General features: G+C 30.1%; 59 protein-coding genes and 1 tRNA gene (1 of these 60 running past the window's edge). 36 read left to right on the top strand and 24 right to left on the bottom strand.

Annotation, left to right across the window (positions count from 1 at the left end; translation table 11 throughout):
• The first annotated feature begins 627 nt into the window (after positions 1-627).
• From ACFO3U_RS07730 to ACFO3U_RS07750, 5 genes are all read left to right on the top strand, one after another.
• The gene (locus ACFO3U_RS07730; protein ID WP_379740161.1) at positions 628-1494 is read left to right on the top strand and encodes a DUF808 domain-containing protein; all 867 of its coding nucleotides are present in this window, start codon (positions 628-630) and stop codon (positions 1492-1494) included.
• A gap of 248 nt (positions 1495-1742) precedes the next feature.
• The gene (locus tag ACFO3U_RS07735) at positions 1743-2585 is read left to right on the top strand and encodes a hypothetical protein (RefSeq protein WP_379740164.1); all 843 of its coding nucleotides are present in this window, start codon (positions 1743-1745) and stop codon (positions 2583-2585) included.
• A 26-nt stretch (positions 2586-2611) separates the two neighbouring features.
• Positions 2612-3097, top strand: coding sequence for a DNA-deoxyinosine glycosylase (locus tag ACFO3U_RS07740; protein ID WP_379740167.1), 486 nt, complete (start codon positions 2612-2614; stop codon positions 3095-3097).
• A gap of 607 nt (positions 3098-3704) precedes the next feature.
• Positions 3705-3887, top strand: a complete 183-nt coding sequence (locus tag ACFO3U_RS07745; protein WP_379740169.1) for a hypothetical protein — start codon at positions 3705-3707, stop codon at positions 3885-3887.
• Positions 3888-4396: 509 nt separating this feature from the next.
• Positions 4397-4609 (top strand): YqaE/Pmp3 family membrane protein, encoded by a 213-nt coding sequence (locus ACFO3U_RS07750; protein WP_379740172.1) that lies wholly within the window; start codon positions 4397-4399, stop codon positions 4607-4609.
• 194 nt (positions 4610-4803) lie between these two features.
• Here ACFO3U_RS07750 and ACFO3U_RS07755 read toward each other — a convergent pair whose 3' ends face one another.
• Positions 4804-5379: a phosphatase PAP2 family protein gene (locus ACFO3U_RS07755; protein ID WP_379740174.1), complete on the bottom strand. Its 576-nt coding sequence runs from the start codon at positions 5377-5379 to the stop codon at positions 4804-4806.
• Positions 5380-6356: 977 nt separating this feature from the next.
• Positions 6357-6599 (bottom strand): hypothetical protein, encoded by a 243-nt coding sequence (locus ACFO3U_RS07760; protein ID WP_379740176.1) that lies wholly within the window; start codon positions 6597-6599, stop codon positions 6357-6359.
• A 148-nt stretch (positions 6600-6747) separates the two neighbouring features.
• Here ACFO3U_RS07760 and ACFO3U_RS07765 point away from each other — a divergent pair, with 148 nt between their 5' ends.
• Positions 6748-7173 (top strand): SseB family protein, encoded by a 426-nt coding sequence (locus ACFO3U_RS07765; protein WP_379740178.1) that lies wholly within the window; start codon positions 6748-6750, stop codon positions 7171-7173.
• 140 nt (positions 7174-7313) lie between these two features.
• On the opposite strand, the gene ACFO3U_RS07770 is transcribed toward ACFO3U_RS07765, so the two are convergent.
• Positions 7314-7856, bottom strand: a complete 543-nt coding sequence (locus ACFO3U_RS07770) for a hypothetical protein (RefSeq protein ID WP_379740180.1) — start codon at positions 7854-7856, stop codon at positions 7314-7316.
• Position 7857: 1 nt separating this feature from the next.
• On the bottom strand, positions 7858-8772 hold the full coding sequence (locus ACFO3U_RS07775) for a hypothetical protein (protein WP_379740182.1): 915 nt from the start codon (positions 8770-8772) through the stop codon (positions 7858-7860).
• A 164-nt stretch (positions 8773-8936) separates the two neighbouring features.
• Between ACFO3U_RS07775 and ACFO3U_RS07780 the strand changes: the two genes are divergently transcribed.
• Complete coding sequence (locus ACFO3U_RS07780; RefSeq protein WP_379740185.1) at positions 8937-9839, top strand: SIMPL domain-containing protein; 903 nt, start codon at positions 8937-8939, stop codon at positions 9837-9839.
• A gap of 494 nt (positions 9840-10333) precedes the next feature.
• Here the strand turns inward: ACFO3U_RS07780 and ACFO3U_RS07785 are convergent, their stop codons facing one another.
• The 3 genes from ACFO3U_RS07785 to ACFO3U_RS07795 form a co-directional block, all read right to left on the bottom strand.
• Entirely contained in the window at positions 10334-10708 is a 375-nt protein-coding gene (locus ACFO3U_RS07785; protein ID WP_379740187.1) for a YchJ family protein, read from the bottom strand.
• 78 nt (positions 10709-10786) lie between these two features.
• On the bottom strand, positions 10787-12178 hold the full coding sequence (locus tag ACFO3U_RS07790; protein WP_379740190.1) for an RCC1 domain-containing protein: 1392 nt from the start codon (positions 12176-12178) through the stop codon (positions 10787-10789).
• A gap of 48 nt (positions 12179-12226) precedes the next feature.
• On the bottom strand, positions 12227-12775 hold the full coding sequence (locus ACFO3U_RS07795; RefSeq protein WP_379740193.1) for a hypothetical protein: 549 nt from the start codon (positions 12773-12775) through the stop codon (positions 12227-12229).
• A gap of 87 nt (positions 12776-12862) precedes the next feature.
• Here ACFO3U_RS07795 and ACFO3U_RS07800 point away from each other — a divergent pair, with 87 nt between their 5' ends.
• From ACFO3U_RS07800 to ACFO3U_RS07820, 5 genes are all read left to right on the top strand, one after another.
• A complete protein-coding gene (locus tag ACFO3U_RS07800) occupies positions 12863-13495 on the top strand; it encodes a Crp/Fnr family transcriptional regulator (RefSeq protein WP_379740196.1) in 633 nt (210 codons plus the stop codon).
• Positions 13492-14286: a sulfite exporter TauE/SafE family protein gene (locus ACFO3U_RS07805; protein WP_379740199.1), complete on the top strand. Its 795-nt coding sequence runs from the start codon at positions 13492-13494 to the stop codon at positions 14284-14286. The genes ACFO3U_RS07800 and ACFO3U_RS07805 overlap by 4 nt, the downstream gene beginning before the upstream one ends.
• 63 nt (positions 14287-14349) lie before the next feature.
• Complete coding sequence (locus tag ACFO3U_RS07810) at positions 14350-15762, top strand: MBL fold metallo-hydrolase (RefSeq protein WP_379740202.1); 1413 nt, start codon at positions 14350-14352, stop codon at positions 15760-15762.
• Between the two features lie 86 nt (positions 15763-15848).
• Positions 15849-16973, top strand: a complete 1125-nt coding sequence (locus tag ACFO3U_RS07815) for a redoxin domain-containing protein (protein WP_379740205.1) — start codon at positions 15849-15851, stop codon at positions 16971-16973.
• Between the two features lie 177 nt (positions 16974-17150).
• Positions 17151-17234, top strand: a tRNA-Tyr gene (locus tag ACFO3U_RS07820).
• Between the two features lie 54 nt (positions 17235-17288).
• On the opposite strand, the gene ACFO3U_RS07825 is transcribed toward ACFO3U_RS07820, so the two are convergent.
• Both ACFO3U_RS07825 and ACFO3U_RS07830 read right to left on the bottom strand, forming a co-directional pair.
• Positions 17289-17981, bottom strand: a complete 693-nt coding sequence (locus tag ACFO3U_RS07825) for an SIMPL domain-containing protein (protein WP_379740208.1) — start codon at positions 17979-17981, stop codon at positions 17289-17291.
• A 49-nt stretch (positions 17982-18030) separates the two neighbouring features.
• Positions 18031-18669 (bottom strand): rhomboid family intramembrane serine protease, encoded by a 639-nt coding sequence (locus ACFO3U_RS07830; protein WP_379740211.1) that lies wholly within the window; start codon positions 18667-18669, stop codon positions 18031-18033.
• Between the two features lie 82 nt (positions 18670-18751).
• Here ACFO3U_RS07830 and ACFO3U_RS07835 point away from each other — a divergent pair, with 82 nt between their 5' ends.
• The gene (locus tag ACFO3U_RS07835; RefSeq protein ID WP_379740214.1) at positions 18752-19627 is read left to right on the top strand and encodes a lysophospholipid acyltransferase family protein; all 876 of its coding nucleotides are present in this window, start codon (positions 18752-18754) and stop codon (positions 19625-19627) included.
• Here the strand turns inward: ACFO3U_RS07835 and ACFO3U_RS07840 are convergent.
• The 3 genes from ACFO3U_RS07840 to ACFO3U_RS07850 all read right to left on the bottom strand — a co-directional run bounded on the left by ACFO3U_RS07840 (position 19624) and on the right by ACFO3U_RS07850 (position 24399).
• Positions 19624-21111 (bottom strand): aminotransferase class V-fold PLP-dependent enzyme, encoded by a 1488-nt coding sequence (locus ACFO3U_RS07840; RefSeq protein WP_379740217.1) that lies wholly within the window; start codon positions 21109-21111, stop codon positions 19624-19626. The two genes, ACFO3U_RS07835 and ACFO3U_RS07840, sit on opposite strands and share 4 nt — an antisense overlap.
• 107 nt (positions 21112-21218) lie before the next feature.
• Entirely contained in the window at positions 21219-22259 is a 1041-nt protein-coding gene (locus tag ACFO3U_RS07845; protein WP_379740220.1) for a PLP-dependent cysteine synthase family protein, read from the bottom strand.
• A gap of 79 nt (positions 22260-22338) precedes the next feature.
• Entirely contained in the window at positions 22339-24399 is a 2061-nt protein-coding gene (locus ACFO3U_RS07850; protein ID WP_379740223.1) for a S9 family peptidase, read from the bottom strand.
• 143 nt (positions 24400-24542) lie between these two features.
• Between ACFO3U_RS07850 and ACFO3U_RS07855 the strand changes: the two genes are divergently transcribed.
• Positions 24543-24866, top strand: a complete 324-nt coding sequence (locus ACFO3U_RS07855; protein WP_379740226.1) for a YbaB/EbfC family nucleoid-associated protein — start codon at positions 24543-24545, stop codon at positions 24864-24866.
• A 65-nt stretch (positions 24867-24931) separates the two neighbouring features.
• Here the strand turns inward: ACFO3U_RS07855 and ACFO3U_RS07860 are convergent, their stop codons facing one another.
• The gene (locus ACFO3U_RS07860; protein WP_379740229.1) at positions 24932-25957 is read right to left on the bottom strand and encodes a threonine aldolase family protein; all 1026 of its coding nucleotides are present in this window, start codon (positions 25955-25957) and stop codon (positions 24932-24934) included.
• A 47-nt stretch (positions 25958-26004) separates the two neighbouring features.
• Between ACFO3U_RS07860 and prfB the strand changes: the two genes are divergently transcribed.
• From prfB to ACFO3U_RS07885, 5 genes are all read left to right on the top strand, one after another.
• A protein-coding gene (gene prfB, locus ACFO3U_RS07865; RefSeq protein WP_379740232.1) for a peptide chain release factor 2 occupies positions 26005-27103 on the top strand; the annotation gives its coding sequence in 2 pieces (ribosomal slippage) (positions 26005-26067 and positions 26069-27103; 1098 coding nt in all).
• Positions 27104-27220: 117 nt separating this feature from the next.
• Positions 27221-28864, top strand: a complete 1644-nt coding sequence (locus ACFO3U_RS07870) for an acyl-CoA carboxylase subunit beta (protein WP_379740235.1) — start codon at positions 27221-27223, stop codon at positions 28862-28864.
• A gap of 77 nt (positions 28865-28941) precedes the next feature.
• Positions 28942-30585, top strand: coding sequence for an RluA family pseudouridine synthase (locus ACFO3U_RS07875; protein ID WP_379740238.1), 1644 nt, complete (start codon positions 28942-28944; stop codon positions 30583-30585).
• Positions 30586-30615: 30 nt separating this feature from the next.
• Positions 30616-32232, top strand: coding sequence for a M1 family metallopeptidase (locus ACFO3U_RS07880; RefSeq protein ID WP_379740241.1), 1617 nt, complete (start codon positions 30616-30618; stop codon positions 32230-32232).
• 39 nt (positions 32233-32271) lie between these two features.
• Positions 32272-32787 carry a TrmH family RNA methyltransferase gene (locus ACFO3U_RS07885; protein WP_379740243.1) on the top strand — a complete coding sequence of 172 codons (516 nt, stop codon included), beginning with the start codon at positions 32272-32274 and terminating at the stop codon, positions 32785-32787.
• Here the strand turns inward: ACFO3U_RS07885 and ACFO3U_RS07890 are convergent.
• Complete coding sequence (locus tag ACFO3U_RS07890; protein WP_379740246.1) at positions 32784-33827, bottom strand: AMP-binding protein; 1044 nt, start codon at positions 33825-33827, stop codon at positions 32784-32786. The genes ACFO3U_RS07885 and ACFO3U_RS07890 overlap by 4 nt on opposite strands.
• 12 nt (positions 33828-33839) lie before the next feature.
• On the bottom strand, positions 33840-34778 hold the full coding sequence (locus tag ACFO3U_RS07895) for a CPBP family intramembrane glutamic endopeptidase (protein WP_379740249.1): 939 nt from the start codon (positions 34776-34778) through the stop codon (positions 33840-33842).
• Positions 34779-34846: 68 nt separating this feature from the next.
• Between ACFO3U_RS07895 and arsC the strand changes: the two genes are divergently transcribed.
• Together arsC and ACFO3U_RS07905 are read left to right on the top strand one after the other, a co-directional pair.
• Positions 34847-35188, top strand: a complete 342-nt coding sequence (gene arsC / locus ACFO3U_RS07900) for an arsenate reductase (glutaredoxin) (protein WP_379740452.1) — start codon at positions 34847-34849, stop codon at positions 35186-35188.
• A gap of 85 nt (positions 35189-35273) precedes the next feature.
• Positions 35274-37736: a TonB-dependent receptor gene (locus tag ACFO3U_RS07905; RefSeq protein WP_379740251.1), complete on the top strand. Its 2463-nt coding sequence runs from the start codon at positions 35274-35276 to the stop codon at positions 37734-37736.
• Between the two features lie 70 nt (positions 37737-37806).
• On the opposite strand, the gene ACFO3U_RS07910 is transcribed toward ACFO3U_RS07905, so the two are convergent.
• The gene (locus ACFO3U_RS07910) at positions 37807-37980 is read right to left on the bottom strand and encodes a hypothetical protein (RefSeq protein ID WP_379740254.1); all 174 of its coding nucleotides are present in this window, start codon (positions 37978-37980) and stop codon (positions 37807-37809) included.
• Positions 37981-38201: 221 nt separating this feature from the next.
• On the opposite strand from ACFO3U_RS07910, the gene fumC reads away from it, so the two are divergent.
• The 6 genes from fumC (at position 38202) to ACFO3U_RS07940 (ending at position 43151) form a co-directional block, all read left to right on the top strand.
• Positions 38202-39599, top strand: a complete 1398-nt coding sequence (fumC, locus tag ACFO3U_RS07915; protein WP_379740257.1) for a class II fumarate hydratase — start codon at positions 38202-38204, stop codon at positions 39597-39599.
• Between the two features lie 73 nt (positions 39600-39672).
• The gene (pepT, locus tag ACFO3U_RS07920) at positions 39673-40911 is read left to right on the top strand and encodes a peptidase T (RefSeq protein ID WP_379740260.1); all 1239 of its coding nucleotides are present in this window, start codon (positions 39673-39675) and stop codon (positions 40909-40911) included.
• Positions 40912-40960: 49 nt separating this feature from the next.
• Positions 40961-41182, top strand: a complete 222-nt coding sequence (locus ACFO3U_RS07925; RefSeq protein ID WP_379740263.1) for a VF530 family protein — start codon at positions 40961-40963, stop codon at positions 41180-41182.
• Entirely contained in the window at positions 41179-41532 is a 354-nt protein-coding gene (locus tag ACFO3U_RS07930) for an iron chaperone (protein WP_379740266.1), read from the top strand. The genes ACFO3U_RS07925 and ACFO3U_RS07930 overlap by 4 nt, the downstream gene beginning before the upstream one ends.
• A gap of 100 nt (positions 41533-41632) precedes the next feature.
• Positions 41633-42505, top strand: a complete 873-nt coding sequence (locus tag ACFO3U_RS07935) for a T9SS type A sorting domain-containing protein (protein WP_379740270.1) — start codon at positions 41633-41635, stop codon at positions 42503-42505.
• A gap of 67 nt (positions 42506-42572) precedes the next feature.
• A complete protein-coding gene (locus ACFO3U_RS07940; protein ID WP_379740273.1) occupies positions 42573-43151 on the top strand; it encodes a YdeI/OmpD-associated family protein in 579 nt (192 codons plus the stop codon).
• A 2-nt stretch (positions 43152-43153) separates the two neighbouring features.
• Here the strand turns inward: ACFO3U_RS07940 and yajC are convergent, their stop codons facing one another.
• The 4 genes from yajC to ACFO3U_RS07960 form a co-directional block, all read right to left on the bottom strand.
• On the bottom strand, positions 43154-43426 hold the full coding sequence (gene yajC, locus ACFO3U_RS07945) for a preprotein translocase subunit YajC (protein WP_379740276.1): 273 nt from the start codon (positions 43424-43426) through the stop codon (positions 43154-43156).
• Between the two features lie 9 nt (positions 43427-43435).
• The gene (locus ACFO3U_RS07950) at positions 43436-43903 is read right to left on the bottom strand and encodes a DUF1573 domain-containing protein (RefSeq protein ID WP_379740279.1); all 468 of its coding nucleotides are present in this window, start codon (positions 43901-43903) and stop codon (positions 43436-43438) included.
• A gap of 19 nt (positions 43904-43922) precedes the next feature.
• A complete protein-coding gene (nusB, locus tag ACFO3U_RS07955) occupies positions 43923-44864 on the bottom strand; it encodes a transcription antitermination factor NusB (RefSeq protein ID WP_379740282.1) in 942 nt (313 codons plus the stop codon).
• Between the two features lie 76 nt (positions 44865-44940).
• Positions 44941-46044 (bottom strand): Glu/Leu/Phe/Val dehydrogenase dimerization domain-containing protein, encoded by a 1104-nt coding sequence (locus ACFO3U_RS07960; protein WP_379740285.1) that lies wholly within the window; start codon positions 46042-46044, stop codon positions 44941-44943.
• 190 nt (positions 46045-46234) lie between these two features.
• Here ACFO3U_RS07960 and ACFO3U_RS07965 point away from each other — a divergent pair, with 190 nt between their 5' ends.
• Both ACFO3U_RS07965 and ACFO3U_RS07970 read left to right on the top strand, forming a co-directional pair.
• Positions 46235-47986 carry an ABC transporter ATP-binding protein gene (locus ACFO3U_RS07965; protein WP_379740288.1) on the top strand — a complete coding sequence of 584 codons (1752 nt, stop codon included), beginning with the start codon at positions 46235-46237 and terminating at the stop codon, positions 47984-47986.
• Between the two features lie 71 nt (positions 47987-48057).
• Positions 48058-48435: a PUR family DNA/RNA-binding protein gene (locus ACFO3U_RS07970; RefSeq protein WP_379740291.1), complete on the top strand. Its 378-nt coding sequence runs from the start codon at positions 48058-48060 to the stop codon at positions 48433-48435.
• 55 nt (positions 48436-48490) lie between these two features.
• Here ACFO3U_RS07970 and ACFO3U_RS07975 read toward each other — a convergent pair whose 3' ends face one another.
• Positions 48491-50107 (bottom strand): S41 family peptidase, encoded by a 1617-nt coding sequence (locus tag ACFO3U_RS07975; protein ID WP_379740294.1) that lies wholly within the window; start codon positions 50105-50107, stop codon positions 48491-48493.
• 84 nt (positions 50108-50191) lie between these two features.
• Between ACFO3U_RS07975 and ACFO3U_RS07980 the strand changes: the two genes are divergently transcribed.
• Genes ACFO3U_RS07980 through ACFO3U_RS08010 form a run of 7 tightly spaced genes read left to right on the top strand, consistent with a single transcriptional unit; the run spans position 50192 to position 55907 of the window.
• Entirely contained in the window at positions 50192-51766 is a 1575-nt protein-coding gene (locus ACFO3U_RS07980; protein ID WP_379740297.1) for a protein adenylyltransferase SelO, read from the top strand.
• Positions 51767-51818: 52 nt separating this feature from the next.
• Positions 51819-52100, top strand: coding sequence for a DUF427 domain-containing protein (locus tag ACFO3U_RS07985; RefSeq protein ID WP_379740300.1), 282 nt, complete (start codon positions 51819-51821; stop codon positions 52098-52100).
• 4 nt (positions 52101-52104) lie between these two features.
• On the top strand, positions 52105-53262 hold the full coding sequence (gene egtB, locus ACFO3U_RS07990; RefSeq protein WP_379740303.1) for an ergothioneine biosynthesis protein EgtB: 1158 nt from the start codon (positions 52105-52107) through the stop codon (positions 53260-53262).
• A 6-nt stretch (positions 53263-53268) separates the two neighbouring features.
• Positions 53269-54195: an L-histidine N(alpha)-methyltransferase gene (locus tag ACFO3U_RS07995; protein ID WP_379740306.1), complete on the top strand. Its 927-nt coding sequence runs from the start codon at positions 53269-53271 to the stop codon at positions 54193-54195.
• A 4-nt stretch (positions 54196-54199) separates the two neighbouring features.
• Positions 54200-54883 (top strand): aspartate/glutamate racemase family protein, encoded by a 684-nt coding sequence (locus tag ACFO3U_RS08000; protein WP_379740309.1) that lies wholly within the window; start codon positions 54200-54202, stop codon positions 54881-54883.
• Between the two features lie 4 nt (positions 54884-54887).
• Positions 54888-55331 carry a peptide-methionine (R)-S-oxide reductase MsrB gene (gene msrB, locus ACFO3U_RS08005; RefSeq protein WP_379740312.1) on the top strand — a complete coding sequence of 148 codons (444 nt, stop codon included), beginning with the start codon at positions 54888-54890 and terminating at the stop codon, positions 55329-55331.
• 6 nt (positions 55332-55337) lie between these two features.
• Positions 55338-55907, top strand: coding sequence for a uracil-DNA glycosylase family protein (locus ACFO3U_RS08010; RefSeq protein WP_379740315.1), 570 nt, complete (start codon positions 55338-55340; stop codon positions 55905-55907).
• A gap of 1 nt (position 55908) precedes the next feature.
• Here the strand turns inward: ACFO3U_RS08010 and ACFO3U_RS08015 are convergent, their stop codons facing one another.
• The 3 genes from ACFO3U_RS08015 to glmM form a co-directional block, all read right to left on the bottom strand.
• Entirely contained in the window at positions 55909-56475 is a 567-nt protein-coding gene (locus ACFO3U_RS08015; RefSeq protein ID WP_379740318.1) for a hypothetical protein, read from the bottom strand.
• A 60-nt stretch (positions 56476-56535) separates the two neighbouring features.
• Positions 56536-56802, bottom strand: coding sequence for a hypothetical protein (locus ACFO3U_RS08020; RefSeq protein ID WP_379740321.1), 267 nt, complete (start codon positions 56800-56802; stop codon positions 56536-56538).
• A gap of 334 nt (positions 56803-57136) precedes the next feature.
• A protein-coding gene (glmM, locus tag ACFO3U_RS08025) for a phosphoglucosamine mutase (protein ID WP_379740324.1) crosses the window boundary here: on the bottom strand, positions 57137-57671 show its 3' end. Its footprint extends 854 nt past the window's final position; only the last 535 of its 1389 coding nucleotides appear in the window; its start codon lies beyond the right edge, outside the window; the stop codon is at positions 57137-57139.

Below are 57671 nucleotides of genomic sequence, written 5' to 3' on the forward strand. Positions count from 1 at the left end.
AGTTGAGATGCTGAATCGAGTTCAGCATGACAAGATTGTGGGTACTCTTCTACGTCGGGATGACAAGATTGAGAGTAGACAAGATTGTGGAAGTGGTTTGCGTGGGATCCTTACAGGATGACAAGATTGTGGAAAAGAAAATCTGTGCTAATCTGTGTAATCTGTGGCAAAAGAGATTCTTACTTAATTACAAGTATGTGTTGAGATGCTGAAACGAGTTCAGCATGACAAGATTGTGGGTACTCTCCTACGTCGGGATGACAAGATTGAGAGTAGACAAGATTGTGGAAGTGGTTTGTGTGGGATCCTTACAGGATGACAAGATTGTGGAAAAGAAAATCTGTGCTAATCTGTGTAATCTGTGGCAAAAGAGATTCTTACTTAATTACAAGTATGAGTTGAGATGCTGAATCGAGTTCAGCATGACAAGATTGTGGGTAAAGTTGGTTTGTGTGGGATCCTTACAGGATGACAAGATTGTGGGTACTCTCCTACGTCGGGATGACAAGATTGAGAGTAGACAAGATTGTGGAAGTGGTTTGTGTGGGATCCTTACAGGATGACAAGATAGTGGAAAGATATGATTGTGTTTAAAAAAGTAATTAATAGTAAAAATTTATATAAAAAATGGCTTCAGGAATATTTGCGTTATTAGATGATATTGCAGCATTAATGGATGATGTGGTTGTGATGAGTAAAGTGGCAACCAAAAAAACAGCAGGAATCTTAGGGGATGATTTAGCAGTCAATGCTGAAAAGGCATCAGGCTTTGTATCGTCTAGAGAGATACCTGTGTTATGGGCAATTACAAAAGGGTCATTTCTTAATAAACTTATTATTTTACCGCTTGCTTTTTTATTGAGTTATTATGTGCCTTGGGTAATTACGGCAGTGCTTATCTTAGGTGCTGTTTATCTAGCCTATGAAGCAGCAGAAAAAATATATGAATATATAGTTCCTCATCCAAAAGCGGTTAGTGTAACAGAAGGGGTTGAATTATCTCCAGAGGAATTGGTAACACAAGAAAAAGCCAAAGTAAAAGCGGCTATACTTACTGATTTTATATTATCGGTAGAGATTGTTATTATTGCTTTAGGTACGGTTTTGGAAAAAACAATCACGACACAAATACTTGTGGTTACTTTTATTGCCTTTTTGGCCACTATTGGTGTGTATGGTATTGTGGCAGCTATAGTTCGTATGGATGATTTGGGTGTTGTACTGACCAAAAGAAAAAGTAAGGTTGCTAAATCTTTTGGTGAGCTACTGATAAAAACACTTCCGTTGGTAATAAAAGGACTTGCTTTTGTAGGTACTATTGCCCTAATTTTAGTAGCGGGTGGGATTTTTGTGCATAATATTGAAGCTGTACATCATGTCTTAGAAGGTTTACCAGCTATTGTTGGGGAATTTATTGCAGGACTTGTGGGTGGTGTTTTAGTTTTTTTTGTTATGAAAGGAGTTAAATTGGTTTGGAAGGCTGTTAAAAGGTAGTTGGTAGTTGGCAGTTTATAGTTTATAGTTAACGGTTTACAGTTGCTTAGTTTGTGGAAGTGTTTTGCGTGGGATCCTTACAGGATGACAAGATTGTGGATGTGGTTTGTGTGTAGTTTTTAACCACCTAGGAAAATAGATTTTGTTTGTTTATAATTAGTCGCTTTGCTTTGGATAGGATTCATAGTTTTGGTTGCGGAAGTGATTTTGAAAAAATTAAAAAATAGTAATAACATTAATCATTTATTATGGAAGCAGAAATTTTAATTGGTAACGGTTTAGAAGGGGAACAAACCGAAAATTATTTTATTTCAGAGGATGTGACTTTTCCTTTAATAAAACCAACTTGTAATATTGGTAATTTTCAAAGTGGAGATAAAATTATTAAAATTTGGAGTGATCAAGTCATTATTTACAATGAAAATAATAGAAATGATAGCTGGAGTGGAGCTGTTGATCTATTAAAACAACCACAAAATCAAATAATTCCTATTGTAGTTCCGGACATTCGTGGAGGATTGTTATCTGTTAAATGTTCAGCAGTTATAAAAGATAAGTTTGGAAGAACCTATTCAATTACAAGTAACATTGTAACTTTCAAAATTTTAGCAAAACAACCTGTTAAAAAAAATATTAGAAAATTAATAGATAGTGATTACTTACAAATAATTATTTATAAACGTTCAGCATTTGAGCAATTTAATGCTAACGGTGAACCAATAAACAACAAAGGCTTTGGTTTGTATCAAATTCCTAATCCTACTGTTGCAGAGATTTGGAACTGGAAAATGAACGTTGAAAATGCTGTAAGAGATTTTGAAGTTAGAAAAAATTTAGTTGCTAAAATACCTGAAAAATATAGAACAGACGACCCTGTTTTATATAAAAGTTTACCCGATTTTAATGATGATGAATTAGCGTTAGAAACATTACAATCATATGGAATTGGTAATTATCACATTCCAAAAAAGACAGGACTATCAAGAAAATGGAAATGGCAAGCTGGAGCTACTAATGATGGATTTGCAGAAGGATGTTTACAACTATTAAAAGAGATTTCATCTGGAAAAATACCAGTTGGTTGGGACTAGTAATAAAAGGTCTATAAAAAGAAAACATGAAAATATATTCATTTTTGCCTATCTCAAATAAAAATTCAAAAGTGTTAATTTTAGGTACGATGCCAGGTATTGCTTCATTGGAACTTAATCAATATTATGGTCATCCAAGAAATGCTTTTTGGAAATTGTTGTTTTCTATTTTAGATGAACCTTTCTCTTTAGATTATGAAGTTAGAAAACAGATTGCTATAAAAAATAACATTGCAATTTGGGATGTACTTCAAGCTTGTGTTAGAGAAGGAAGTTTAGATAGTAACATTAAACATGAGATACCCAATGATTTTGAATTGTTTTTTAAAGAGCATCCCAATATTGAATTAATTGTGTTTAACGGACAAAAAGCAGCACAGTTTTTCAAGAAGTATGTAAACTTGGCTGATGGGTATAAGCAAGTGACGGTTCCTTCTACTAGTCCAGCTAATGCAGGTATTTCATGGGAACAGAAGTTGAAGGAATGGAAAGTTGTGAGTTGTAAGCTGTAAGTTGGCAGTTGGCAGTTGCTTAGTTTGTGGAAAGGAAGTTATATATCCATTTAAAAAACAATTGTTATCACCTATCGTCAGTTTGAGTGGTTCCGATGCCAATCGGAATTGTATCGAGAACCGTTGCTATGGAAATGATTTGATTGTGGAAGTGGTTTGCGTGGGATCCTTACAGGATGACAAGATTGTGGGAAAAGTTCTGAGTTTACAGTTGCTTAGTTTGTGGAAAAGAAGTTATATATCCATTTAAAAACCAAACGTTATCACCTATCGTCAGTTCGAGTGGTTCCGATGCTAATCGGAATTGTATCGAGAACCGTTGCTATGGAAACTGTTTCTAAATCACGACTTCTCGATACTATTTTTAAGAATAAAACAGAAGTTTTCATTCTTAAAAATCACTCGAAGTGACGGAAAGGAAGATGATTCGTTGTTATAAGAAAGATTGCAATTCTTAACGTCAGTTCGAGTGGTTCCGATGCCAATCGGAATTGTATCGAGAACCGTTGTTATGGAAATGATTATTTTCCAGAAGATTTGGTATTAGATGCTTTTAATAGTGTAAAAGAATACTAAATTTACAATCCAAACTTTTAAAAATAAATTGATGCGTATTTTACAATATATCGGTGTTCGAATCATATTAGGTTTTGTTTTGTCTAATATGGTGTTCAGTTTAGTAGACCCAGATATGGAAAACACTTTTTTAGTAATTCTTTTGAGACTTGTTGTAGCTGGTGTTTTCTACTACATGCTTACTGTGTATGTGAATAGTAGGAAGAAGTTGTAAGTTATAAGTTTACGGTTTACAGTTACTAAGTCTTCAACCTATTCCCTATTCCCTTTTCTCTATTGCCTTCTCACTCCTAACTCCTAACTCCTAACTCCTAACTACGCAAGCACTACTTCTGATTTTGTATACTTATCTCTGAATTCTTCTAAGGTTAGCGTTAATTTTACAACTGCATTTTGCTGGTTATGTCCTTTTGAATTTTCCATGGTTATTTGTTTTTATTGATTGATAATTCTTTGTTGCAAAAATGCAACTATGACTGGTATTTGGTGTTATAGAATTATTTTTAAAGGTTATATAATTTTAAGTTATAAGTTTTAAGTTTACGGTTTACAGTTGCTTAGTTTGTGGAAAGGTTTTCAAGTACTAATGCATATTTTTTCAGTGCAATGTTGTTACCCTTTAGGTGTCTAATTAGTTTAATGATACCTTTATTTTTGATTGAAATTCGTAACGAATACTTAAAAAATACTACTAATTAGTTATCAATCAAAAATCAAATCATCATGCGTTACGTTTTAGCTTTCTTTTTCCCTTGGCTGAGTTTACTACTACAAGGAAAAATTATATCTGGTTTTATCTGTTTATTGTTGCAAATCACTATTATTGGTTGGATTCCTGCATTTCTTTGGGCTTACACAGCTTTAAATAGAATGTATGCAGATAGAAGAACCAATAAGGTTGTGAAAGAATTGAAGAGGAATAGGGTTTATGGGTAGTTGTATGTTGTAAGTTTACAGTTATAAGTTTACAGTTGTTTAGTTTGTGGAGCTACTTGTGGGTTCCCTCCTACGTCGGGATGACAAGATTGTGGAAGTGGATTGTGGAGTTACTAATAATCAACTTATCTCTTATCACTAATCACTCCTCACTAATACTCTTCACTAATCACTCTTCACTCCTCACTTTCTACTTAAAACTCCAACTTCAACCCAATAGTCGTTCCTAAATCATCTCTTTGGATGCTTACCTGTATGTCTTTGGTGTATTTTGTAGTAAATATGTAGGAACTTCCAATTCCAATGGCAGCACCGGCTAAGACATCAATGAAGTAATGATTCTTAGATTCAATTCTAGAAAAGCCTGTATAACTTGCTAACACATAAGCTGGTATTCCAAATTTCCATCCATAACGTTTTTGTAAAAATGCTGCACTCTGAAAGGTAATTGAAGTATGCCCTGATGGGAATGATTTGAAATTGGTTCCGTTAGGTCTTTCTTTTTTAACAAGGTATTTTAATCCTTCAGTGGTTACTCCATTGACTAAAAAACCTAGTGCAAATTGTTTGGATCCTTTGGGGTCTTTTTTTATGATCGTTGTAGCAATAGCTGACATGGGTAACGCATAGAGTAAAAGATCTCCTCCTTTTTCAATAGCTGTGCTTTGTTGTGCTTCACAATTAAATGAGGTAAATATAAAAAGTATAAGTGCTATATAAGATTTATGCATAGGTGTGTATTTCGTTCTATAAACGTTTAAGTTAAACATTCATTGTAATTTATTTCTTAAGAGTTCCTTAAATTTAAACAAGACTCCTTTTAACAAAAGTTAAAATGGTGGAAAACATATCAAATAAAAGTTTCATTTGATACTTTCTAAAGGGCTATGCAAGTTAAGTATATGGGTGATTTTTAGCGTTATAAAATTATTAGTAATGGTTTCAAGATTATGATTTGTGGGGTAAGTTTTGAGTTTACAGTTTGCAGTTTGCAGTTAAAAGTTCTTTAGTTTGTGGAGTTAATTGTGGGTTTTCTCACGTTAGGATGACAAATTGTGGATAAAAGTCATACGTTTACGGTTTCATAATCCCAGCTGAGCGCTCACCTTTTCTCTTTCAAAATATAATAATTCAAAGACAAATAGAAGACTACATTTACTAGACTGTGGATGTAGGTGTACCATTTTATGTTATTAAAAAAACTACCTGCAATTAGAGAGTTACTTTTAAATAAAAACAGAATGCTCAAGCCTAGAAAGAAAATAATAGGTGAAAAAATAAGGATGTATTTATTGGATTGAAAGAAGTAAAAATTCTCGTGTTTCAATTGGAAGAAACTTTCAAAAATAAAAAATACGCTATACAGGAATGCTCCTGCTAAAAAGGTGTAATAATTGAATTGCAACGGACCTTCCATGAACAAAAAGTTGAACATAGCAAACAAACAAAAAACAACCATAGTTGCAATAATAAGTCTTTTAGTCTTAATAATCATTTGTAAAATTCGAAACCAGAAAATAGTGATTAGTACCACTCTAAAAGTTGAAAATATGCTGTAAGAAAAACCCTTGATTTGTAAATAAGTATTGATTATCTCTACAACAGCACTGATGCCTACTATATAGAACAAGTATTTATTGATTCTCTTTTTTGTTTTTAGTCGGAATATGGCATGCAGAAAAGTAAGTAAAACAATGAACTTAATAATGATAGTAGGAGAACTAATTAATTCTTTCATAAGATATACTTAAAAAGGACTTTGATGAGGTTTGTTGACTGATTTATCTCTTTCTTCTGAACTTTTAATATTTAATTCATAAGTATTGTCAGGAAGAATCATGATGTTACCATTTAACCAACTGTAACGCTTGTTGTAAGGTTCTTGAACAAGTTTTTCTTGTTTAAGTTGAGTATTAGTAATGGAATTAGTTTTATTTTGACAACCTATTACTGTTGATAAGAAGCCTAATAATAGTACTGCATTTTTCATAGTAATTTGGATTAAGGTTATACTAACAAATGTCAGCATAAAACCACCAAATAGGTAAGGAAAAACACCCTATTTCTCTCAGCCTTTTCCCTATTAGTTACTTCTAAAAAATATAATTTGTATATCTTTGCGGTCTTAAATCAAAGAAATGTCAAAGCAAGAAAACACTACCTTTCAACCTAACAATACAAATTTATTAGCCAAAATAAAAAGCTTTCAAAACAATCAAAGTCAAGAGACTTTCATGGCTGTTTTAGAAGAGCTACAAGGAGATAATGCATTTTTATTAGTACCAACTTCTAGTCCTGTTACAGGAGAAAACCCAGAAAAAGGTTGGACTACTTTAGAAAAAGGAGCACAATTGTCGTTCACATCTGTTTTTGAAGTAGAAGGTAAATTAGTAATGGGAGTTTTCACTTCACAAGCTACTTTGATGAATTGGGCATCTGAAACTAAACCTTTTGTAACACTTCCTGCAAAAGAAGTTTTAGAAATTGCGGTGGAAAATAAAGTAAGCCAGATTATTATTGATAGTAATCAGGAGAGTATGTTTGTGTTGGGGAGAACGGTTTAGGGTAAGAAAATAGAGAAAAGAGAAAAGAGAATATACTAAAACCTCAATCTTCAGTTCGGATTTATCGAAATGTATTGAGAGCCGTTGTTATGAAAACGATTATCTATCACCCATCACCTAATTCCCATTACCCAAAAAAATCACTCCATTCCTCCTAAAAACAGTGTCCAAACTTCTTTTGTGGTGGAACCAAACTGTTTTTCAATGGGTTTAAAAATAACTTTACTGAATACTTCTATGCTACAACGTTGATTGCCTTCATTGATTTCTAAATTGTATTTAGTCGTCCAGAAATCAGCAGCTACTATAGAGTTCTCGACTTTTGTGAGGTTGAAAGTATAATTCTTTTTCTTTATTTTATCCAATAACTTATTTAATGGAATTGGTTTATTCTCTGAGGAGGTGAAGTCGATTACTTTGGGTTGTGCTTCAACAAACAAATTATAAATAGCTACTTTAACTTGTTGTTGTAAAGTGTCCGAAGTAGATGCATTGGCATACAATTCTAAATAATCATAATAATCTTCTATTTTAAAAACAGCACTTTCCTGATATGCTTTAATGGCTTGAAAACTAAAGTTGGTTTTAATGCTTACTTTAGATGAGGTATTAGTATTGCTACTCTGACCAAAGGTAGTCAGTGCAAAAGCTAGTAGTAGATATGTAAATACCTTTGTTTTCATTTTATTGTTGTATGATTCGTATAAAATTGATTTGTTTATCTGTGTTATTCTTTATTTCTATTACTTTCATCTTTTTTAATGAAGCTGTTGGAATAACTAACTTTTCAGAAAACTCCTCTTTGTTGAAATATTCAGCTCCTAAATTGTTTTTTAGCATCACAATGACTTCTAAATCATCGGCTAGAATCTTTTGCAATTGCTCCTTTCGGGTTTGCCAATCTTTGATGTCTGATTTCATAAAAGCCTTTAACATCATAGCATAATCATCAGGTTCTAAGACAATATTAGGGTGTGGATGAGTATTTTTAACCATTACTGTCTTATCTTCATAAAACGGGCTTTTAATAACCACTTTCGCACTATCCTTTGTCTTTATCTGCAATTCTGAATTGACAATTTCAATAGGAATTTCAGCACTGTCATTCACTATAACGGCTTTGATATCCTCTGTACTGATTTTATCATTGGTATAGGAATCCTTTACTTCTAAAGAATGTACGTTGTCTTTTTCAAAAATAAAGTCGTAAAAAATATAAGCTACTATTGATGTTATAACCATTAATGACAACAACCAAATTACTAGGTTTCTATTGCTTTTCTTATCATCTTGTTGAGTTACTTCAACTACTTTCTTATTCTTAAACAAATATTCCTCCCAACCTGAATACCCAACCAACTGTGAAAGGATATTCAACATGTCTTTTCGAGGTAACTTTTCGTTAGTTTCTGGTTTCAAATGGGTATAAATCCACTTTTCACTAACGGTTTGTTTTACTTGTGTTTCAATTAACTCAATCAAGTTCTGAATGTCTTGCGAACTGAATGTTTTCCAATCTCCTACAAAATAAGGATGATGCTCTTTATACACTAAAAGCACATCGTTTTTAAGATTTTGAAAAAGAGTTAAAGGATTCATTTATAAATTGAAGTCAAATGTAAAAATACAGCTTTAAATAGGTACTGTAAATCTACTGTAAAAGTAAGGAAAAATCTTTACAGTCAAGTGAAAGTTATTTTACCAAATCATTTTTTAAGTAGGAATGTACTATTGCAGTATTAAATAATTTAAAACTTAAAAATATGAAAACAATTGCAACAAAACACAAAGCTCTTTTCTTTTTACTCCTAACCTATTCGTTAGTCAATGCTCAGATTAGCGGTAATCAAGTGTATGGAAATTCAAGTTCTAATTATAATAATGCAGCACATAGTAATAAGACTATAGTAGTTAACAACAACGTGCTCTCTGTTAGTATTTCTATTTTAATGAATTCCAAAGCCGATGGATTTGTGATGACTTTAGGCTTAAACGAAGAAGCGGAAACCGTAACACTTTGCAATACTAAAATTAACTCACGCATAGATGGTTTTTTAGCCAAAATAAAAGCATTAGGTATCAAAAAAGAAGAAAGTTATGTAGACTTCATTTCCCAAACAAAAGTGTATGATTTTACTGTGGATGGTTCTACTGCTCAACAATTTGAAAAAGGCTTTGAAATAAAGAAAAACATCATCATTACCACTGCAAACATAAACCATTTAGAAAAAATAATCACGATGGCTTCCGAATACGAAATACATGACATCATTAAAGTAGAATATTTCAATGAAGATACGGATCAAATTCACACCAACTTATTCGAACAAGCATTAGAAATGGCAGATGTTAAAAAGGACAGATACTTAAAATCATTTCGTAAGAAGATTGTAGGAACTCCAGATGCGAATGAATCCTTTGAAGTGTATTTTCCAAAAAACCAATACAAAACATATCAAGCGTATGAAAGTTCAGAAATACAAACGCATTACAACAACAGAAATACCAATTATCTAAAAAAGTTAGCTAGAAAAAACAAGAGTTTCTATTATGATGGCGTTTCAAGTGCTGGTTTTGACAAAGTAATCAATGCCAATCAAACTGAAGTTGGAATTCAATATACATTGACGTTGACAGTTTCTTATAAGATTGATACCTCGATTTAGTTTTTAAACACGACTTCTCGATACTTCCTGATTAGCATCGGAATTGTATCGAGAACCGTTGTTATGGAAATGATTTTGATTGGGGAAAGTTGTAAGTTGTAAGTTGTAAGTTATAAGTTTACGGTTTTCAGTTTACGGTTGCTTGGTTTGTGGAAAGATAGTTATATGTTTATTTAAAAACCAAACGTTATCACCTACCTTCAGTTTGAATGGTTCCGATGATAAATGGAATTGTATCGAGAACCGTTGTTATGGAAATGATTTTGATTGTGGAAGTGGTTTGCGTGGGATCCTTACAGGATGACAAGATTGGGGAAAGTTGTAAGTTGTAAGTTGTAAGTTTAGGGTTTTCAGTTTTCAGTTTACGGTTGCTTGGTTTGTGGAAAGGTAGTTGTATGTTTATTTAAAAACAAAACGTTATTACCTACCGTCTGTTCGAGTGGTTCCGATGCTAATCGGAATTGTATCGAGAACCGTTGTCATTAAAACTTTTACTAAAAAAACTCACCATCAACATAATACCATAAATTGTCTTCTTTCTTAAAAGTAGATTTCTCATGGTGCACATGGGCTTGTTGGTTTTCGTTAAGATAGTAAGCTTTGAATTCGACAATGTTGTCATAAGCTTCAATAACTTCTAATTTTAACCAAGTATTCGATTTAGACCATTCTAAAATAGCTTCTTTAGAATAATTTTTTCGTTCTATAATATGAGTAGTAGCTACTAAATAATCAGCATTTTGCAATACATAAGCTGTGTATCGAGATCGCATTAACTGCTCTGGAGTGGTTGGAAAAGAAGTTTTTTTAAAGAAAGGTTCACAACAATCTGCAAACGGTTTATTAGAATTGCAATAACAGTGTTTCATTTATTGTATTTAAACTAAATCAAAAAAATATACTATTTAATTTTTAATTGATATTTAAATTTATTTTTTAGATGTAGACTATTGTTTAAATACAATTTTATTATAAATATCATTATTAGTATAAATTTTAACTAAGTAAGAAGAACTTGGTAAATCTAATAAATCAATATAACATTCATAATTATTAACACTCTTTGACATAATAACTCGACCATTTAAATCAAATAATTCTATTCTATCAATCACATTTTGCGAATTAGTTATATTTAATTTCCCTACAGTTGGATTTGGAAATAAAAAAAACTCATGATTTATATTGATAATTTCATTTGATAAACTAGGGCAAGTTATAATCGTAGGTAAATATTTATTAATAATACTATTATCACCTATTTGACCTTCAGTATTTTTACCCCATAACAAAAGAGTTCCATCTGTTTTTATAGCCACAACATGGTTATTTTTAAAATTAAAATAATTGCAGTTTGTCAGGTTAGGAATAATAGTTGGAATATTTTTGTTAATAGTATTACCAATACCTAATTGTCCATAATCATTAAGACCCCAAGACCAAAATGTACCATCAACTTTTTTTGCAATTGTATTGCCGTAACCACCAGATTCAATCTTACTCCAATTAGTAGCATTTCCTAATTGTGTCGGTATTAAGATATCGTTAAAATTTCCAACACCTAGTTGTCCAACATTATTCATGCCCCAAGACCATAAGGTACCATTTTGTTTAATTGCAAAACTCGAATGCCCACAAACACTAATATCCATCCAATCATTATCATTACTCATTTGTAAGGGTACATTACTTGAAGTTGTTGTACTATTACCTAATTGACCAAAAAAATTATATCCCCATGACCAAATTGTACCATTATTTTTGATAGATAATACATGATCAGTACCAATGTAAATTTTACCCCAATCAGTAGCAGTACCTATTTGAGTAAAAACCGAAACAAAATTTACTCCTAGGCCTAAACCTAACTGCCCGTTATAATTATTACCACATGACCATAAAGTTCCATCACTTTTTTTAGCAAAACTTTGTGAAAATCCTGTATAAATTTCAGTCCAGTTTGTGTCACTTCCCACTTGAGAAGGAATAGATATATTTGTTGTATTACCATGTCCTAATTGTCCCTGAAGGTTTCTACCCCAAGACCATAACGTTCCGTCGTTTTTCAAAGCTATAGTAAAATCTTGTCCAACACTTATTAAATCCCAGTCATTTTCTGAACTTATTTGTATAGGGATATTACTGTTCACAAATGTTCCATTTCCAAGTTGACCATAAGTATTACTTCCCCATCCCCAAAGTGTACCATCTGTTTTAATTCCAATGGTGTGTTCTCCCCCTGAGACAACAGAGTCCCAACACTGAGCACTTAAAAAACTTGAAATAAATAAAAAAAATAAAAGTAAAATCTTCAAGTTGAGTAATTTAATATTTTTCATAAAATTATATTTATTTTTTTTATTTAAAACAAATATACCTAAAAAGAATTAATACTGCCTTTTAATTTCTACAAACGATTTATTTGTAATCAATAAATCCCTTATTATTTTAATTTGTAATTCTTCCAAATTATCATATTTAATGTAATTACACCATTTATTTTCTTGTAATACTTCTTTGCAAATTTTAATTCGTTTTGCTGTTTCTGATGCATTTCTACACATTAATTTTCCGTCATAATCGGGATTGTCTTTGTGTAAAAAGGCAACTGTTTTTGTTTCAAAATCCACTTGAATATAAAACAAATTCTCTTGTTCGTTATTGGGATAAAAATCGGTCCATTTGGCATAACCCACTTTAGAACGAATGTTTTTTGAAGTTGTACTTGTCATTGCACTTGAATCTAACTTCCATCGGCAATTAGCAGCTCTACCCCAATGGTTGGAAACTCGATACAAACCTTCTTCCGTAAAATAATAACTGCTTCCAGATTTACTTGAAAAATTAGGTTGTAAATTTTTTATAGCATCATTTGCTACTTCTTTATAGACGCAAAAGGTATGTTTATGGAAATTATTCTTATGGTATTGTTTCATTTTCAACGCAAGAATTTTATTTGTAACAAAAGTAACTTTTCAAATTTAAAGATATGATGTATCTTTACAAAAAATAGGACTATTTCAATGAAAAATGAATTATTTGATTCTTACAATTACATTTTTGAAGAAGAGCTTTTAGAAGAAATCTCAAGAATTGGTATTCATAGGCAATTTAAAGCCAATGATTATCTTATTGAGATTGGAGATTACATAAAGTCAATGCCATTGCTTTTAAATGGAGCAATTAAAATTCTTAGAGAAGATGAAAAAGGAGATGAATTTCTGCTTTATTTTTTAGAAAAAGGAGATACTTGTGCTATGACTTTAACGTGTTGTATAGGGAAATCAAAAAGTAAAATTAGAGCCGTTGCAGAAACAGATGGAACTCTAATTATGATTCCTATTGAAAAAATGGAAGAATGGTTAACCAAATATAAGACTTGGAGAAATTTTGTTTTTGACAGCTATTCTGTGCGATTAAACGAAATGCTTGAAGCAATTGACACGCTTGCTTTTATGAATTTAGACGAGCGTTTATATAAGTATTTAACCGATAAAGCGAAAGTACTTGGCAAAACTGAGATTCAAACAACACACCAAGAAATTGCTTATGAAATGCATACTTCGAGAGTTGTTATTTCAAGACTATTGAAGGCTTTAGAGTTGAAAGGAAAAATAAAACTGAACAGAAACAATATAGAAATTTTAGAATTTTGAACGAAATATTCGGATATTTTGGAGCATTATTAATAGGGTTAATACTTGGTTTAACGGGGGGTGGTGGCTCTATACTAACGGTACCCATTTTAGTTTATGTACTTCTTATAAACCCTGTTATTGCAACAGCATATTCACTTTTTATTGTGGGAACAACCTCTGCCTTTGGTGCTACACAAAATTATTTAAAAGGTCGCGTTGATATTAAAATAGGAATCATGTTTGCTATTCCTTCTTTTATTGCTGTTTTTTTAACCCGAAGGTATTTATTAACTATGCTTCCTGACGATATATTAAAAATCAATGGTGTAGTGTTGACAAAAGATACTTTTTTAATGTTATTTTTTGCTTTAGTAATGCTATTTGCGGCTTATTCAATGCTAAAGAAACCAAAACTGAACTTAAAAGAAATTACGCAAAAGAAGTTCATTAGTAAATTGATTATGCAAAATATTCTTATTGGAGTTGTTATTGGGCTAATTGGTGCTGGAGGTGGGTTTTTAATTATACCTTCATTGGTTTTGTTTGCCAAGTTACCCATGAAAAAAGCAGTAGGAACTTCGTTGTTCATTATTACCATGAATTCACTTATTGGTTTCTTAGGTGATATTCATAACCCTGAATTAGATTGGAACTTCTTAATGGCTTTTACGTCAATTTCAGTAGTAGGAATCTTTTTAGGGATATATCTTAACAAATTCATAAATGAAAAGCAATTGAAAAAAGGTTTTGGTTACTTTGTACTTGCTATGTCGTGTTTCATATTATTAAAAGAATTTTATTTTGTGTAACAAATCGCACACTAAAAGCTTTTTAAAATTATTATTATTATTATTACAAAAACATATTATACAATGAAAATAGAACAAATTTATACTGGTTGCATCGCTCAAGCAGCCTATTACATAGAAAATAATGGTGAGGTTGCAATTTTTGATCCATTAAGAGAAGTTCAACCTTACATAGATAAGGCTAATAAAGATAATGCAAAAATAAAGTACATCTTTGAAACTCACTTTCATGCTGACTTTGTATCTGGACATATCGACTTAGCTTATAAAACAGGTGCACAAATTGTATTTGGTCCAACAGCTAAATGTGGTTATGATTGCTATGTTGCTAATGATAATGAAGAATTTAAAGTTGGAAATTACACCGTAAAAGTTATTCACACACCAGGACATACTATGGAAAGTACATGCTTTTTAATTTCGGATGAAAATGGAAAAGAGCATGGTATTATTACTGGAGATACTTTATTTATTGGTGATGTTGGTCGTCCTGATTTAGCTCAAGAAGTGGTTAAAGATTTAACACAAGATAAATTAGCTGGATATTTATTTGATTCTTTGCGTAACAAAATAATGCCATTGTCTGACGATTTAATTGTATATCCTAGTCATGGTGCAGGAAGTGCTTGTGGAAAAAACATGAGTAAAGAAACTACTGACACCTTGGGCAACCAAAAGAAAACAAACTATGCTTTGCGTGCAGATATGACAAAAGAAGAGTTTAAAGTAGAATTATTAGATGGTTTAACTCCTCCTCCAGCTTATTTTCCTCAAAATGTTATGATGAACATTAATGGCTATGAAAGCTTAGATACTATTATGACAAAATCTCATAAACCATTAACTCCAAAAGAATTTGAAGCTATTGCCAATCAAACTGATGCTTTAGTACTTGATGTACGTCATGAAAATGATTTTGTAAAAGAACATATTCCAAGTTCAATATTCATAGGTCTTCATGGTGGGTTTGCTCCTTGGGTTGGAGCTTTAATTAGAGATGTAAAACAACCAATTTTATTAATCACTCCAGAAGGAAAAGAAGAAGAAGCTATTACAAGATTATCACGTGTAGGATTTGATAATACTTTAGGGTATCTAAAAGGAGGTATAGAAACTTGGAAAGCTGCAGGTTTTGAAACAGATAGCATTAATTCGGTAACACCTGAAGAATTCGAAAAAAACTACAAAGAAAATATAATAGTAGATTCAAGAAAACCTTCTGAATATAAAGCAGAGCACGTTGAAAATGCATTGAACATTCCATTGGATTTTGTTAATGAGCAATTGGCTGAAGTGCCTAAAGAGGAATCTTTTTATATTCATTGTGCAGGTGGTTATCGTTCAGTAATTATGTCTTCAATATTAAAATCAAGAGGTTATCACAACATGATTAACGTTGAAAAAGGAATGTCAGGTATCAGAAATACGAATATTCCGTTGACAGACTTTGTTTGCCCTACTACTGTTAAGAAATAAATAAATAAGGTCTTATTTTATGATAAGATTATTAATTATATATATAATTTTAAATACATTTGCCAAAAATTAATTAAAAATAAAAAATGAAAAAAATTGCAATCTTATTATTTGCTGCTTTTGCAGTAATTGCTTGTAAAAAAGAAGGATACGAAATTACAGGTTTAGCAAAAGGTGTTGAAAATGGAAAAAAAGTTTACTTAGAAACACAAAGCGAAGCTGGTCCAGTAACACTTGATACAGCAGTTGTAGAAAGTGAAAAATTTAAGTTTGATGGAAAATTAAAAGAAGGAGTTGAATTAGCTTTTGTAAGAATTGAAACCTTAAACGGTTCAGTACCTATGATTCTTGAAGATGGTGATATCTCTGTAGAATTCAATAAAGATACCATCCAAAAATCAAAAATTAGTGGTACTAAAAACAATGATAAATTTCAGTCATACAATAACGAATCTCAAGTTATTTATAAAAAAATGATGAAATTTCAAGAGGAGAATCAACAAAAAATGATGACTGCTCAACAAACTCAAGATACTACAACAGTTAATGCATTAATGAAAGAATTCAATAAATTTCAGGATGACATGAATAATCAGTCTAAGAAATTTATCGAAAAAAATCCAGATGCTTTTATTTCAGCTTTATTATTAGAAAATTTTTTAATGAGAAGTTATTTAACTCCAGCAGAAGTTAAAGGATATTATGAAAAATTAGATAAAAGTATTCTTGATACAAAAAGTGGAAAAAACATCAAAAAAATGTTAGATGCTATGACTTCTGTTGAAATTGGAAGTGTTGCACCAGACTTCTCTGCTCCTTCTCCAGATGGAAAAATGATTTCGTTGAAAGAATCAATGGGTAAAGTTACTTTAATCGATTTTTGGGCATCTTGGTGTGGACCATGTCGTAAAGAAAACCCAAATGTTGTAGCTATGTATAATGAGTTACATGATAAAGGTTTAAATATTATTGGTGTTTCTTTAGATAAAGAAGGAGATGCTGAAAAATGGAAAGAAGCAATTGCAAAAGATGGTTTAACTTGGAATCAAATTTCTAATTTGAAATTCTGGAAAGAACCTATTGCTGTACAATATAATGTAAAATCAATTCCAGCAACATTCTTATTAGATGCTTCAGGAAAAATTGTAGCAAAAGATTTAAGAGGAGAAGAATTAAAAGCTAAAGTTAAAGAGCTTTTAGGAGTTGAGTAATTCTCTTTAGTACTTATAAAAAACATTAAAAATCCCATTACAAATAAGTAATGGGATTTTTTATATATTTCATTTTCAAACGCTTATAAAATAAGTTTAAACTTGTTGTAAAAAATGTTTGTTTACATCAAAAACTATCCTATATTTGCACCCGTTAAAGCAATAAAGCTTGGGAATGGGGAGATACTCAAGCGGCCAACGAGGACGGACTGTAAATCCGTTGGGAAACCTTCGCAGGTTCGAATCCTGCTCTCCCCACCAAAAAAAAACCACTCAAGTTGAGTGGTTTTTTTTATTTAAACTAATTTCAAATTTTTATTCTAAAACAAATGTTACAGAAACATTAGAAATTATCTCTATTTCTCCAACCGCTAAAGTTTCTCTTGAAAACGAATCGCTTTCCATTGCCATAGCTTTCATTGCTCCTCTGTAAATTGGCTGAGGATAATTAGTTTGAGAATTATCATTAATCAACAATACTTTACCTAATTTTTGTCCATTTAAAACTGAAACATAATCTTCAGCTTTTGATTTGGCATCCAATAAAGCATTTTTACGAGCTTGCTTTTCTAATTCTTTAATTTTTGAAGACATAAACTCAACACCTTGAATTCCATTAATACCTGTTTCAACCAAATCCATCATTAAATCATCGTATTTTGATAAATCTTTTAAATGTATTGAAATAGTCTGATTAGCCACATAACTTTTCTTTTTGGTGTTGTAATCGTAGTTTTGGTATAAGTTTACTCTTTGCGATTGAAAGTCTTTTGCATCAATTCCTTTGCTTTTAATAAGTTTTAAAACTTTATCAGTCACAATGTCATTTGCTTTTTTAGCATCAGCTGCTTCTTTAGATGTATTTTCAATAGAAACTGTGATTTTAGCTTCATCAGGAATCACTTTTATCTTTCCTTCACCTGAAACTGAAATTTGTGGAACTTGTTTTACTTCTTGAGCAAAAATTGTGCTTGTTGCCATAACTAATAGTACTAAAATTTTTTTCATAATAATTTGTTTTTTATAGTAAATTTCAAATTGTGTGCCAAACTAACCTTTATAATTTATTTGTTTTATGCAAATAGAATAAAATTATAATTGGAATAGCTAACAAAACGACCATTTGAGTATTATCATAAATCATATGAGGTTTTTTAGCTAAAGTAATTAAATAACCTCCAATTGCCCCTCCAAAATGTGCAGTATGACCAATATTGTCTCTTCTGGCTTTCATACCATAAATTGAATATAATAGATAACCAATTCCGAAAATATAACCAGGAATAGGAATTGCAAAAAACAATAATAATTCCATATCAGGAAACAAAAGAATACTACTGTAAATTATTCCTGTAACAGCACCAGATGCTCCAACAGCTCTATAATGATATTCGTCTTTATGAAAATAATAAGTCAGTAAACTTCCGCTTATTAAACTTCCAAAATAGATGTAAAGAAACCATAAATCACCAAATTCACTCAGTATAATGGGAGCAAAAAAGTATAAAGTCAACATATTAAAACCCAAATGAGCCATATCAACATGAAGAAAACCTGATGTAAGCATTCTTAACTGTTCACCAGCTCTAATACTTCCAATGTGAAACTCGTATTTTCTAAAAAATGATTGGTCATTAAACCCTTTGTAACTTATAATTGCATTTATAGCAATGATTGAAATGAGTAATATGTTCATTAATTTCGTTTTTTGTAAATGTAAAAAAATTGGAGTAATGCTATACTATAATTTATAAGTATATTTGTAAAAATTTTGAAGAATGCAGTTTTTAATTTTTATCATTTTCTACCCTATTTTGTGGATGATCTCCATCTTACCCTTTAGGTTATTATACTTATTATCAGACTTTGTTTATTTTATTGTTTATAGAATCATTAAGTATAGAAAACGAATTGTGAGAGAGAATTTAGCAATGGCTTTACCTCATTTAACCAAAGCTGAAAGAGATGTAATTGAGAAAAAATTCTACAAACATATGTGTGATTTGTTTTTAGAAATGATAAAAACATTAACCATATCTAAAAAAGAAATTGAGAAAAGGTACAAATTCACCAATATTGAAGTGTATCACGATTTAGAAAAAAAAGGCAAAAGTATAGCTTTACTTTGTGCTCATTATGCTAGTTATGAATGGTTAGTTTCAATGAACCGTTACATTACATTTAAAGGATATGGAATTTATAAAAAAATTGCCAATAAATATTTTGATAAATTAGTCCATGACATTCGTTCCAAATTCAAAGCTTCCTTAATTTCTACAAAAGAAACTGCAGAAACAATAGCTGAAAACTATGAAAAAGGAGTTTTAAGTTTATATGGTTTTGCAAGTGATCAATCTCCAAAGGTTGACAAAGCATTACTTTGGCATTCTTTTATGGGAATTGTTACACCAGTTCATACTGGAGCAGAGTTTTTAGCAAAACGATACGACATGAACTTAATTTTTTTAAGAGCAAAAAAAGTTAAAAGAGGTTACTACGAAGCAACTTTTGAATTGATGGCAGAAAACCCAAACGAAACCAAGCGTTTTGAAATAACAAAAGATTACATTGAACGTGTTGAAAAACAAATTTATGAAGCTCCAGAATTTTACTTATGGACACATAAACGTTGGAAACACAGACGAGATAGTTAGAATTTAAATAATTCGTCAACTAAATCATGATCAGAAACTCCATTTCCATTAAAATCAAATTCATTGGTTTTTGGATTGTATTTGTAATCTTTAGACCATTCTTTATGGTTTTCAGCTAATTCTTTGATACTTTCACAAACCATTTGAATTTCTTCAGTTGTAGTTGTCGGATGAATTGACATTCTAATCCATCCTGGTTTTTGAATTAAATCTCCAGAAGTTATTTGGCAAACCAAATTATGAGATGTTTCTTGGTCAACATGAAGCAAATAATGACCATAAGTACCCGCACAACTACATCCACCACGTGATTGAATTCCGAATCTATCATTTAATAATTTTACTCCTAAATTAAAGTGTAAATCATCAATGTAAAACGAAATTACTCCTAAACGTTCTTTTTGATTTTTAGCTAAAATGTTTATGTTTTCAATATTTCCTAGCGTTTCAAATATATAATCTACAATTTCGTGTTCCCTTTCTAAAATATTTTGAACACCCATTTGCTCTTTCAATTGAATGGCTAAAGCTGTTTTAATCACTTGAAGAAAACCTGGAGTTCCACCATCTTCTCTATCTTCAATATTGTCAATGTATTTGTGTTCTCCCCAAGGGTTTGTCCAAGAAACAGTTCCTCCTCCAGGACAATCAGGTACATTATTTTTGTATAAGTTTTTATTAAAAAGCATAACTCCAGAAGTTCCTGGTCCACCTAAAAATTTGTGTGGAGAAAAGAAAATAGCATCTAAATAAGCTTCTTTATCTTCTGGATGCATATTTATTTCCACATAAGGTCCAGAACACGCAAAATCTACAAAACACACTCCATTATTTTGGTGCATAATTTTTGCTACTTCGTAATAAGGAGTAATAATTCCTGTTACGTTTGAACATGATGTGATGGAAGCAATTTTAAAACTTCTGTCTTTATATTGATCTACTAGTTTCTTAAATTCTTTTAAACAAAACAATCCATCATCATCAGCTGGTATAATCACAACATCTGCGATCGTTTCTAACCAAGACGTTTGGTTAGAATGGTGTTCCATGTGAGATATAAAAACAACTGGTTTTATAGCTTCTGGAATTATAGTATATTCTTTTAAGTTTTCTGGAATTCTTAATCCTAAAATACGTTGTAACTTATTCACAACACCTGTCATTCCTGTTCCAAAATTAATTAGAACATCATCTTCATTGGCATTAACGTGCTTTTTAATGATGTTTTTTGCTTTGTGATAAGCAATAGTCATTGTTTTTCCTGTAACGGAAGTCTCAGTATGTGTATTGGCTACGAATGGTCCAAAATCGTTACAAATTTTTTCTTCAATTGGTCGATATAATCGTCCACTTGCTGTCCAATCTGTATAAATAATTGGTTTTTTTCCAAAAGGAGTTTCAAATTGTTGGTCTATTCCAATAATATTATTTCTAAATTTTTGGAAATATTCTTCTAATTGAGTTTTATTTTGAATTGCATTCATAGTAGATTGTTTGTGCAAAAATAAGCTATATTTGAGAAAAAGTTAGTTAATAAAATAAAAAAAACCTTCTAATAGAAGGTTTTTTTGTTATATTTTCAACTTTAAATTTATTTTATAAATTCAATTTTTTGAGTTTCTTCAATGTTTACACTATCAAAAAAACCTTGTTCGTTCATCCAATCATCACTAAATATCTTACTCATATATCTTGAACCGTGATCAGGAAAAACAACTACTACATTACTATTTTCATTAAATTCGTTTTCTTGAGCAAATTGCTTAACTGCTTGAAAAGCTGCTCCAGATGTATATCCTACGAAAAGTCCTTCTGTTTTAGCTAATTCTCTTGCTGTATGAGCACTTTCTTCATCAGTAACTTTCATAAACTGATCAATTACATCAAAATCTGTTGCTGTTGGAATCAAGTTCTTTCCTAAACCTTCTATTCTATATGGATAAATTTCATCGTTGTCAAATTCTTTTGTTTCGTGGTATTTTTTTAACACTGAACCAAAAGCATCAACTCCTAAAATTCTAATATTTGGATTTTGTTCTTTTAAAAATTTTGCAGCTCCAGAGATTGTTCCTCCAGTACCGCTACAAGCAACTAAATGTGTAATTTGTCCTTTGGTTTGTTCCCAAATTTCTGGACCAGTAGTTTTATAATGTGCATCAATATTCAATTGGTTAAAATATTGATTGATATAAACAGAACCTTTAGTTTCTTCGTGTAAACGTTTTGCGACATTATAGTAAGAACGCTCATCATCTGCTGAAACGTGAGCAGGACAAACATAAACCTTAGCTCCCATAGTACGAAGCATGTCTATTTTATCCTTAGAAGATTTTGAACTAACTGCTAAAATACAATTGTATCCTTTAATGATACTTACCATTGCTATACTAAAACCAGTATTTCCAGAAGTAGTTTCAATGATGGTATCACCTGGTGTTAAAATTCCTTGCCTTTCAGCCTCTTCAATAATATATAGTGCTATTCTATCTTTTGTGGAGTGACCTGGATTAAAGGCTTCTACTTTAGCGTAAAAATTTCCTTTTAAATTTTCAGTAACTTTATTAAGCTTAATTAAAGGGGTATTCCCTATAAGTTCTAAAACGTTATTATAAGCGTTTATTTGTTCTTTCATAAATATTATGTTAGTCAAGGTAAACTTTTATAGATTTTTTGATAACCTTAAAACCTTGCAAATTTATAAAAATTTTTTATTATTTATCAATTCCTTCCAAATCTAATAGAAAACTAAACTCTTTTGCGGTTTCTTTTAACGCTTCAAAACGTCCTGAAGCACCACCATGACCCGCATCCATGTTTGTGTTTAGAAGTAGAATATTTTTATCAGTTTTTTTTGTTCGTAACTTTGCAACCCATTTAGCTGGTTCCCAATATTGTACTTGAGAATCATGTAAACCTGTAGTTACTAACATATTAGGATAATCTTGTGCTTTTACATTATCATAAGGTGAATAGGACTTCATGTAATCATAATATATTTTATCATTTGGATTTCCCCATTCATCATATTCTCCAGTAGTTAATGGAATTGTATCATCTAACATAGTAGTTACAACATCCACAAAAGGTACTTGGGCAATAACACCATTATATAATTCAGGTGCGATATTTATTACAACACCCATCAACAAACCACCAGCAGAACCACCTTCTGCATATAAATGTTTTGGTGAAGTATATTTTTCTTTGATTAAATATTTTGAACAATCCACAAAATCGGTGAAAGTGTTCATTTTAGTTAGTAGTTTTCCGTTTTCATACCATTCTCTTCCTAAATCTTCACCACCTCTAATATGAGCTATAGCATAAATGAAACCTCTATCTAAAAGACTTAATCTAGTAGTAGAAAAATAGGCATCCATTGAGTAGCCATAAGAACCATAAGCATATTGTAAAACGGGATTAGTTCCGTCTTTTTTCATGCCTTTTCTATACACTAATGAAATAGGAATTTTTGTTCCGTCTTTTGCGGTAGCCCAAACTCTTTCTTCGGTATAATTGTTTTTATCAAACTTTCCACCTAAAACTTCTTGCTCTTTTAAAACTTTCTTCTCTTTTGTTTTCATATTGAAATCAATTACAGAAGAAGGTGTTGTTAACGATTGATAGCCATATCGCAAAATATCGGTGTCAAAATCAGGATTTGTAGTTGTATAAGCAGTATAAGTTTCGCTCTCAAAAGGCAAATAGTAAGCTCCTACTCCATTCCAAGGTCTAATTTGAATCTTGTGCAAACCATTTGTTCTTTCTTCAACCACTAAATAATCTTTGAAAATATCGATTCCTTCTAATAAAGTCTCTTTTCTATGAGGAATTACTTCTGTCCAATTTTCTTGTAAAGTATTATTTTCATTAGTCTTCATCAACTTGAAATTTGTAGCTTTATCTTTATTAGTTACAATATAAAAACTATCTCCAAAGTGAGAAATACTGTATTCTAAACCTCTAACACGTTTTTGAAAATACCTAAATTTTCCTGTTGGATTATCTGATTCTAAAATTTGATATTCATTTGTTAAAGTACTTGATGAACCAATAACTAAATATTTTTTTGATTTTTCTTTGTAAACAAAAGTATTGAACGTATCATCTTTTTCTTCATAGATTAAAACATCATCTGTTGAAGGAGTATTTATTGTATGCCTGTAAATCTTATCTGAACGCAACGTTTTAATATCATTCTTGACATAAAAAATTGTTTTATTATCACTTGCCCAAGTAGCTCCACCACTTGTGTTTAATATTTTTTCTGGAAGAATTTCATTGGTTTCTAAGTTCTTAATTTGGATTGTATATTGTCTTCTAGAAACTAAATCAACTCCAAAAGAAACCCATTTATTATCTTCACTTACACTTAAACCACTTAAACTAAAATAAGAATGTCCTTTTGCCATTTCATTGCAGTTGAAAATAATTTCTTCTTTGGCATCTAAACTCCCTTTTTTTCTAGAATAAATTGGATAATCTTGTCCTTTTTCAAAACGAGTCATATAATAATAGCCATTATAAAAATAAGGAACTGATTCATCATCTTCTTTTATTCTTGACTTCATTTCTTCAAACAAATCCTTTTGAAATTCTTTTGTATGAGCAGTTACTTCATCATAATATTGATTTTCTTTAGTTAAATAGTCAATCACTTCTGGATTTTCTCTATCATTCAACCAATAATAAGGATCATTTCTTTTGTCACCATGCTTTTCTAAAATCGTATCCTTTACTTTTGCCATAGGAGGCACAATATTTTGACTCATTTTTGATTCTTTATTTTTTTTACAAGAAGTTGCAAAAATAAGGCATATTAGAACAAAATAGAGGAAGTTTTTCATATTTTTTATATTGATTTCTAATGCAATTTACTAATTTTGTTCTCTAATCAATAAATAAATTATCAACAATGTTTGGAGATATGATGAATATGATGGGTAAACTAAAAGAAACCCAAAAAAAAGTTGAAGAAACTAAAAAAAGACTAGACCATGTTTTGGTCGATGAACAAAGTAATGATGGTCTTTTAAAAGTAACATTAACCGCAAACAGAACAGTTAAAAATGTTTCAGTGAGTGAAGAGTTACTAGTTGATAAAGAAATGCTTGAAGACTATTTGGTTACGGTTTTCAACAAAGCTATTGAAAAAGCAACGAACGTAAATGAAACAGAATTAGCTGCTGTAGCTAAAGAAGGTATGCCAAATATTCCTGGAATGGATATGTTTGGATAAAATTAAAAAATCCCAAAAATCACTTTATTTAGATGACTTTTGGGATTTTTTTATAGTTTGAAATCTTAAAAATGAAACTTACTCAATGTTTCTTTTACATAAGTATGCATCACTTCTTTATAGTCTAAGTGAGTAACAATTCTCAATTTTCCTTGACCCATTGAACTAATGTGAATATTTTTAAGTTTTAATTTCTCTAAAAATGATTTCTCATCAATGGCAGGATTTAGTTTAAAAATAACAATATTTGTTTCAACAGGTTCTACACTTTCAACCCAAGAAAAAGAAGCTAATAAATCTCCTATTTCTATGGCTTTTTTATGATCTTCTTCTAAACGAGTAACGTTATTTTCCAAAGCATATAATCCAGCTGCAGCTAAGTAGCCTGATTGACGCATATTTCCTCCAAATATTTTTCGGATTCTCAAAGCACGTTTCATATCTGCTTTTGTTCCCAGTAGAACAGAACCAACTGGAGCTCCTAAACCTTTTGAAAAACAAACTGAAATGGTATCAAATAATTTCCCAAATTCTCTAGGATGTTGCTTTTTTGCGACAATAGCATTCCACAATCGAGCACCATCTAAATGGTATTTTAAGTTTTTTTCATCACAAACTTGCTTAATTTTTTGTAATTCTTTTATTTCATAACAAGCTCCACCACCTTTATTGGTAGTGTTTTCAATACTTACTAAGGATGTTAAAGGAGCATGATAAAATTCTGGATCATTTATTCCTTGTTTTACTAAATCAGCAGTTATCAAGCCTCTATGTCCATCTAATAAGTTACAAGAAATGCCACTATTGAAAGAAGCTCCACCACCTTCATAATGGTAAATGTGTGAATATTTATCACAAATTACCTGTTCTCCAGGATTAGTGTGCAACTTTAAAGCTGTTTGATTTGCCATTGTTCCAGAAGGAAAAAAAAGAGCCGCTTCCATTCCAAATAAATCAGCTACTGTTTCTTCAAAAAGATTGACAGTAGGGTCTGATTTATAGACATCATCTCCAACTTTTGCATTAAACATTTTTTGTAACATGGCAACACTTGGTTTTGTAACCGTATCGCTAATTAAATTTATTTCCATAGAATCAAAAGGAATCACTATTTTTGTGGTGTAAAATTACATAAATTATGATAAACACAGAACAAATAAAGGATATTATTAATCGCCTCGGTGCGTTAAGGAGGTATCTTTGACGTCGATAGAAAATTAATAGAAATTGCTAACGAAGAAGAGAAAACTTTTGCACCTGACTTTTGGAATAACGCAAAAGAAGCCGAAATTGTTGTACGAGACTTACGTTCTAAGAAAAAGTGGGTAGAAGATTACACCAAAGCTGTTGACATGAATGAAGAACTTCAGATTATGATGGATTTTCATAAAGAAGGAGAAATGTCAGATGAAGAAGTGGAAGAATATTACAATGAATTAATCTCTCATATTGAAGATATTGAATTTAGAAACATGCTTTCTGATGAAGGTGATAGTTTAAGTGCTGTTCTTCAAATTACGGCTGGTGCTGGTGGAACGGAAAGTTGCGATTGGGCATCCATGTTAATGCGAATGTACATGATGTGGGCCGAAAAGCAAAAATTCAAAATTAAAGAATTAAACTATCAAGAAGGTGATGTTGCTGGAATTAAAACGGTGACATTAGAAATTGAAGGTGATTTTGCATTTGGTTATTTGAAAGGTGAAAATGGTGTACATCGTTTGGTTCGTATTTCTCCTTTTGATAGTAATGCTAAACGTCATACATCTTTTGCTTCAGTTTATGTGTATCCTTTGGTAGATGATACTATTGAAATCGAAATTAATCCAGCAGATATTGAAATCACAACAGCTCGTTCAAGTGGTGCTGGTGGTCAAAATGTGAATAAGGTTGAAACAAAAGTTCAGTTATTTCACAAACCTTCAGGTATTCAAATACAATGTTCTGAAACACGTTCGCAACACGATAACAGACAGCGAGCTATGCAAATGTTAAAATCTCAATTGTACGAAATTGAATTAAAAAAACAATTAGAGCAAAGAAGCGACATCGAAGCCAGTAAAATGAAAATTGAATGGGGTTCACAAATCAGAAATTACGTAATGCAACCTTATAAATTGGTTAAAGATGTAAGAACTGGTACAGAAACAAGTGATGTTGATGCAGTAATGAATGGAGATATTGATAAATTCTTAAAAGCCTATTTAATGTTGATGGGTCAGAAAGAGGAAGAATAAAATTTTTATAATCAAATAGAATTCCAAATTTCAAATTGAAATATTTTTGAAGTTTGGAATTTCTTTTTTTGCAAATACTTTTTGTATTTTAGCAATCCTTAAAAACAACAGTAATAAATGGATATAAATTTTAACAAAAACGAAGATCACAATAAACTTTTAGTTTCAGATATGAAACAAAAATTGGCTCAAGTAAAATTAGGTGGTGGACAAAAACGTATTGATAAGTTACATGCAGAAGGCAAAATGACGGCACGTGAACGTATTGATTATTTATTAGATGAAAAATCTAAAAGTATTGAAATTGGAGCTTTTGTAGGTGAAGGAATGTATGAAGAACATGGAGGTTGTCCTTCTGGTGGTGTTGTGGTTAAAATTGGTTATGTTTCCGGAAAACAATGTATTGTTGTAGCCAATGATGCAACTGTAAAAGCTGGTGCTTGGTTCCCTATTACTGGAAAAAAGAATCTTCGTGCACAAGAAATTGCCATGGAAAACAGATTACCAATCATCTATTTAGTGGATTCAGCTGGAGTTTATTTACCCATGCAAGATGAAATTTTTCCTGATAAAGAACATTTCGGGAGAATTTTTAGAAATAATGCCATCATGAGTAGTATGGGAATTACTCAAATCGCTGCCGTAATGGGAAGTTGTGTGGCTGGAGGAGCTTATTTACCTATCATGAGTGATGAAGCTTTAATCGTTGATAAAACAGGAAGTATTTTCTTAGCTGGAAGTTATCTAGTAAAAGCAGCTATTGGTGAATCAATTGATAATGAAACCCTAGGTGGAGCAACAACGCATTGCGAAATTAGTGGTGTTACCGATTTCAAAGCCAAAGATGACAAAGATGCTTTAGACCGAATAAAAAATATTGTTGGAAAAATAGGAGATTATGACAAAGCAGGTTTCAACCGTGAAAAACCTAAAAAACCAGCTTTAGAACCAAAAGATATTTACGGAATATTACCAAAAGCTCGTAACGAACAATACGATATGATGGAAATTATCAGTCGTTTGGTTGATAATTCTGAATTTGATGAATACAAAGCAGGTTACGGACAAACACTAATTACTGGATATGCTCGTATTGACGGTTGGGCTGTTGGAATTGTGGCCAATCAACGAAAAATTGTAAAAACAACTGGAGCAAAAACAAAACCAAGTGAAATGCAATTTGGTGGTGTAATTTATTCAGATTCAGCGGATAAAGCTACACGTTTTATTGCCAATTGTAACCAAAAGAAAATTCCGTTAGTGTTTTTACAAGATGTAACAGGATTTATGGTTGGAAGTAAATCAGAACATGGAGGAATAATTAAGGATGGTGCCAAAATGGTTAATGCAGTTTCGAATTCAGTGGTGCCAAAATTTACTGTCGTGGTTGGAAATAGCTATGGAGCAGGAAATTATGCCATGTGTGGAAAAGCTTATGATCCTAGATTAATTTTTGCATGGCCAAGTGCAGAATTAGCCGTAATGGGTGGAGCTCAAGCCGCAAAAGTTTTAATGCAAATTGAAGCTTCTACTTTAAAAAAACAAGGAAAAATTGTAGATGAAAAAGTCGAACAAGAATTGTTTGATAAAATCAAAGCTAGATATGATGAACAAGTTTCTCCATATTATGCAGCTTCACGTTTATGGACAGATGGAATCATTGATCCTTTAGACACAAGAACTTGGATTTCTATGGGAATTGAAGCCGCTAACCATTCTCCTATTGAGAAAAAATTTAATTTGGGTGTGATACAAGTATAATTCTAACTCAAATAAAACATATAAAAATCCATTGAAATTTCAGTGGATTTTTCTTTTTTAGAAAGTATATTTGTCAAATGATTAGCCATAAATTCCAACCTTTCAAAACAAACATTTCAAGTATTCCATTACCTGAAAAATTCACTTTTCCCTTTTACTATGAACCTCATAAATTGAGTGTTATTGCTTCCACTGAATTACAAAATTATTTAGAAAATCAATCCGATTTTGAACATAATTTTGGATCAAATCCAACTCAAAAAGGTTTAGTTATAGGAAAAATGTTTGGGGTTTTGGTTTGTCAAAATGAATTTGGAGAAATTGGACAACTTTGGGCTTTTTCAGGAAAATTAGCTGATTCCAATCATCATGAAAAATTTGTGCCAACGGTTTATGATATGTTGGATGCAAAAGGTTTTTACAAAAAGGGTGAAGATGTATTAAATCAAATCACTTCAGAAATTGAAAGCTTAAAAAAATCAGAAGAATTTAAAAATGCATTTCAAAATTTAGAAAATACTAAAATTGAAGCTTTCAACGATATTCAAAGGCAAAAAGAAAATATAAAAGTCCAGAAAAAACTACGTGATACCATTCGAAAATCAGAAATTTTCAATGAAGAAGAATTAAAAAATGCTAGCCAACAAGAAGGAATTCTGTTAAAAAAAATGACACAATTCTGGAATTACAAAATAAAAGCTGCTCAAAAAGAATTTGAGTTAATCAATTCTAAAATTGAAACTTTAAAATCAGACAGAAAACAAAAATCTGCCGATTTACAACAAAAACTTTTTGCAGAATATGCTTTTCTAAATCAATATAGAACACTAAAAAGTATCGGAGAAATTTTTGAAGGTAATCCACCAGCTGGTGCAGGAGAATGTGCTGCTCCAAAATTATTACATTATGCTTTTGCTAATAAGTTAAAACCTATTGCAATGGCTGAGTTTTGGTGGGGAAAATCACCAAACTCTGAAATCAGAAAACATAAACAATTTTATCCAGCTTGTAAAAGTAAATGCGAACCTATTTTAATGCAACACATGTTGGATGGTTTAAAAATGGAAGTAAATCCTTTTGAAAATAATCCAGCAAAAGGGAAAAATATTTCAATTGTTTATGACGATGATTATTTAGTATTAATCAACAAACCTGCTGAATTCTTATCAGTTCCTGGCAAACAAATTAAAGATTCTGCTTATCAAAGAGTTAAAGATATGTTTCCAAATGCAACTGGACCATTAATTGTCCATCGTTTAGACATGTCAACTTCCGGAATCATGATTTTAGCTAAAGACGAAGAAGTCTATAAAGAATTACAACGTCAATTCATTAAAAGAACAATTAAGAAAAGATATGTAGCATTATTAGATGGAATTATTGAAGAAAATGAAGGTTTTATAGATTTTCCATTAAGAGTTGATTTAGATGATAGACCAAGGCAATTGGTTTGCTACGAACACGGTAAAACAGCACAAACTCGTTGGCAAAAAATTGAAGTCAAAGACAATAAAACCAAAGTCTTTTTTTATCCAATTACAGGAAGAACTCATCAATTGCGAGTGCATGCTTCACACGAATTAGGTTTAAAAACCCCAATTGTTGGTGATGATTTGTATGGAAAAAAAGCCAATAGATTGCATCTTCATGCTGAACAATTGACTTTTGTACATCCTATTTCAAAAAAAGAAATGACTTTTACTGTAGAAGCTGAATTTTAGTTAAATTTGTATTTCAAGAAAAAAAATCTGATGAAAAAAATATTTACACTTACATTATTATTTAGTTTATTTCAATTAACAGCACAAAACTTCACACGAAGAGATTCGTTACAAGGTGGAATGCGTTTTGAGCGTTCTTGCTATGATGTGCAACATTATGATTTAAACATCAAAATTAATCCAGAAGAAAAAAGTATTGTAGGTTATAATGAAGTAACATTTGATGTTTTACAAGACACCAAGAAAATTCAATTGGATTTATTTGAAAACATGAATATTGATTCTATAATTTTCAACAAGAAAAAATTGACTTATAAAAGAGATAATGATGCTGTTTTTATCAATTTTGTTTCAGCTTTACCTCAAAATTCGTCCCAAAAATTACGTTTTTATTATTCAGGAAAACCTTTAATTGCTAAAAATGCTCCTTGGGATGGTGGTTTTGTGTTCAAAAAAGATAAAAACGGAAAAGATTTTATTGGTGTTGCCGTTCAAGGAACAGGAGCAAGTTTGTGGTATCCTGTGAAAGATTCTCAAACAGATGAACCTGATAAAGGAGCAACCATAAAAGTTGCTGTTCCCAATGGATTAATGAATGTTTCAAACGGACGTTTTAAAGGTTCTGAAGATTTAAAAAATGGTTATACTCGTTGGGATTGGGAAGTTGTAAATCCAATAAACACCTACTCTATTACTGTTAATATTGCTGATTATGTTCATATTCATGATAACTTAAATGGATTAGATTTGGACTATTACGTACTTCGTGAAAATGAAGAAATTGCAAAAGTTCATTTTGAAGCTGATGTGAAACCTATGATGAATTGTTTTCAACAAAAATTTGGACAATATCCTTTTTATGAAGATGGTTACAAATTGGTTGAAACTCCTTATTTAGGAATGGAGCATCAAAGTGCAGTGGCTTATGGAAACAGATATAAAAAAGGTTATATGGGTAGAGATTTATCTGGAACCGGAATTGGATTATCGTTTGATTTTATTACAATTCACGAAACAGGTCACGAATGGTTTGGAAACAGCATTACGAGTAAAGACATTGCTGATATGTGGATTCATGAAGCTTTCACAACCTATTCAGAATCTGTATTTTTAGAATGTACAAAAGGATATGATGAAGCTCAAAAATACATTAACGGACAATCTAAAAATGTACAAAATGACAAACCAGTTATTGGCTTTTATGGTGTAAATAAAGAAGGTTCTGGAGATATGTACTACAAAGGAGCTTTGATGTTAAACACTTTGCGACACATTACAAATAATGATTCAAAATGGTGGGCAATGTTGTTAAAATATTCAAATACGTATAAAAAGAAAATTATTGATACTAAAACGGTTATCGATTTCTTTAGTCAAGAATTAGGACACGATATGACTCCTTTTTTCAATCAATACTTAAAACATACTACAATTCCTGTTTTAGTGCTAAAAAAACATAAAAACCAATTCAAATACAAATGGCAAACCGATGAACCTAATTTTGAAATGCCTATAGAACTTGAAATCAATGGAAAAAGACAACGCGTTTTAGTAACTAATGAATTTCAGATTTCACCAATTCCAGTAGTTTCAATTCCAGATGAAATTAAAGTGAGAACGGATAAATATTACATTAAGGTTTATTAAAAGATTTAACAGTTATACAATTTAACGATTGAACTACTAATGCAATTAACGCACGATTCTACACATTTCAAAAAACAAAAATTTCCAATTATTCTCTTTTGTGAAAATGTAAGTAATGCTCCAAATATAGGTTCATTATTCAGAATTTGCGATGCTTTTGGAATTCAAGAAATTGTTTTCAATGGTGAAGCATCCAACATTCTTTCTCGCAAGATGAAGAAAACGTCGAGAGCAACTGAAAAATATGTTCCTTATAAAGTAATTTCCGATATTGAATCTTATCTTTTAGAAATAAAAAAAGAACATCAATTAATTGCATTAGAAATCACCAACAACAGTACTTCACTTCAAAAACATAAATTTGATTTTAACAAACCGATTGTTTTAGTCATTGGTGATGAAAATTTTGGAGTTTCAGATGCAACTTTAAAACAATGCAATGAAGTCATTCATATTGATATGTTTGGTGAAAATTCGAGTATGAATGTTGTTCAAGCTGCAAACATTGCCCTTTATGAAATGACTAAACAGTTTGAAACAAATTTAAATTCTTAAACCAAACTTTCCTTTCTAATAATTTTTCCAGAACCTGTTTCTTTGAATTTTGGTACAAAAATGATTTCTCTTGGTTTTTCGTATTTGTCCAAAGTTGTTATTTTATCTAAATCAATTGGATAAGTTTCACCTTCAACTACAAGTACTAAATGTTCTCCCAATTCTTTATCTTCTTTACCCATAACAAAAAAACGATTTGAAATAATTTTTGCTAACTTCTTCTCTATTTGCTCAGGAATTAATTTAATTCCTCCACTATTGATGACATTATCAAACCTTCCTAAAAATTTAAATTCGCTTTCTGAAACTAATTCTACAATATCATTAGTGTGAATAATTTCATCGGAAATTGCCGTTGCATGAATCAACAAACAATTATTTTCATCTTGTGATAAAACAACATTTGGCAAGGTAGTGAATACTTTTTTACCCAACTTTCTCGCTGCAATATGGGTAATTGTTTCAGTCATTCCATATGTTTCATAGATATTAGATTTTATAGGTTTTAACTTTTTCTCTAATTCGTTTGAAACAGCTGCTCCACCAATTATTATGGTTTTAAAATTGTGTAGAAATTCTATGGAATTCATAGCTTGTAAAGGTACTAAGGCCGTAAAATCGTATTGTTTATCAATTAATTCTAATGGATGTGAACTTGGTGCTACGAAATCCATTTCTAATCCTAAGATAAATGCACGAATAAACATCATTTTTCCAGCAACAAATTTCACGGGTAAACAGTTTAAAATTGTATTTCCGGGTTCTAATTTAAAAAAATCACCTGTTGCCAATGCCGAATTAATCATGGCTTGCTTTTTGACTTGTATACTTTTTGGTTTTCCTGTTGAACCAGAAGTTTGCATTACAATAAACTCGTTATTATCAAACCAATCTAAAATAAAATTTCCAACAGGTTTTTCAAAATCATCTCCTTCTTTGATAAAACTATAAGCTACTCTACATAAATGATCAGCAGTCAAATGAAAACCATTCAACTTAAATTTATTGTGTACATTTTTGTAATTAGGACTATGTAACATAATTGATAGGAATTAAATAATTGGTTCTTGATATTCTTCTTCAACATGATTTCCAAAGAGTTTTTCTTTCCAATTATTCCATTTATATATTTTAGCGAAAATTATTAGTAGAAAAACATAAAAAATAATTGGTACAAAAATTTCGAAATTAACTTCTGGTTTTGATAAATCTTTAAAAATAGCGTTAGTTCTCAAAACACTATAATCAGCTGTAATTAAAAGAGCTGAAATTAAATTATTAGAAGCATGAAATCCTAAAGCTAACTCTGTTCCTTCATCCATTAATGTCAGAATTCCAAGAAACAAACCAGTTCCAATATAATAAATCATAATAATTGGACCCATTTCTGCAACTTCTGGATTAAACCAATGCATTGTTCCAAAAATAACTGAAGTCATTAGCAACGGAAACCATTTGTTTTTGGATAAATTATAGAAACCTTGCATCAAATAACCTCTAAAAACCAATTCTTCAGTACTTGTTTGGATTGGAATTAAAACCATAGCAACAACTGATAAAATAAGAAAAGGTATTAAGTTAAATTGCAACACTATTTCAGAATCACCCGAAAAATAAGAAACTAGTATTAGTGAAACAGATATAATTGCCCAAATGAAAAATGCTACAAAAAAACGTTTCCAATCCATCTTTTTTCTTGAAGTGACTATTTCTTTAAAATCTTGATTATGAATTTTTTTTACAACAAGATATAATGCAAAAATGGCAAAAACGAAGGAAATCAACATCAAAAACAAAAATAGATTTGAATCAAACAAAGCATATAAATCTTTTTCATTTGTTGGAATTGATTTTCCATCCATATAAGCTTTCATAAAAGCAGCAATTGTTAAAGGAATTTGCCCAACAAATGAAGCAATTATTACAAGCAATGAGCCTATTATATACTTCCAAAAATCATTGCCTTTTTTATAACCTTGTGCTATAAACATATTATTTATTTTAATTTTGTCTAAAATAATACTTTTTACTCAAATCAATAACTCAAAATTAATAAATGATGATAAAAATTTACCATAACCCAAGGTGTTCAAAATCTCGTGAAGGAATTAGCGAATTAGATAACATCAATCAACCTTATGAAGTAATCAAATATTTAGAAAATCCAATAACTAAGGAAGAATTAATAGCTATTCTTAAAAAACTGAACTACAAACCAATAGAATTAGTTAGAACCAAAGAAGCGATTTGGGTTGAAAATTTTAAGGGCAAAAACTTGTCAGATAATGATATTATTGAAGCAATGGTTCAATACCCAAAATTAATTGAAAGACCAATTGTTATTAATGGAAATAAAGCCATTGTAGCTAGACCGAAAGAAAAAATTAAGGAAATTCTATAATTTATTTAACAAACTTTTGTGATTTGTAGCTTAAACCAAAGGGTACTTTTGCAGTCTTATCTACAATTTAAAAAAAATCAAATTAATGAGACTAAGCAAATTATTATCAGCCTTAACGTTACTTCTGTTTTCTTTTTCAGGAATAGCACAAATGGCTAAAGTAACCGTAAGTGGAAAGATTTATGAAAAAAGTACTAATACTCCTTTAGAATATGCAACAATAGTTCTAAAGAATGTAGATAAACCAGAAATTGTAACTGGTGGAGTTACAGATGAACAAGGGAATTTTAGTCTTGATGTTGTAAAAGGAACTTACAACATCAGTTACGAATTTATCTCTTTAAAAACACTTACAGTAAACAATAAAGTAATTGAAAATGATACTAATTTAGGAACTGTTTTTCTTGAACCAGATGTATCTCAACTTCAAGAAGTAGTTTTGGTTGCAGATGTTTCAACAGTTGAATTTAAATTAGATAAGCGTGTTTATAATGTTGGGCAAGATATGATGGTAAAAGGTGGAACAATGAGTGATGTGCTTAACAACGTTCCTTCTGTAACTGTTGATCCTGACGGAACTGTTGCTCTTCGTGGAAATGAAAATGTTAGAATTTTAATTGACGGAAGACCTTCTGGTTTAGCTGGAATTAATATTGCTGATGCGCTAAAACTTTTACCAGCTGATTCAGTTGAAAAAGTGGAAGTAATTACAAATCCTTCTGCTCGTTACGATGCTGAAGGTGGTGGTGGAATTATCAATATTGTACTAAGAAAAGGAAAAGGACAAGGAATAAATGGTTCTGTTATTGCTTCAGTTGGAGATCCAGAAGCTTATGGTCTATCTGCAAATATAAATTATAGAAGTGATTCTTTTAATTTATTTTCAAATTTTGGATACAATTACAGAAATTCTCCAGGAAACTCATCAACAGATTCTGAATATTTTAATGAAGATGGAACTACAAGAAATTATATTTATGAAAGTAGAACCAATCAACGTTTAAACAGAACTTTTAATGCCAATTATGGTATTGATTTATTCTTAACAAAATCTGCTTCTTGGACTCATGCACTGACTTTTTCAAAAGAATCTGGAGCAAACCCTGATAATGTTTTTTATAACAATTATGATGCAAATTTCAATCCTACCTTCGTAAGAAATAGGTTAAATGATGAAATTAGTAAAGAATACAGTATTGAATACTCATCTGTTTTTACAAAAGATTTTGAAAAAGAAGATCATAAATTAACAGCAAATGTTGCCTTTTCAAAAAATCAAGATAATGAGAGTTCTATAATATATGATCAAATTTTAGGTGATCCTAGTTCATATTTTACAGATGTTACGTTAAACAATCAATCACAATTAAGAAATTTGTTGCAAGCAGATTATGTTTTACCAATTGGCAAAGACTCAAGATTTGAGGCTGGTTATAGAGGTAATTTTCAAAAGAATTTGACTGATTTTAATGTAAATGATGATTCTGTATTTACAAATTTATTAGAATACAAAGAAAATGTAAATGCACTTTATACTCAATATGGTTCAAAGATTAATAAGTTTTCATATTTCTTTGGACTAAGATGGGAAGACAGTAATATTGAAGTAAATTCTATTACCTCAAATGATTATAATACTAAAAAATACAATAACTTCTTTCCAACTGCTACATTCAATTATGAATTAAATGATGATAGCAATTTGACATTAAGTTACAGTAAAAGAATTAATAGACCAAGAGGACGATTTTTAAATCCTTTTTCAAGTTACTCAAGTAATATTAATATTTTCCAAGGAAATCCTGACTTAAATCCATCTTATACAAATGTTTTAGATTTAGGTTATTTAAGAAAATGGGATAAAATAACTTTCAACACTTCTCTTTATGTTAATATGACAGATGATACATTTCAATTTATTAGAAAAGAGTCTGGGAACTTTGTAACTACAAATGTTGATGGTGTAAATGTTCAAACACCTGTGATTATTAGCACTCCAATTAATTTAGCTAAAGAATATAGAGCTGGTTTTGAAATGAATGCCAATTATTCTCCATATAAATGGTGGCGTTTAAACGGAAATTTCAATTTATATAGAGTAGAAAATCAAGGAGATTATACTTATACAGATTTTCAAGGAAATGAAGTTGTTCAAAACTTTGATAATATTGCAACAACTTGGTTTACAAGATTGACCTCTAAAGTAACTTTACCTTACAATGTAGATTGGCAAACTAATGTAACTTACAGAGCTCCACAAAATACAGCTCAAGGTAGAACTTTAGATATGACAAGTGTTAATTTATCATTTAGTAAAGATATTTTAAAAGATAAAGGTTCATTAGCTTTAAATGTAAGTGATTTATTCAACACTAGAAAAAGAAGAAGCTATATTGATTTAGATAATGTTTCATCTTTTTCAACTTTTCAATGGAGAGAAAGACAAATTACTCTTGCATTTACTTATAGATTCAACAAGAAAAAAGAAAGAGAAAATAATCAAAGAAGAGATGATGGTGGTGGTGAAGAAATGATGGGAACACCATAATAAAAAAAAATACAAAGTATAAAAAAAGCACTTGAGTACTCAAGTGCTTTTTTTTGATTGTTAACAAAAATTACTTTTTGTCTTCGTCATCTTTGTTTTTATTTCTTTTCTCTTTGATTAATTCCATAATTGCACCACCAATCCAATAAGGAACAAACGATACTAAAAAGAACATTAACCAAAAACCAATCGTTAAAATGGTTAAGAAAAGTAAAAAACCTAAATACTGATCAAATTCAAACATGTTTTCCGGAATTTTTAATGAATTCTCTCCAAAGATAGAGCAATTATTTTTTTTAGCAATAAATACTTTAAATTATTTTTAAAAAGGTTTTAGAATGATTAATTTTGAATCGCTGAATTTGTGTAATCATGAAACTATTAAACGGTGGAATTTTAAATCAATTAAACAAATAAAAGTAAAACAAATAAACAATTCAACAACTTAACGATTAAACAATAAAAATGGAATACAGAATAGAAAAAGACACCATGGGTGAAGTAAAAGTTCCTGCAGAAAAATATTGGGGAGCTCAAACAGAACGTTCAAGAAACAATTTTAAAATTGGACCTTCAGCATCAATGCCAAGAGAAGTAATCATGGGATTTGCTTACCTAAAAAAATCAGCAGCTTACGCAAATTGCGATTTAGGTGTTTTATCAACTGAAAAAAGAGATGCTATTGCACAAGTATGTGATGAAATATTAGCTGGAAAATTAGATGACCAATTTCCATTAGTAATTTGGCAAACTGGTTCTGGTACGCAAAGTAACATGAACGTGAATGAAGTTGTAGCAAACCGTGCTCAAGTTTTAGCAGGATTAAAAATTGGTGAAGGTGAACCTGTTTTGAAAGCAAATGATGATGTAAACAAATCGCAATCTTCAAACGATACATATCCAACAGGAATGCACATTGCAGCTTACAAAGCAGTTGTTGAAGTTACAATTCCAGGTGTTGAAAAATTAAGAGATACATTGGCTGCTAAGTCAAAAGAATATATGAATGTAGTGAAAATTGGTAGAACTCACTTAATGGATGCTACTCCACTTACATTGGGTCAAGAACTTTCTGGTTATGTAGCTCAATTAAATTATGGTTTAAAAGCTCTTAAAAATACGTTAGCTCATTTATCTGAAGTAGCTTTAGGTGGAACTGCTGTTGGAACTGGATTAAACACTCCTGCTGGTTATGATGTAAAAGTAGCAGAATACATTGCTAAATTTACAGGAATGCCTTTTGTAACTGCTGAAAATAAATTTGAAGCTTTAGCGGCTCATGATGCTATTGTTGAATCTCACGGAGCTTTAAAACAATTAGCGGTTTCGTTAAATAAAATTGCTAATGACATTAGAATGATGGCTTCTGGACCACGTTCAGGAATTGGAGAAATCCTTATTCCAGAAAACGAACCAGGTTCATCTATCATGCCAGGAAAAGTAAATCCTACTCAATGTGAAGCGTTAACTATGGTTTGTGCTCAAGTTATGGGTAATGATGTTGCCATCACAATCGGTGGAACTCAAGGTCATTACGAATTGAATGTTTTCAAACCAATGATGGCTGCTAATTTCTTGCAATCAGCAAGATTAATTGGTGATGCTTGTATGTCATTTGACGAACATTGTGCTTCAGGCATTGAACCAAACTACACAAGAATTAAAGAATTAGTTGACAATTCATTGATGTTGGTTACAGCTTTAAATACAAAAATTGGCTATTACAAATCAGCTGAAATTGCTCAAACTGCTCATAAAAACGGAACAACTCTTAAACAAGAAGCAGTACGTTTAGGATATGTTTCTGAAGAAGATTTTGACCAATGGGTAAAACCAGAAGATATGGTTGGAAGTTTGAAATAGATTTAAAGATTTTCAGAGAAATAGAAAAATTATTGCCGTTCGGCTTTAGCCAACGGATTAAAAAAAATAAAAAATGCAAAAAATAATAGATAGATTTATCAGTTACGTAACTATTGATACAGAATCTGATCCCAATTCAAATACAACACCAAGTACAGCAAAACAATGGGATTTGGCTAATAAGTTAGTTGATGAATTGAAAGCAATGGGAATGCAAGAGGTTACAATTGATGAAAATGCATACATCATGGCAACTTTGCCTAGTAATGTTGATCATGAAGTTCCTACAATTGGTTTTGTTTCTCATTTTGACACAACTCCAGATTTTACAGGAAAAGACGTAAATCCTCAAATCATAGAAAATTATGATGGAAAAGATATTGTTTTGAATGCAGCACAAAACATCGTTTTATCTCCTAATTATTTTGAAGATTTGTTGCTTTACAAAGGACAAACACTTATTACAACTGATGGTACTACTTTACTTGGTGCTGATGACAAAGCTGGAATTACAGAAATCATGTCAGCCATGGAGCATTTAATCAATCATCCAGAAATTAAACATGGTAAAATTCGTGTAGGATTTACACCTGATGAAGAAATTGGTCGTGGAGCACATAAATTTGATGTTGAAAAATTTGGTGCTGATTGGGCTTATACTATGGATGGAAGTCAAATTGGTGAATTAGAATACGAAAATTTCAATGCAGCTGGAGCTAAAATTACTTTTAAAGGAAAAAGCGTTCATCCTGGTTATGCTAAAGGAAAAATGATTAATTCTATGCTTTTAGCAAGTCAATTTATTTCAAAATTACCTGAAAATGAAGTTCCAGAAAGAACAACTGGTTATGAAGGATTTTTTCATGTGCATCATTTAACTGGTACTTTGGAAGAAACTGTTTTGGAATTAATCATTAGAGACCATGATAAAGATATTTTTGAAGCTCGAAAAGAATTGATTCACAAAATAGCTGCTGAAATCAATTATCACTATGCACAACAATTTGGTGAAGATATTTGTATTGTTGAAATCAAAGACCAATACTATAATATGAAGGAAAAAGTAACACCAGTTTTTCATATTGTTGAGATAGCTGAAAAAGCAATGAAAGAATTAGGAATTGAACCATTAATCAAACCCATTCGTGGTGGAACAGATGGTTCACAATTATCATATAAAGGATTGCCTTGTCCAAATATCTTTGCTGGTGGACATAATTTTCATGGAAAATATGAATATGTACCAGTAGAAAGTATGGTTAAAGCAACAGAAGTAATTGTAAAAATAGCTGAATTAACAGCCCAAAAATAATTGTTTAAAAGGGAAATTTAGGTTTCCCTTTTTTTTATAAAATAAGTTAATGTCTGAATCAACTCAAAATAACAATCCATTACACGGAATCAAATTAGTCGATATTTTAGAAAAATTAGTGGCTGAATATGGTTTTGAAATTTTGGGAGAAAAAATAAACATTCGTTGTTTTACGCACAATCCAACTATAAAATCGAGTTTGACTTTTTTGAGAAAAACTCCTTGGGCTAGAGAAAAAGTAGAACAATTATATCTTAAATCTGTAAGGTGAAAACTTCAAATGAAATAGATTTATATATTGAAACATTTCCAGAAAATGTTCAGGTTTTGCTACAAGAATTGAGGGCTATCATTAAAAAAACAGCTCCAAATGCAGAAGAAATAATGAGTTACAAAATGCCTGCTTACAAACAACATGGTCGTTTAGTCTATTTTGCAGCTTACAAAAATCACATTGGATTTTATCCACACACTTCTCCAATTATTCATTTTAAAGAAGACTTAAAAGAATATAAAACTTCAAAAGGTGCAATTCAGTTTGCTTTAGATAAACCTCTACCTAAAGAATTAATTACAAGAATTGTTGAGTATAGAGTTAAAGAAGATTTAGAAAATATTTAAAGCTACAAAAACATTTTCATTTCCCATTAACCCTTCATTAACTTATTAAAAAGAATATTATGTTATTTTTGTTATATAACTAAATAATATTCAATTTATTATGAAAAAACAATTACTTTTTATAACTCTATTCTTAACTTTTTATGTAATAAACGCACAAAATTGTACTACAGCAATTACCACTCCTTTCTCAGATGATTTTCAAAGTTCAGGTTCTTTTTCTACTTGTTGGGTTATCGAAAACTCTGATGGTATAAGTCCTGTTTGGACAATCAATAGTTCTACAGATATAGATTTAGATGGCACTATTGATAACTTTGCAACTGTATTTCCAACAAACATTTATCAACCTGCTAAAAATGATTGGCTGTTTTCTCCTATAATTTCATTCACAGCTGGAACAAGTTACTCGATAAATGTAAGATACAATTCATATAATATTGGAAATGTCACTGCTAATCAATCATTTTCCCTTTATTTGGTTGACGACGCAAGTTCTACAGCTAATGTTCAAATCTTATTAGGAGATTATCATAATATTACACAAAATGGTGTTTATCAAGCTTCAAATGGTACTGATTTAAAAACAGCTGCTCTAAGTACTGGAAATACTTTTGTTCCAACCACTTCTGGTGATTATAGAATTGCAATTCACGCTAATAAAAGTGGTAACGCTGCTCCTTTATTTATTTTTGATATTGATGTTACTTCTGCAGTTGCTTCTAGCGAAATATTTAATTCTGATTTGTTCACTTACTTGTATAATAAATCTTCAAATTCTTTAGAAATAAATACTAAGGCTTCAAATATTAACACAATAGAAATATATAACTTAATTGGACAAAAAATTAAAGACGAAACTATCAATAACAACAACTGTTCATTAAATATTTCTTCTTTAGAAAATGGAGTCTATATTACAAAAGTCCTAATTGATGAAAAAATTAGAACTTTTAAGTTTCTTAAAAATTAATAAGGTTGTAACCAAAAGAAAGTATAAATGTGCTATCTTTTTTTTATTTTTATACAAATTAAAAAAGATGGCTGAAAAAAAAATCTGGGACAAAAACAATCAATGGACAAAAGAATTAGAATATTTAAAGTCTATAATTAATAAAACTCAACTTGTAGAAACAATTAAATGGGGTGCTCCTATTTATACTCACAATACTAAAAATGTAATTGGAATTGGTGGCTTTAAATCTTATTTTGGTATTTGGTTTTTCAACGGTGTTTTTTTGAAAGATACTATGAACTTATTAATCAATGCTAATGAAGAAAACACAAAAGGTTTAAGACAAATGCGTTTTAATTCTCTAGAAGAGGTTGATGAAAAAATAATTCTTGAATATATTAATGAAGCTATTGAAAATGAAGAGAAAGGGTTAAAAATTAAGCCCAAAAAAAAGGACAAGATTTCATGTGAATTTTTAGAAAATGAATTCAAAACAAATAAAGAATTAAAACAAGCTTTTACATTGTTTACACCTTATAAACAAAGAGAATTCATGGAGTACATTAATGAAGCTAAACAAGAAAAGACAAAGATAAATCGTTTAGAAAAAATAAAACCGATGATTCTTTCGAACATCGGTTTACATGATAAATATAGAAGTTAATCTTATTTTTGTGCATTGGTTTTAGCGCTCATTTCCATTGAAATAGCACTTCTTTCCATTTTAATTTTGCCTGCCATGGTTTCAATAACAACTGTATCGGTAGACATCTCAGCTATTTTACCGTGAATTCCGGCTTTAGTAACTATTTTGTCTCCTACTTTTAACCCTTGCTCAAAAGCTTTTTCCTTTTTAGCTCTTTTTTGCTGTGGCATTATTAATAGGAAATAAAAAACAGCAATCATTAAAACGATTTGTATTATTAAGCTTGAATTCATAATGTTTTTTTAGTGTTTTACAACTGGCTTGTTTGGATCTGGTTTTACATTTGCCATAATCTTGCAAGTCTCCTTACCGTTAGCTGTGTTTGATGTAATTGTTACTGTTTTTTCTTGTTGACCTGGTTTTCCAGTAGAATCAAAAGTTACTTTAATTGGAGCAGATTCTCCTGGTTTAATTGGCTCTTTTGGTGGTTCTGGAACAGTACATCCACAACTTCCAACTGCACTTACAATAACCAAATCAGCTTCACCTGTATTTTTTAAAATAAATTCTGTTGTAACTTTTTCACCTTCATTGATATTTCCAAAATCATGTACTGTTTTATCAAATTCTAAAACAGGTAATTTTCCTGAAGTAGCTGAAACTTCATTAGCGACTTTCATATCAGCCTCTGTAATTTTTGATGATGCATTTTCTTTGCATGATGCTACTAAAAATAATGTAGAAATAGCAATAACTGGTATTAATTTCATTTTCATAATATTATATAATTTACATTAAACCTCTTCCTGATTTATTCAGTTTATTTTCTTCTTTATAATCTTTTATCAAATTATCTAAAATTCCGTTGATAAAAATACTACTTTTTGGTGTTGAATATTCTTTGGCAATTTCAAGATACTCATTAATAGTCACTTTAACTGGAATTGAAGGAAACTTTAACAATTCACAAATTGCCATCTTTAGCAATATAGTGTCAATTTCAGCAATTCTTTCTGAGTCCCAATTTGGAGTTTTATTGACATATTCTTTAGCTAATTCATTTTCATTTAAAAGAGTTTTAATGAAAAGCTGTTTAGCAAAAAGTTTATCGTCTTCATCCTTGTAAACCTTTGGAATTTCAATAGTACTTGAAGGATTTTTTAATTGCTTTAATTGCTTACTAATAAAAGTGTTCACTAAAGCATAATCATCAATCCATGTTAATTTATTGTCTTCCAAATAATCGTATAATCTTTCATTTGGTGCCAAAACCTTAACAAATAAGTCAACTACAAATTTAGAATCTTCTTCAAAAGTGGAAGCTTCTGTTGACATATAAGTCATGTAAACATCTGATTTTTTGATATCTTCTAATAAATGCAAAATCAAATCATCATTTAATTTCCAATGGTTGATTTTTTTTGTTTCCAAAGCCACAGATAATGTAGATTGATTTTCTAATAAATGTAACACCTCATTTTGAATGAACTTTCTGTTTGGATTTTTCTCTTCAGCAGTTGCTAAATGCTTTTTGGAAGCTAAATTTAGATAATTTTCTTCTTTAATTCTAAGCTCTATCAAAGCCGAAAAAATTAAAAGATATAAGTCTTGAATAGCTTCTATGCTATAAAACAAAAACTTTTCTTCTCTGTTCAAATCATCTGATTTATGCTGATGAACTGCATAAATACTTTGCATTACTTTTACTCGAATATGTCTTCTATTCAACATTGTATAAGAACTTATTTAATTAACAAAGCGAAAGAATTACCTTTCGCTTTGCAAAAATACACTTTTTTATAATTTATTATTGTGCTTTTTCTAATTTTCTATCATCAATTCTTTTTTGAGCAATTGATAACGCTGCTTGATGTGTAGTAATATTATTTATTTCAGCATGTTTGAATATTTCCAAAGAAGTATTGTAGATGTTTTCTGTTTTTTCCATCACTTCTGCTTTGGTTAATTTAGCTAATTCTGAATACACATTAATTACACCACCAGCATTAATTAAGAAATCAGGAGCATATAAAATTCCTTTTTCTTTTAAAATTTGACCATGAATTACTTCATTTGCCAATTGATTATTTGCTGCACCAGCAATAACTTTTGCATTAATTTTTTGAATAGTATCATCATTAATTGTTGCACCAAGAGCACAAGGAGCATAAATATCAACATCTGAACCATATAAATCTCCACCACTAAAAATTTTGGCACCATATTTAGCACCTACTTGATGTAATCTATCTTCATTAATATCAGAAATAGTAACAATTGCTCCATCTTGAGTCAAATGATCTACTAAAACTTCACCAACATGACCAATACCTTGTACTAAAACTTTTTTACCTTCTAAATTGTCTGTACCAAATTGATATTTTGCAGCAGCTTTCATTCCCATGTAAACACCATAAGCTGTAATAGGAGAAGGATTTCCTGAACCACCTCTAGCTTCTGAAATTCCAGTTACATAAGGAGTCACGTCTCTAACAGTATCCATATCTTTGGTTTCCATACCTACATCTTCTGCAGTAATATATTTTCCTGACAAAGAATTAACAAATTCACCAAATTTTCTCATTAATTCAGGTGTTTTTTGTGTTTTAGCATCACCAATGATAACAGCTTTTCCACCACCTAAGTTTAATCCAGAAATTGAAGATTTGAAAGACATTCCACGAGATAAACGTAAAACATCATTAAGAGCTTCCCACTCGTTAGTATAATTCCACATTCTTGTTCCTCCAAGTGCTGGTCCTAAAATTGTGTTATGAATACCAATTATTGCTTTTAAACCAGTATCTTTGTCATGGCAAAAAACAACTTGTTCATGTCCGTCAAATGAAAGTTGACCAAAAACTGGATCTACTTTATGAATCTCATTTACAGGTATAATATTTGAAGTCATAGTCGTATTGTTAGAATATTATTTTGATAATTTTGAAGTACAAAATTAATTATAAATTTGAGATATTTCAAAAATATTGAATTATTTTAATAAATTATTAATATATCAGGGTTTCACTAACAATTCAATAATTACGTTTTTTTGCTCTTTTTTATTAAATTAATATAAAAAAAACAATTTTTTTAGAAAAATGAAAGAATTAAAGTATTTAAATAAATATTTTGTCAAATATAAATACAGATTTATTTTAGGATTAATATTTACAATTTTAGCTCAAATTTTCTCTTTATATACTCCAGAATATATTGGAAAATCAATTAATTCAATTCAAGATTATGCTAAAACTAATCCAGAATTAGCAAGAGAAGAATTATTGAATAACATTTTAATCATATTAGCCACAACTATCATTGCAGGATTATTGACTTTTTTGATGCGACAAACCTTGATTGTCATGTCAAGACATATTGAATTTGACTTAAAAAATGAAGTGTTCAAACATTATGAAAGATTATCTCAAAGTTTTTACAAAAAAAACCGAACAGGTGATTTAATGAATAGAATAAGTGAAGATGTAAGTAAGGTAAGAATGTATGTTGGTCCAGCTGTAATGTATTCTTCAAATACTATTATTCGTTTTGGAGTTGTCATTATATATATGTATAATATTTCTCCAAAATTAACATTGTACTCTTTGTTACCTTTACCTCTATTATCATACAGTGTTTTTAAAATTAGTTCTCAAATCCACAAAAAAAGTAGTTTATACCAACAAAATTTATCTACTCTATCTTCGTTTGCACAAGAATTTTTCTCTGGAATTAGAGTTATAAAAGCTTATGCCTTAGAAAATAAAAAATCAGAAGAATTTGGAGAATTGACTCAAGATAGTAAAGACAAAAACTTATCATTAGCCAAAACAAATTCACTTTTTGGACCTTTGATGATTTTGTTAATTGGTTTGTCAAATTTAGTTGTAATTTATGTAGGTGGAATGATGTATATCAATGGAAGTATTGAAAACATTGGTACAATTGCACAATTTATTCTTTACATAAATATGTTGACTTGGCCTGTTGCTTCATTAGGTTGGGTTTCCTCTATGATTCAAGAAGCAGAAGCCTCTCAAAAAAGATTAAATGAATTTTTAAATACAGAACCAGAAATTCAAAACTTAGTTCCTGAGAAATCAGTTATTCAAGGAAAAATCAGTTTCAAAAATGTCTCTTTTACTTATGAAGACACTAATATTCAAGGATTAAAAGACATTTCTTTTGAGCTTGAAAAAGGAAAAACTTTAGCCATTTTAGGTAAAACTGGTTCGGGTAAATCAACAATATTAACATTAATCAGTAGATTATATGATCCAACAAAAGGAGAAGTCTTAATAGACGATACTCCAATAAAAAACATTAACCTAAATGATTTACGCGACAGTATTGCTGTTGTACCACAAGATGCTTTCTTGTTTTCTGATTCTATAAAAAACAACATCAAGTTTGGAAAAGAAGATGCTACTGATGAAGAAATAATGGAAGTTGCCAAAAAAGCAGCTGTTCACGAAAATATCATCAACTTTTCGCAAGGTTATGATACTATTTTAGGAGAAAGAGGAATTACGCTTTCTGGAGGACAAAAGCAACGTGTATCGATTGCAAGAGCTTTTATCAAAGAATCTCCTATTCTTCTTTTAGATGATTGTTTAAGTGCAGTTGATACAGAAACAGAAGAACAAATTTTATCTAATTTATTACAATTAACACAACAGAAGACCACAATAATTGTAAGTCATAGAGTTTCGTCTGCCAAAAATGCTGATAAAATTATTATCTTAGAGGAAGGTCAAATTATTCAGCAAGGTTCTCATAATCAATTAATAGAAATTGAGGGTTATTATAAGGAACTTTACAATAAACAACTTTTAGAAAAAGAAATTTACTAAACTATTGTTTTATAATATTTTTTTTTAGAATTTTGGTTTAAGTTTAAACTTAAAAAACATACCGAAGGATTATGAGCGACAAAGACATGTATGAAAAGGAAGATATCTTTTCTAAAGTATTAAGAGCAGGAAGAAGAACTTATTTCTTTGATGTTAGATCAACAAAAGCTGACGATTATTATATTACAATCACAGAAAGTAAAAAGTTCACTGAAGAAGATGGTTCTTATCATTTTAAAAAACACAAAATTTATTTATACAAAGAAGATTTTGCTGCTTTTAAAGAGATATTAGACGAAATGACTGATTTTGTTTTAGAAAATAAAGGAGAAGAAGTGATTTCTGAAAGACATCAAAAAGATTTCAAAAAAGAAAGTTATGATACTCCAGTCGAAACCACTGAAGAATCAACTAAAAGTTTTACAGATATCAACTTTGATGATATTTAATTCAACCAAACTAAATTAAAGAAAAACCATTCTAATTAGAATGGTTTTTTTATTGCTATTTTTTACTTTCAATATCATTTTTAATCCATTCTAATTCAGGATCAATACCTGATAAAATATCATCTATTGTTGGAATAATTTCTACATCAGGAAAAATTCCTCTACCCTTTTCTTCGGTTTTATTTGTAGCAGCAATATCCATAATCCATAATCGTGTTCTTAGTTTTGAATTCGGTAATTCATAGGAAGAAGTTCTTCCTGCTACTGTACCATTAAAAGCTCCACCTGTTTCTTCTCCAACAAAAGTAATTTCAGGGTTTTCCTTTAATTTAGAAGAAATAATACAAGCAGCTGAAAAACTTCCACCATTGATTAAAACATAAATTTTCCCTTTAAAATAGTTAGCTTTATGAGGCTTTTCTTTACTACTTTTCATTCTAAAGCGATACTCTCCATTTTCATCTTTTCTGGTTTTTAGCATCAAAACACTAGCGTAAAATGGATAAGTTGGTATAGCTAAAACATACAATGATTTTGGCATTGAACTTAAATAATCTGCTTGTAACAAACTTGTCTTTGAAGTAACTTTTGCTTCTTCAATCAATTGAAAAGTAGAGTCAGCAGTTAAATAAGAATATAATTCATGAATTTCATTTAATCTTCCACCAGGATTACCTCTTAAATCTAAAACCAAATTCTTAGTATCTGTTTTTCGTAATAATTCAAAAACTTCTTTATAAGCTATTTTATAACCACCTTTTGAAAAATTTCTAATTTTAAAAACAGCTGTAGAGCTATCAATACCCGTAAAGGTTAATGTTTTAGTATATTCTTTCTTAGTTTTATCGTAACCATAGTTATAGTTGTATTCGTTTTCTTCTCTTTTCTTTTGCTTGGCTAACTTTTTTTCTTCTTTAGTGAGTTTTTTAACAACATCCTCTTTTGGTTTTGTAGTTGAAATTGAATCATTTTTAATTTCTTTTGTTTCTTCTCTTTTATCAGGAAAACGCTTAATTAATTTAGTATAAACAGAATCATAACACTTTAATTTAAAATTCAAACTATCTCTTAAACCTAATTCATAGTATAAATAATTTCCAAATCGCATGGTAAATGCATAAGGAATGAATGTTTCATTAAAACCATCAGATGAATAAGTTTTTCTATATTTAGAGAATAAATCTTGTGGAGTAATATCTTCTATTGAAACCACTTCTGTTCCTCTTTGAATAGTTGAATCCTTTGATTTATTCTTCATGATGAAGAGTTTATTATCAATAAATTTATAATCAAATTGAGAAACTGGACCTAAACCTTTTTTCTTCATTTCCTTTGATTCTTTCCTAGAATATTCAGTAATTATTGGATTCATAGAAGCATGACCTTGACGAATTGCAGCTAAAAGCGGACTAACTTTAAAGTAAAATTCATTAGGTTTTAAAGGAATAGTGATAGTACTTCTAACACTATCAAATTTTTTTCTTAAATCTTCTTCAGAAATAAATTGATGCAAACTTGGTTGAATCTTTTCAATCTTGTGTTCTAAATAATTAATATCTTCAATTTGCTCATTTACCGATAAATTGTTTTCAATTAAAGCGTTATGTTTTTGGACAGAAGCACAATTACTTAAAAGTATAACAAGAAGTGCTGCAGAAAAATATTTTTTCATAAAATAAAATTGATATAATGACAAATTAACCATTTTTTATGAAATGATAAAGTTAATTAAAATGTAATTTTTGTAAATTTACCTATGTTAAAACTGAAAAAGAAAATAAATAATACTTTCACTGAAGAATTACCAGCAGATTTAATTGAAAATAATGAAACTAGACAAGTTGTTGAGGCTGCATTTTCATATGTAAATCCTGTGAAACCAAAAAATCCAAAATTAATTCATGTTTCAAATGAAGTTGCTGAAAGTGTTGGTATTTCTAAAGAAGAAACTCAATCTGAAAAATTCTTAAACATCTTTTCAGGAAATTCTGTTTTGGAAAACACCAAGCCTTATGCCATGGCTTATGCTGGACATCAATTTGGAAATTGGGCTGGACAACTTGGTGATGGAAGAGCCATAACTTTGTTTGAAGCAACTCACGATAATAAGAATACAATGTTCCAATTAAAAGGTGCTGGAAAAACTCCTTATTCTCGTCGTGGTGATGGTTTAGCGGTTTTGCGTTCCTCTATTAGAGAACATTTATGCAGTGAAGCTATGTTCAATTTAGGAGTTCCTACAACGCGTTCGTTAGCTTTATTTACAAGTGGTGATATGGTTTTGCGTGATATTTTATACAACGGAAATGCCGATTACGAAAAAGGAGCTATTGTCTGTAGAACGGCTCCAAGTTTTATTCGTTTTGGAAATTTTGAATTATTTGCTTCACGCGAAGACACTAAAAATCTTCAACTATTAGCTGATTATACCATCAAACATCATTATCCTGAAATTAAATCCAAAGGAAAAGAGAAATATTTAAAATTCTTTGAAACTGTTGCTGACAAAACTCGAGAAATGATTGTGCATTGGCAACGTGTTGGTTTTGTACATGGAGTTATGAACACTGATAACATGTCGATTCATGGAATTACTATTGATTATGGCCCTTATGGTTGGTTAGAAGACTACAATCCAAATTGGACACCAAATACTACTGATAATGAACATAAACGCTATCGTTTTGGCAATCAACCACAAGTTGCTCAATGGAATTTATTGCAATTAGCCAATGCTTTATTTCCATTAATTGAAGAAGTAAAACCATTAGAAAAAATTCTAAACGACTTTCCCATAAAATACGAATCTGATTATATTGATATGATGCACAATAAGTTAGGTTTTCAAAATTCAAATGATGATACCAAAAATTGCATCTATCTATTAACCGAAAATCTACAATTAACTGAAACTGACATGACAATTTTCTTTCGAAATATAAGTCAAGTTTCTAAAGAAGATACTGTTGAAATTGCTTTTGAGAAAATAAAAGATGCTTTTTATACTTTAGAAGAAGCTAAAAATGTAATTTACGATACTTGGATGTATTGGCTTATTTTGTATATCAATCAATTGCAAAAAGAAAATCAATCAGATTCAGATAGAAAAAAAGCAATGAATTTGGTTAATCCAAAATACGTTTTACGAAATTACATGGCTCAATTAGCTATTGATGATGCAGAGAATGAAGATTACAATTTACTAAATGAATTATACGAAATGCTTTTAAAACCCTATGATGAGCAACCACAATTTGAAAAATGGTTTGCTAAAAGACCAGATTGGGCAAAAAATAAGGTGGGTTGTTCTGCTTTGTCGTGTAGTTCATAATATTTAAAATTAAACAAAATCTGAAATAAGTTCAGATTAAAAAAATAAAACTATGAAAGCTATTTGGAATAATAAAATTATCGCAGAAAGTGATAAAACTCAACTGTTAGAAGGAAATCATTATTTTCCGGCTGAAAGTATTAAAAAAGAATACTTTTCAGAGTCTCAAACACATACAACTTGTCCTTACAAAGGTGTTGCGAGTTATTACAATGTCAATGTGGAAGGAAAAGAAAACAAAGATGCAGCTTGGTTTTATCCTGAAGTTAAAGCTGGTTTTACCCCAATAAAAGGATATGTTGCCTTTTGGAAAGGTGTAACTGTTGAAAAATAAAACTATGAACATCGAAACCTTACTTCAAAAATTTAAAGCAACTCGAATTAATACTGAAAATCTCTGTAAACCTTTGGCTATAGAAGATTATTCGGTTCAACCTAATGAAAATGTTTCTCCTCCAAAATGGCATTTAGCGCATTCTACATGGTTTTTTGAACAGTTTATTCTAATTCAATTTGATAAAAATTATAAAGTTTTTCACGAAGATTTTGGTTTTCTATTCAACAGTTATTACAACAATGCAGGAAAAAGAATTTTACGACCAAACAGAGGTTTAATGACTAGACCTGTTGTAGCTGAAGTTTTGGAATATCGAAAATATGTAACCCAAAAAATTATTGATCTAGTTGAAAATAATCCTTCAGATGAAATTCTTAAACTCCTTGAAATTGGAATCAATCACGAAGAACAACATCAAGAATTATTGGCTTATGATATCAAATTTATTTTAGGAAATCAACCCACTTTTCCGGTTTTTGAAACAGAAATGCATTTAAAAGATGAAACACAAAAACCTGAGTTTATTGAACTAAAAGAAGGTGTTTATGAAATTGGACACAAAGATTCGAGTTTTTGTTTTGATAACGAATTGGGTGTTCATAAAACATACATTCAACATACAGAAATAGCGAATAAGCTAGTCACTAATGGAGAATTTATAGAGTTTATGAATGCTGGTGGTTATGAAGACTTCAATTTATGGCACGCTGAAGGTTGGGATTTTATCAATCAAAACAACATAAAAGCTCCTTTATATTGGTACAAAATTGACGAAAATTGGTACTATTATAATTTTAATGGATTAGAAAAGGTAAATCCAAATTTACCAGTCATGCATTGCAGTTATTATGAAGCTTATGCTTTTGCAGAATGGAAAGGAATGCGTTTGCCAACAGAATTTGAATGGGAAATTGCCTCAGAGAAATTAAATTCTGGTCAACTTTGGGAATGGACTTCAAGTGCTTATTTGCCTTATCCCAATTTTGAAAAAGCAGCAGGAGCATTAGGAGAATACAATGGAAAATTTATGGTGAACCAACACGTTTTAAGAGGTTCATCTATAGCAACACCAAAAAATCACAATCGAAAAACCTATAGAAATTTTTTCCACACTAGTTCACGTTGGATATTTTCTGGAATTAGACTTGCAAAAAAATAAAAATTAATGAATCAAACTTTTTACAAAGATGTAATTGAAGGACTTTCAAAACATCAAAAAACACTCTCTTCGAAATATTTTTATGATGATGCTGGTGATAAAATTTTTCAAGAAATAATGCAAATGGAAGAATATTACCTTCCGCAATGCGAATTAGAAATATTAAACAATCAAACGGAAAAAATTGTAAATAGTTTTGGTTATGAAAGTTTTGATATTGTGGGTTTAGGAGCTGGAGATGGTTCCAAAACAAAGCATTTTTTAAAGAGAATTACCGATTTAAACAAGAAAATTGTTTATTATCCTTTGGATATTTCTGCTGATGTTTTGGAAACTAATAAGCAAAATATAACAGCTCATATTCCTTCAATTCAAGTGTATCCTATTGCTGGTGATTATTTTGAAACTTTAGATAAATTGATTCATGATAATCCTAAAATCATTTTGTTTTTGGGAAGTACCATCGGAAACTATGACAAACAAAGTGCAGAACTGTTCATGAAAAAGATTTATGACATGATGGATGAACGTGATATTTTGATGGTCAGTTTTGATTTGAAAAAAAATCCACATAAAGTTTTGGCCGCTTACAATGATGAAAAAGGAATTACCAAAAGGTTCAATTTGAATTTGTTAAAAAGAATTAATCGTGAATTAAACGGAAATTTTGACATCGAACAATTTGATCATTATCCTTATTATGATCCAATTTCTGGCACAACATATAGTTACATTTTTAGTAAAATTGACCAAACGGTAACTATTGAAAATCAAGAAATTAGTTTTAAAGCCAACGAAATGATTCACACTGAAATTTCTCAAAAATATAGTTTAAATACGATTGAAACTTTCAAAAATAATATTGGTTTTAAGAGTGTGGAACATTTTTTAGATGAAGGAAAAAGTTATGCAATAAGTTTATTTAAAAAGTAAAAAAATGAGTTCCATTGGAATAATTGGTGGCATTGGCTATAAAGCAACAACTTATTTTTATGAGAAAATAAACGCTTTGTACGAACAAAAAAAGGGAAAAGGAAATTCGTGTCCTATCCTACTCGTTTCTTTAAATTTTAAAGATATAAATGTTTTGTTGCCTTATGAAATGGAAAAAGTAGCTGAATTAATCACACCAACAATAAAATTTTTAGACCAACAAGATATTAGTTGTGCGGTTTTGGTCAATAATACAATGCATAAAGCTTTGGATATTGTTTTGGATAAAAACAAACTATTGAAACCTTATTGTCATATTGGGAATTTGGTGAACCAAAAATTAAATAAAGTTAATGAAGTTTCCAACATTATCATTTTAGGAACAGCTTTTACAATGCAAGATGAGTATTTGAAATCATTTGTGCCAAAAAGACATAATTTAATAAGACCAAGTATAGAAATCATTGAAAAAGTTGATGACTTAAGAAAAATATATTTTGAGAGCACAGATGAAGGAAAAGCAAAAAAATGTTATCAATTATTAATTGAAACCTATACAGAAAATGTTATTTTTATCGTAGCTTGTACAGAGTTATCAATAGCATTTTCAAACATAAGAAATAAAAAAAATTGGGTTGATACCATTGATTTACAATGCGAAGTAGCTCTAGAAAAATTAAAAAATTAATACTATGCTAAACTGGAATAACTTAATACAATTTGCAAGAACTGGAAATCCTGAACCCGATAAAAAAGTCGTAAAAACAGAAGCAGAATGGAAAGCTCAATTAACGGAAGAACAATACAGAATTACTCGTTTAAAAGGAACAGAACGACCTCACAGTTCTGAATTATGTTCGCTTTTTGAACCAGGAATTTATGCTTGTGTTTGTTGTGATACATTACTATTTGATGGAAGTGAAAAATTTGAAAGTGGAACAGGTTGGCCATCTTTCACGCAACCTATAAAAGAAAATGCAGTTGGTTATGTAAAAGATATTTCTTTTGGCATGATAAGAATTGAAGCGGTTTGCAATACTTGTGATGCCCATTTAGGTCACGTTTTTCCTGATGGACCAGAGCCAAGTGGTTTGCGTTATTGCATGAATGCTGTTTCTTTAAAGAAAATGAAATAACTAATTTTGGAAAAATTACTAGGTGAAATAAGAGATTGTAAAGTTTGTGAGCCTCATTTGTCATTAGGTGCAAATCCTGTTTTGTATGCTAGTAAAACCAGTAAAATTTTAATAATTGGACAAGCACCTGGAAGAATTGTTCACACTACTGGTATAGCTTGGAACGACAAGAGTGGAGATACATTGAGAAATTGGTTAGGTATTAATAAAGAAACCTTTTATAATCCTAACATTTTTGCAACAATTCCCATGGGGTTTTGTTTTCCAGGAACAGGAAAATCAGGAGATTTGCCACCAAGAAAAGAATGTTTTCCTCTTTGGCATCATAAAATATTGTCTGAAATTGAGGGCAATCCTCTAATTTTATTAATTGGTCAATATGCACAAAAACAATATTTACAGGAATATGCTAAATCAAATTTAACGGAAACTGTAAAGTCATTTAATGAATATTTACCCAAATACTTTCCGTTGCCACATCCATCACCAAGAAATAATATTTGGATGAAGAAAAATACTTGGTTTGAGGAAGAAGTCTTACCGACTTTAAAAGAAATTGTAAAGAAAAAAATCTAAACTACTCAAAAATCAATTTCTTCGATTTGATAAATTTATTGTCTTTGTAATAAAATGCTTTTCTTTTACTTAAATCAACTTTTATAACATCACAGTTATTAATGATTTTAATAAAAGTTGGTTTTCCCATATATGATAATTCAACTTTTTTTGTTTTATTATTCAAAATCACGAATGCTTTTCCATCAAAATCAGTTTTAACAACATGTGAGTTACTAATGATTAAACTTCCTCGTTGAATTGGACCAGATTCTCCTTTAATTTCAAAAGTAATATTATGCTTATTCTTTTTAGAATCTTTAAACCCATAATCATCAAACATTTTTCTAAAAAAACTCATTCTTTCATCACATTCTAAACCTAAAACATCTTTGAATTCTTCAGATTTAGGAAATAAATAATACTTATCGCATTCAAAACAAATTTCTATAACTGAAATTACTTTTTCATTTTTATCAAGAAATAAAATGGCATTTCTTGGAGTATAACACAATGCATATGAAATATTATTGGGTTTTTCTTGATTTATCACTCTGTAATCAAAATTATACATTAAGTTACTTAGCATATTAATTGATTTAGTTTTAAGAATAACAACTTTAGTTGCATCAAACATTTTTAAATTTAATTAATCATGATATACAAACTCTTTTTTAATTTTATATCCATAATGAGATAAATTAATACTATCTCTTATTCTTAACCCATAAGCTTCAGCATTTGGATAACTAATTAATAAAACCTTTTCAGCTTCACTAAATGGAAAAATAGAATTTCGTTCTTCAATAGTTTTAGTTCCAAAAAATCCACACTCAACATTACTCTTATTTTGAGAATATGAAATATTATGAAGACATAAAAAAAGTAGTAAAATGTTGAAGATGTTTTTCATCATAGAAAGATTAAATAAATCCAAAAATATACTGGAACTAAAGAAATTAATACTAATATAATTTTCTCATTCAATTGTTTAGTTTCTTTTAAAATAAGTATAGAACTAATCAAAGATAAAAGTAAAGCAAAAAAATGAAGTAAATAACAAGAGTAGTTTCCATAAACATAGATCCATCTATAATCAGAAAATCTAAAATATCTTGAAACTCTGACTATAAAAAAAGCAGCTAAAAAAGCAACAATAATATAATCTGTATTTCTATATAAGTTTCTAAAAATCATATTATTATGACTTGAAATTAACTGCTAACTAAAACTGAAAACTGCCAATTTTCTTAAATTCCAGCTACAACCTTAATCTCACCAATAATTCTATTCGCTAAATCATCTGCTAATTGTTGCGTTTGAGCTTCTGTGTAAATTCTAATAATGGGTTCTGTGTTTGATTTTCTTAAATGCACCCAATTTTCAGCAAAGTCAATTTTTACACCATCTATTGTAGCGATGTCTTCGTTTTTGTACTTTTCAGTCATGGCTTCTAAAATCGCATCCACATCAATTTGTGGTGTTAATTCAATTTTATTTTTGCTCATGTAATATTGAGGATAACTGGCTCTTAATTCGGCAACAGTCATGTCTAAATTAGCTAAATGTGTCAAAAATAATGCTACACCAACCAAACTATCTCTTCCATAATGACTTTCTGGATAAATGATTCCACCGTTTCCTTCACCACCAATAATAGCATTGGTTTTCTTCATTAATTCTACAACATTCACTTCACCAACAGCACTAGCTTGGTAGTTTCCGTTGTGTTTGTTCGTAATATCACGCAAAGCACGAGACGAACTCATGTTAGAAACTGTATTT

Origin of the sequence: Flavobacterium ponti, assembly GCF_042652765.1 — a bacterium.
In the GTDB taxonomy this organism is placed as follows: Bacteria; Bacteroidota; Bacteroidia; order Flavobacteriales; family Flavobacteriaceae; genus Flavobacterium; species Flavobacterium ponti.

Excerpts from the sequence above, each read along its gene's own strand:
- egtB (WP_379740303.1), top strand. The coding sequence starts at position 52,105 with ATGAACATCGAAACCTTACTTCAAAAATTTAAAGCAACTCGAATTAAT.
- ACFO3U_RS07855 (WP_379740226.1), top strand. The coding sequence starts at position 24,543 with ATGTTTGGAGATATGATGAATATGATGGGTAAACTAAAAGAAACCCAA.
- ACFO3U_RS07845 (WP_379740220.1), bottom strand. The coding sequence starts at position 22,259 with ATGAAAGAACAAATAAACGCTTATAATAACGTTTTAGAACTTATAGGG.
- ACFO3U_RS07965 (WP_379740288.1), top strand. The coding sequence starts at position 46,235 with ATGAAAGAATTAAAGTATTTAAATAAATATTTTGTCAAATATAAATAC.
- ACFO3U_RS07795 (WP_379740193.1), bottom strand. The coding sequence starts at position 12,775 with ATGAAACAATACCATAAGAATAATTTCCATAAACATACCTTTTGCGTC.
- ACFO3U_RS07995 (WP_379740306.1), top strand. The coding sequence starts at position 53,269 with ATGAATCAAACTTTTTACAAAGATGTAATTGAAGGACTTTCAAAACAT.
- ACFO3U_RS07890 (WP_379740246.1), bottom strand. The coding sequence starts at position 33,827 with ATGTTACATAGTCCTAATTACAAAAATGTACACAATAAATTTAAGTTG.
- ACFO3U_RS07730 (WP_379740161.1), top strand. The coding sequence starts at position 628 with ATGGCTTCAGGAATATTTGCGTTATTAGATGATATTGCAGCATTAATG.
- msrB (WP_379740312.1), top strand. The coding sequence starts at position 54,888 with ATGCTAAACTGGAATAACTTAATACAATTTGCAAGAACTGGAAATCCT.
- ACFO3U_RS07810 (WP_379740202.1), top strand. The coding sequence starts at position 14,350 with ATGAAAATAGAACAAATTTATACTGGTTGCATCGCTCAAGCAGCCTAT.
- ACFO3U_RS07960 (WP_379740285.1), bottom strand. The coding sequence starts at position 46,044 with ATGACTTCAAATATTATACCTGTAAATGAGATTCATAAAGTAGATCCA.
- nusB (WP_379740282.1), bottom strand. The coding sequence starts at position 44,864 with ATGTTGAATAGAAGACATATTCGAGTAAAAGTAATGCAAAGTATTTAT.
- ACFO3U_RS07970 (WP_379740291.1), top strand. The coding sequence starts at position 48,058 with ATGAGCGACAAAGACATGTATGAAAAGGAAGATATCTTTTCTAAAGTA.
- ACFO3U_RS07935 (WP_379740270.1), top strand. The coding sequence starts at position 41,633 with ATGAAAAAACAATTACTTTTTATAACTCTATTCTTAACTTTTTATGTA.
- ACFO3U_RS07840 (WP_379740217.1), bottom strand. The coding sequence starts at position 21,111 with ATGAATGCAATTCAAAATAAAACTCAATTAGAAGAATATTTCCAAAAA.
- ACFO3U_RS07850 (WP_379740223.1), bottom strand. The coding sequence starts at position 24,399 with ATGAGTCAAAATATTGTGCCTCCTATGGCAAAAGTAAAGGATACGATT.
- ACFO3U_RS07825 (WP_379740208.1), bottom strand. The coding sequence starts at position 17,981 with ATGAAAAAAATTTTAGTACTATTAGTTATGGCAACAAGCACAATTTTT.
- ACFO3U_RS07895 (WP_379740249.1), bottom strand. The coding sequence starts at position 34,778 with ATGTTTATAGCACAAGGTTATAAAAAAGGCAATGATTTTTGGAAGTAT.
- ACFO3U_RS07755 (WP_379740174.1), bottom strand. The coding sequence starts at position 5,379 with ATGTTTAACTTAAACGTTTATAGAACGAAATACACACCTATGCATAAA.
- ACFO3U_RS08000 (WP_379740309.1), top strand. The coding sequence starts at position 54,200 with ATGAGTTCCATTGGAATAATTGGTGGCATTGGCTATAAAGCAACAACT.
- ACFO3U_RS07880 (WP_379740241.1), top strand. The coding sequence starts at position 30,616 with ATGAAAAAAATATTTACACTTACATTATTATTTAGTTTATTTCAATTA.
- ACFO3U_RS07830 (WP_379740211.1), bottom strand. The coding sequence starts at position 18,669 with ATGAACATATTACTCATTTCAATCATTGCTATAAATGCAATTATAAGT.
- ACFO3U_RS07740 (WP_379740167.1), top strand. The coding sequence starts at position 2,612 with ATGAAAATATATTCATTTTTGCCTATCTCAAATAAAAATTCAAAAGTG.
- ACFO3U_RS07885 (WP_379740243.1), top strand. The coding sequence starts at position 32,272 with ATGCAATTAACGCACGATTCTACACATTTCAAAAAACAAAAATTTCCA.
- ACFO3U_RS07785 (WP_379740187.1), bottom strand. The coding sequence starts at position 10,708 with ATGAAACACTGTTATTGCAATTCTAATAAACCGTTTGCAGATTGTTGT.
- ACFO3U_RS07985 (WP_379740300.1), top strand. The coding sequence starts at position 51,819 with ATGAAAGCTATTTGGAATAATAAAATTATCGCAGAAAGTGATAAAACT.
- ACFO3U_RS07780 (WP_379740185.1), top strand. The coding sequence starts at position 8,937 with ATGAAAACAATTGCAACAAAACACAAAGCTCTTTTCTTTTTACTCCTA.
- yajC (WP_379740276.1), bottom strand. The coding sequence starts at position 43,426 with ATGAATTCAAGCTTAATAATACAAATCGTTTTAATGATTGCTGTTTTT.
- ACFO3U_RS07925 (WP_379740263.1), top strand. The coding sequence starts at position 40,961 with ATGTCTGAATCAACTCAAAATAACAATCCATTACACGGAATCAAATTA.
- ACFO3U_RS07815 (WP_379740205.1), top strand. The coding sequence starts at position 15,849 with ATGAAAAAAATTGCAATCTTATTATTTGCTGCTTTTGCAGTAATTGCT.
- ACFO3U_RS07770 (WP_379740180.1), bottom strand. The coding sequence starts at position 7,856 with ATGAAAACAAAGGTATTTACATATCTACTACTAGCTTTTGCACTGACT.
- ACFO3U_RS07975 (WP_379740294.1), bottom strand. The coding sequence starts at position 50,107 with ATGAAAAAATATTTTTCTGCAGCACTTCTTGTTATACTTTTAAGTAAT.
- ACFO3U_RS07910 (WP_379740254.1), bottom strand. The coding sequence starts at position 37,980 with ATGTTTGAATTTGATCAGTATTTAGGTTTTTTACTTTTCTTAACCATT.
- ACFO3U_RS08015 (WP_379740318.1), bottom strand. The coding sequence starts at position 56,475 with ATGCTAAGTAACTTAATGTATAATTTTGATTACAGAGTGATAAATCAA.
- ACFO3U_RS07905 (WP_379740251.1), top strand. The coding sequence starts at position 35,274 with ATGAGACTAAGCAAATTATTATCAGCCTTAACGTTACTTCTGTTTTCT.
- ACFO3U_RS07940 (WP_379740273.1), top strand. The coding sequence starts at position 42,573 with ATGGCTGAAAAAAAAATCTGGGACAAAAACAATCAATGGACAAAAGAA.
- ACFO3U_RS07875 (WP_379740238.1), top strand. The coding sequence starts at position 28,942 with ATGATTAGCCATAAATTCCAACCTTTCAAAACAAACATTTCAAGTATT.
- ACFO3U_RS07835 (WP_379740214.1), top strand. The coding sequence starts at position 18,752 with ATGCAGTTTTTAATTTTTATCATTTTCTACCCTATTTTGTGGATGATC.
- fumC (WP_379740257.1), top strand. The coding sequence starts at position 38,202 with ATGGAATACAGAATAGAAAAAGACACCATGGGTGAAGTAAAAGTTCCT.
- ACFO3U_RS07950 (WP_379740279.1), bottom strand. The coding sequence starts at position 43,903 with ATGAAATTAATACCAGTTATTGCTATTTCTACATTATTTTTAGTAGCA.
- ACFO3U_RS07775 (WP_379740182.1), bottom strand. The coding sequence starts at position 8,772 with ATGAATCCTTTAACTCTTTTTCAAAATCTTAAAAACGATGTGCTTTTA.
- ACFO3U_RS07765 (WP_379740178.1), top strand. The coding sequence starts at position 6,748 with ATGTCAAAGCAAGAAAACACTACCTTTCAACCTAACAATACAAATTTA.
- ACFO3U_RS07760 (WP_379740176.1), bottom strand. The coding sequence starts at position 6,599 with ATGAAAAATGCAGTACTATTATTAGGCTTCTTATCAACAGTAATAGGT.
- arsC (WP_379740452.1), top strand. The coding sequence starts at position 34,847 with ATGATAAAAATTTACCATAACCCAAGGTGTTCAAAATCTCGTGAAGGA.
- ACFO3U_RS07980 (WP_379740297.1), top strand. The coding sequence starts at position 50,192 with ATGTTAAAACTGAAAAAGAAAATAAATAATACTTTCACTGAAGAATTA.
- ACFO3U_RS07750 (WP_379740172.1), top strand. The coding sequence starts at position 4,397 with ATGCGTTACGTTTTAGCTTTCTTTTTCCCTTGGCTGAGTTTACTACTA.
- ACFO3U_RS07800 (WP_379740196.1), top strand. The coding sequence starts at position 12,863 with ATGAAAAATGAATTATTTGATTCTTACAATTACATTTTTGAAGAAGAG.
- ACFO3U_RS08020 (WP_379740321.1), bottom strand. The coding sequence starts at position 56,802 with ATGATGAAAAACATCTTCAACATTTTACTACTTTTTTTATGTCTTCAT.
- ACFO3U_RS07735 (WP_379740164.1), top strand. The coding sequence starts at position 1,743 with ATGGAAGCAGAAATTTTAATTGGTAACGGTTTAGAAGGGGAACAAACC.
- ACFO3U_RS07860 (WP_379740229.1), bottom strand. The coding sequence starts at position 25,957 with ATGGAAATAAATTTAATTAGCGATACGGTTACAAAACCAAGTGTTGCC.
- pepT (WP_379740260.1), top strand. The coding sequence starts at position 39,673 with ATGCAAAAAATAATAGATAGATTTATCAGTTACGTAACTATTGATACA.
- ACFO3U_RS07870 (WP_379740235.1), top strand. The coding sequence starts at position 27,221 with ATGGATATAAATTTTAACAAAAACGAAGATCACAATAAACTTTTAGTT.
- ACFO3U_RS07790 (WP_379740190.1), bottom strand. The coding sequence starts at position 12,178 with ATGAAAAATATTAAATTACTCAACTTGAAGATTTTACTTTTATTTTTT.
- ACFO3U_RS07745 (WP_379740169.1), top strand. The coding sequence starts at position 3,705 with ATGCGTATTTTACAATATATCGGTGTTCGAATCATATTAGGTTTTGTT.